51 protein-coding genes, 1 tRNA gene and 2 pseudogenes (1 of these 54 cut by a window edge) are annotated in these 56,371 nt (G+C 63.1%); 31 read left to right on the top strand and 23 right to left on the bottom strand.

What is annotated here, in order from left to right; translation table 11 throughout:
• Positions 1 to 349, top strand: the 3' portion of a protein-coding gene (locus tag HY852_RS03325) for an HAD-IA family hydrolase (RefSeq protein WP_291602592.1). Its footprint begins 287 nt before the window's first position; the window shows 349 of its 636 coding nt (coding positions 288–636); its start codon lies beyond the left edge, outside the window; its stop codon occupies positions 347 to 349.
• Positions 350 to 571: 222 nt separating this feature from the next.
• On the opposite strand, the gene mtnA is transcribed toward HY852_RS03325, so the two are convergent.
• From mtnA to HY852_RS03310, 3 genes are all read right to left on the bottom strand, one after another.
• On the bottom strand, positions 572 to 1,678 hold the full coding sequence (mtnA, locus tag HY852_RS03320) for an S-methyl-5-thioribose-1-phosphate isomerase (RefSeq protein ID WP_291602590.1): 1,107 nt from the start codon (positions 1,676 to 1,678) through the stop codon (positions 572 to 574).
• A gap of 17 nt (positions 1,679 to 1,695) precedes the next feature.
• Positions 1,696 to 2,571: an S-methyl-5'-thioadenosine phosphorylase gene (locus tag HY852_RS03315; protein WP_291602586.1), complete on the bottom strand. Its 876-nt coding sequence runs from the start codon at positions 2,569 to 2,571 to the stop codon at positions 1,696 to 1,698.
• Positions 2,572 to 2,668: 97 nt separating this feature from the next.
• A complete protein-coding gene (locus HY852_RS03310) occupies positions 2,669 to 2,941 on the bottom strand; it encodes a phosphopantetheine-binding protein (RefSeq protein ID WP_291602584.1) in 273 nt (90 codons plus the stop codon).
• A 345-nt stretch (positions 2,942 to 3,286) separates the two neighbouring features.
• Between HY852_RS03310 and HY852_RS03305 the strand changes: the two genes are divergently transcribed.
• Genes HY852_RS03305 through HY852_RS03295 form a run of 3 tightly spaced genes read left to right on the top strand, consistent with a single transcriptional unit; the run spans position 3,287 to position 6,434 of the window.
• Positions 3,287 to 4,510 (top strand): acyl-CoA dehydrogenase family protein, encoded by a 1,224-nt coding sequence (locus HY852_RS03305; RefSeq protein ID WP_291602582.1) that lies wholly within the window; start codon positions 3,287 to 3,289, stop codon positions 4,508 to 4,510.
• 31 nt (positions 4,511 to 4,541) lie between these two features.
• Entirely contained in the window at positions 4,542 to 5,522 is a 981-nt protein-coding gene (locus HY852_RS03300) for an amino acid--[acyl-carrier-protein] ligase (RefSeq protein WP_291602580.1), read from the top strand.
• 51 nt (positions 5,523 to 5,573) lie between these two features.
• On the top strand, positions 5,574 to 6,434 hold the full coding sequence (locus tag HY852_RS03295) for an acyl-CoA acyltransferase (RefSeq protein WP_291602579.1): 861 nt from the start codon (positions 5,574 to 5,576) through the stop codon (positions 6,432 to 6,434).
• 1,202 nt (positions 6,435 to 7,636) lie between these two features.
• Here HY852_RS03295 and HY852_RS03290 read toward each other — a convergent pair.
• Positions 7,637 to 8,524, bottom strand: a complete 888-nt coding sequence (locus HY852_RS03290) for a branched-chain amino acid aminotransferase (protein ID WP_291602577.1) — start codon at positions 8,522 to 8,524, stop codon at positions 7,637 to 7,639.
• Between the two features lie 174 nt (positions 8,525 to 8,698).
• On the opposite strand from HY852_RS03290, the gene HY852_RS03285 reads away from it, so the two are divergent.
• The 7 genes from HY852_RS03285 (at position 8,699) to HY852_RS03255 (ending at position 15,837) form a co-directional block, all read left to right on the top strand.
• Positions 8,699 to 9,634 (top strand): alpha/beta hydrolase, encoded by a 936-nt coding sequence (locus HY852_RS03285; protein ID WP_291602576.1) that lies wholly within the window; start codon positions 8,699 to 8,701, stop codon positions 9,632 to 9,634.
• A 257-nt stretch (positions 9,635 to 9,891) separates the two neighbouring features.
• Positions 9,892 to 11,190, top strand: a complete 1,299-nt coding sequence (locus tag HY852_RS03280) for an O-acetylhomoserine aminocarboxypropyltransferase/cysteine synthase family protein (RefSeq protein ID WP_291602575.1) — start codon at positions 9,892 to 9,894, stop codon at positions 11,188 to 11,190.
• Between the two features lie 12 nt (positions 11,191 to 11,202).
• Positions 11,203 to 12,207, top strand: coding sequence for a homoserine O-succinyltransferase (locus tag HY852_RS03275; protein ID WP_291602574.1), 1,005 nt, complete (start codon positions 11,203 to 11,205; stop codon positions 12,205 to 12,207).
• 141 nt (positions 12,208 to 12,348) lie between these two features.
• Entirely contained in the window at positions 12,349 to 13,101 is a 753-nt protein-coding gene (locus HY852_RS03270) for a polysaccharide deacetylase family protein (protein WP_291602572.1), read from the top strand.
• Positions 13,102 to 13,190: 89 nt separating this feature from the next.
• A complete protein-coding gene (gene recQ / locus HY852_RS03265; protein WP_291602570.1) occupies positions 13,191 to 15,062 on the top strand; it encodes a DNA helicase RecQ in 1,872 nt (623 codons plus the stop codon).
• Between the two features lie 342 nt (positions 15,063 to 15,404).
• Entirely contained in the window at positions 15,405 to 15,638 is a 234-nt protein-coding gene (locus HY852_RS03260; RefSeq protein WP_291602567.1) for a hypothetical protein, read from the top strand.
• Between the two features lie 7 nt (positions 15,639 to 15,645).
• Entirely contained in the window at positions 15,646 to 15,837 is a 192-nt protein-coding gene (locus HY852_RS03255) for a hypothetical protein (protein WP_291602565.1), read from the top strand.
• A 27-nt stretch (positions 15,838 to 15,864) separates the two neighbouring features.
• Here the strand turns inward: HY852_RS03255 and HY852_RS03250 are convergent, their stop codons facing one another.
• Together HY852_RS03250 and HY852_RS03245 are read right to left on the bottom strand one after the other, a co-directional pair.
• Positions 15,865 to 16,713: a hypothetical protein gene (locus tag HY852_RS03250; protein WP_291602610.1), complete on the bottom strand. Its 849-nt coding sequence runs from the start codon at positions 16,711 to 16,713 to the stop codon at positions 15,865 to 15,867.
• Positions 16,714 to 16,828: 115 nt separating this feature from the next.
• Positions 16,829 to 16,981: a hypothetical protein gene (locus tag HY852_RS03245; protein WP_291602564.1), complete on the bottom strand. Its 153-nt coding sequence runs from the start codon at positions 16,979 to 16,981 to the stop codon at positions 16,829 to 16,831.
• Between HY852_RS03245 and HY852_RS03240 the strand changes: the two are divergent.
• Both HY852_RS03240 and HY852_RS03235 read left to right on the top strand, forming a co-directional pair.
• A pseudogene (locus HY852_RS03240) lies at positions 16,943 to 17,318 on the top strand (DUF1214 domain-containing protein); the annotation flags it as partial. The gene HY852_RS03245 and the pseudogene HY852_RS03240 sit on opposite strands and share 39 nt — an antisense overlap.
• A 125-nt stretch (positions 17,319 to 17,443) precedes the next feature.
• The gene (locus HY852_RS03235) at positions 17,444 to 17,698 is read left to right on the top strand and encodes a hypothetical protein (RefSeq protein ID WP_291602562.1); all 255 of its coding nucleotides are present in this window, start codon (positions 17,444 to 17,446) and stop codon (positions 17,696 to 17,698) included.
• Positions 17,699 to 17,709: 11 nt separating this feature from the next.
• On the opposite strand, the gene HY852_RS03230 is transcribed toward HY852_RS03235, so the two are convergent.
• Positions 17,710 to 19,077, bottom strand: a complete 1,368-nt coding sequence (locus tag HY852_RS03230) for a globin-coupled sensor protein (RefSeq protein WP_291602560.1) — start codon at positions 19,075 to 19,077, stop codon at positions 17,710 to 17,712.
• Between the two features lie 227 nt (positions 19,078 to 19,304).
• On the opposite strand from HY852_RS03230, the gene HY852_RS03225 reads away from it, so the two are divergent.
• Entirely contained in the window at positions 19,305 to 20,018 is a 714-nt protein-coding gene (locus HY852_RS03225) for a Crp/Fnr family transcriptional regulator (RefSeq protein ID WP_291602558.1), read from the top strand.
• Positions 20,019 to 20,044: 26 nt separating this feature from the next.
• Here the strand turns inward: HY852_RS03225 and HY852_RS03220 are convergent, their stop codons facing one another.
• Both HY852_RS03220 and HY852_RS03215 read right to left on the bottom strand, forming a co-directional pair.
• The gene (locus tag HY852_RS03220; RefSeq protein WP_291602556.1) at positions 20,045 to 20,500 is read right to left on the bottom strand and encodes a protoglobin domain-containing protein; all 456 of its coding nucleotides are present in this window, start codon (positions 20,498 to 20,500) and stop codon (positions 20,045 to 20,047) included.
• Between the two features lie 157 nt (positions 20,501 to 20,657).
• On the bottom strand, positions 20,658 to 20,852 hold the full coding sequence (locus HY852_RS03215; protein ID WP_291602553.1) for a hypothetical protein: 195 nt from the start codon (positions 20,850 to 20,852) through the stop codon (positions 20,658 to 20,660).
• 230 nt (positions 20,853 to 21,082) lie between these two features.
• Between HY852_RS03215 and HY852_RS03210 the strand changes: the two genes are divergently transcribed.
• Complete coding sequence (locus HY852_RS03210) at positions 21,083 to 21,949, top strand: SIR2 family protein (RefSeq protein WP_291602551.1); 867 nt, start codon at positions 21,083 to 21,085, stop codon at positions 21,947 to 21,949.
• 145 nt (positions 21,950 to 22,094) lie between these two features.
• Complete coding sequence (locus tag HY852_RS03205) at positions 22,095 to 22,295, top strand: hypothetical protein (RefSeq protein ID WP_291602549.1); 201 nt, start codon at positions 22,095 to 22,097, stop codon at positions 22,293 to 22,295.
• Positions 22,296 to 22,635: 340 nt separating this feature from the next.
• Here the strand turns inward: HY852_RS03205 and HY852_RS03200 are convergent, their stop codons facing one another.
• Positions 22,636 to 23,058, bottom strand: a complete 423-nt coding sequence (locus HY852_RS03200) for a response regulator (RefSeq protein ID WP_291602547.1) — start codon at positions 23,056 to 23,058, stop codon at positions 22,636 to 22,638.
• 87 nt (positions 23,059 to 23,145) lie between these two features.
• Here HY852_RS03200 and HY852_RS03195 point away from each other — a divergent pair.
• The 6 genes and pseudogenes from HY852_RS03195 to HY852_RS03170 all read left to right on the top strand — a co-directional run.
• Positions 23,146 to 24,129, top strand: a pseudogene (locus HY852_RS03195) (chemotaxis protein CheB); the annotation flags it as partial.
• A gap of 543 nt (positions 24,130 to 24,672) precedes the next feature.
• Complete coding sequence (locus HY852_RS03190; protein ID WP_291602544.1) at positions 24,673 to 27,846, top strand: CheR family methyltransferase; 3,174 nt, start codon at positions 24,673 to 24,675, stop codon at positions 27,844 to 27,846.
• The gene (locus HY852_RS03185; RefSeq protein ID WP_291602541.1) at positions 27,846 to 28,586 is read left to right on the top strand and encodes a Crp/Fnr family transcriptional regulator; all 741 of its coding nucleotides are present in this window, start codon (positions 27,846 to 27,848) and stop codon (positions 28,584 to 28,586) included. The genes HY852_RS03190 and HY852_RS03185 overlap by 1 nt, the downstream gene beginning before the upstream one ends.
• A 618-nt stretch (positions 28,587 to 29,204) precedes the next feature.
• Positions 29,205 to 30,203 carry a TRAP transporter substrate-binding protein DctP gene (gene dctP / locus HY852_RS03180; protein WP_291602537.1) on the top strand — a complete coding sequence of 333 codons (999 nt, stop codon included), beginning with the start codon at positions 29,205 to 29,207 and terminating at the stop codon, positions 30,201 to 30,203.
• A 69-nt stretch (positions 30,204 to 30,272) separates the two neighbouring features.
• Positions 30,273 to 30,848 (top strand): TRAP transporter small permease, encoded by a 576-nt coding sequence (locus HY852_RS03175; RefSeq protein ID WP_291602535.1) that lies wholly within the window; start codon positions 30,273 to 30,275, stop codon positions 30,846 to 30,848.
• Positions 30,845 to 32,170 (top strand): TRAP transporter large permease, encoded by a 1,326-nt coding sequence (locus tag HY852_RS03170; RefSeq protein WP_291602532.1) that lies wholly within the window; start codon positions 30,845 to 30,847, stop codon positions 32,168 to 32,170. Before HY852_RS03175 ends, HY852_RS03170 begins: the two co-directional genes overlap by 4 nt.
• Before the next feature lie 130 nt (positions 32,171 to 32,300).
• Here HY852_RS03170 and HY852_RS03165 read toward each other — a convergent pair whose 3' ends face one another.
• Positions 32,301 to 32,999: a cation transporter gene (locus tag HY852_RS03165; RefSeq protein ID WP_291602530.1), complete on the bottom strand. Its 699-nt coding sequence runs from the start codon at positions 32,997 to 32,999 to the stop codon at positions 32,301 to 32,303.
• Between the two features lie 241 nt (positions 33,000 to 33,240).
• Between HY852_RS03165 and HY852_RS03160 the strand changes: the two genes are divergently transcribed.
• Positions 33,241 to 33,699: a DUF6766 family protein gene (locus tag HY852_RS03160; protein ID WP_291602527.1), complete on the top strand. Its 459-nt coding sequence runs from the start codon at positions 33,241 to 33,243 to the stop codon at positions 33,697 to 33,699.
• Between the two features lie 117 nt (positions 33,700 to 33,816).
• On the opposite strand, the gene HY852_RS03155 is transcribed toward HY852_RS03160, so the two are convergent.
• The gene (locus HY852_RS03155; RefSeq protein WP_291602526.1) at positions 33,817 to 34,965 is read right to left on the bottom strand and encodes an acyltransferase; all 1,149 of its coding nucleotides are present in this window, start codon (positions 34,963 to 34,965) and stop codon (positions 33,817 to 33,819) included.
• 106 nt (positions 34,966 to 35,071) lie between these two features.
• A tRNA-Ser gene (locus HY852_RS03150) sits at positions 35,072 to 35,161 on the bottom strand.
• 184 nt (positions 35,162 to 35,345) lie between these two features.
• On the opposite strand from HY852_RS03150, the gene HY852_RS03145 reads away from it, so the two are divergent.
• Positions 35,346 to 35,681, top strand: coding sequence for a hypothetical protein (locus HY852_RS03145; RefSeq protein WP_291602524.1), 336 nt, complete (start codon positions 35,346 to 35,348; stop codon positions 35,679 to 35,681).
• Positions 35,682 to 35,750: 69 nt separating this feature from the next.
• Here HY852_RS03145 and HY852_RS03140 read toward each other — a convergent pair whose 3' ends face one another.
• The 3 genes from HY852_RS03140 to HY852_RS03130 all read right to left on the bottom strand — a co-directional run bounded on the left by HY852_RS03140 (position 35,751) and on the right by HY852_RS03130 (position 39,757).
• Entirely contained in the window at positions 35,751 to 37,214 is a 1,464-nt protein-coding gene (locus tag HY852_RS03140) for a trehalose-6-phosphate synthase (protein ID WP_291602522.1), read from the bottom strand.
• A 206-nt stretch (positions 37,215 to 37,420) separates the two neighbouring features.
• Positions 37,421 to 38,257 (bottom strand): trehalose-phosphatase, encoded by an 837-nt coding sequence (otsB, locus tag HY852_RS03135; protein ID WP_291602521.1) that lies wholly within the window; start codon positions 38,255 to 38,257, stop codon positions 37,421 to 37,423.
• Positions 38,258 to 38,263: 6 nt separating this feature from the next.
• On the bottom strand, positions 38,264 to 39,757 hold the full coding sequence (locus HY852_RS03130; RefSeq protein WP_291602520.1) for an MFS transporter: 1,494 nt from the start codon (positions 39,755 to 39,757) through the stop codon (positions 38,264 to 38,266).
• 168 nt (positions 39,758 to 39,925) lie between these two features.
• On the opposite strand from HY852_RS03130, the gene HY852_RS03125 reads away from it, so the two are divergent.
• A complete protein-coding gene (locus HY852_RS03125) occupies positions 39,926 to 40,318 on the top strand; it encodes a DUF3175 domain-containing protein (protein WP_291602608.1) in 393 nt (130 codons plus the stop codon).
• A gap of 11 nt (positions 40,319 to 40,329) precedes the next feature.
• Here HY852_RS03125 and HY852_RS03120 read toward each other — a convergent pair whose 3' ends face one another.
• A complete protein-coding gene (locus HY852_RS03120) occupies positions 40,330 to 42,369 on the bottom strand; it encodes a methyl-accepting chemotaxis protein (RefSeq protein ID WP_291602517.1) in 2,040 nt (679 codons plus the stop codon).
• Positions 42,370 to 42,805: 436 nt separating this feature from the next.
• Here HY852_RS03120 and HY852_RS03115 point away from each other — a divergent pair, with 436 nt between their 5' ends.
• From HY852_RS03115 to HY852_RS03100, 4 genes are all read left to right on the top strand, one after another.
• Positions 42,806 to 43,291 (top strand): (2Fe-2S)-binding protein, encoded by a 486-nt coding sequence (locus HY852_RS03115; protein WP_291602516.1) that lies wholly within the window; start codon positions 42,806 to 42,808, stop codon positions 43,289 to 43,291.
• Positions 43,292 to 43,373: 82 nt separating this feature from the next.
• Positions 43,374 to 45,722: a xanthine dehydrogenase family protein molybdopterin-binding subunit gene (locus HY852_RS03110; protein ID WP_291602515.1), complete on the top strand. Its 2,349-nt coding sequence runs from the start codon at positions 43,374 to 43,376 to the stop codon at positions 45,720 to 45,722.
• Positions 45,723 to 45,735: 13 nt separating this feature from the next.
• Complete coding sequence (locus HY852_RS03105; RefSeq protein ID WP_291602512.1) at positions 45,736 to 46,536, top strand: xanthine dehydrogenase family protein subunit M; 801 nt, start codon at positions 45,736 to 45,738, stop codon at positions 46,534 to 46,536.
• A gap of 226 nt (positions 46,537 to 46,762) precedes the next feature.
• On the top strand, positions 46,763 to 47,869 hold the full coding sequence (locus HY852_RS03100) for a CaiB/BaiF CoA-transferase family protein (protein ID WP_291602510.1): 1,107 nt from the start codon (positions 46,763 to 46,765) through the stop codon (positions 47,867 to 47,869).
• A 189-nt stretch (positions 47,870 to 48,058) separates the two neighbouring features.
• Here HY852_RS03100 and fahA read toward each other — a convergent pair whose 3' ends face one another.
• The 5 genes from fahA to HY852_RS03075 form a co-directional block, all read right to left on the bottom strand.
• Positions 48,059 to 49,333: a fumarylacetoacetase gene (gene fahA, locus HY852_RS03095; RefSeq protein ID WP_291602507.1), complete on the bottom strand. Its 1,275-nt coding sequence runs from the start codon at positions 49,331 to 49,333 to the stop codon at positions 48,059 to 48,061.
• Positions 49,334 to 49,481: 148 nt separating this feature from the next.
• Complete coding sequence (gene hmgA, locus HY852_RS03090; RefSeq protein WP_291602506.1) at positions 49,482 to 50,828, bottom strand: homogentisate 1,2-dioxygenase; 1,347 nt, start codon at positions 50,826 to 50,828, stop codon at positions 49,482 to 49,484.
• 2 nt (positions 50,829 to 50,830) lie between these two features.
• Positions 50,831 to 51,784 carry an MBL fold metallo-hydrolase gene (locus HY852_RS03085; RefSeq protein ID WP_291602505.1) on the bottom strand — a complete coding sequence of 318 codons (954 nt, stop codon included), beginning with the start codon at positions 51,782 to 51,784 and terminating at the stop codon, positions 50,831 to 50,833.
• Positions 51,785 to 51,797: 13 nt separating this feature from the next.
• On the bottom strand, positions 51,798 to 52,043 hold the full coding sequence (locus tag HY852_RS03080; protein WP_291602606.1) for a DUF2783 domain-containing protein: 246 nt from the start codon (positions 52,041 to 52,043) through the stop codon (positions 51,798 to 51,800).
• Between the two features lie 11 nt (positions 52,044 to 52,054).
• Positions 52,055 to 53,680, bottom strand: a complete 1,626-nt coding sequence (locus tag HY852_RS03075; protein ID WP_291602504.1) for an FAD-dependent oxidoreductase — start codon at positions 53,678 to 53,680, stop codon at positions 52,055 to 52,057.
• A 208-nt stretch (positions 53,681 to 53,888) separates the two neighbouring features.
• Here HY852_RS03075 and HY852_RS03070 point away from each other — a divergent pair, with 208 nt between their 5' ends.
• Positions 53,889 to 54,338, top strand: a complete 450-nt coding sequence (locus tag HY852_RS03070) for a MarR family winged helix-turn-helix transcriptional regulator (RefSeq protein ID WP_291602605.1) — start codon at positions 53,889 to 53,891, stop codon at positions 54,336 to 54,338.
• A 182-nt stretch (positions 54,339 to 54,520) separates the two neighbouring features.
• On the opposite strand, the gene HY852_RS03065 is transcribed toward HY852_RS03070, so the two are convergent.
• Positions 54,521 to 55,327: an N-acyl homoserine lactonase family protein gene (locus tag HY852_RS03065; RefSeq protein ID WP_291602502.1), complete on the bottom strand. Its 807-nt coding sequence runs from the start codon at positions 55,325 to 55,327 to the stop codon at positions 54,521 to 54,523.
• A gap of 349 nt (positions 55,328 to 55,676) precedes the next feature.
• Between HY852_RS03065 and HY852_RS03060 the strand changes: the two genes are divergently transcribed.
• On the top strand, positions 55,677 to 56,371 hold a 695-nt coding region (locus HY852_RS03060; protein ID WP_291602500.1), incomplete at its 3' end, for a caspase family protein.

The raw sequence follows: 56,371 nt of genomic DNA, 5'->3' as shown, positions 1-56,371 counted from the left end.
GGCGCTGACGCGCATCGCGGGCAAGTTCAAGACCGGCTGCATCACCAACAACCTGCCCGCCAACGCGGTCGGCAGCGCTGGCGGCCGCTCGTTCTACATCGCCGAGGTGATGGCGCTGTTCGACCACGTGATCGAATCCGCCAAGATCGGCCTGCGCAAGCCCGACCCGCGCATCTACCGGATGATGGTCGAGACGCTGAAGGTCGATCCGGGCGCCTGCGTCTATCTCGACGACCTCGGCGTCAACCTGAAGCCGGCGCGCGACATGGGCATGACCACGATCAAGGTAGTCAATGCCCCGCAGGCGATCGCCGAGCTTGAAGCCGCGACGGGATTGAAGCTGAGTTGACGGGTACCCAATCGTCGTTGCGAGTTTCGCTTGCAATGACGCGCTGCCAGTTCCGTCATCCTGAGGTGCTCGCGCAGCGAGCCTCGAAGGATGAACGGCCGAGGAAACAGCCGGGCCGTCGTCCTTCGAGACGCCGCGCAAGCGCGGCTCCTCAGGATGACGGTGATAGATGTTCGCTCGCTTTCTCAATGACAATATTTTCTCAATGACAATATTTCAATCCTATTTCACGGCGCCCGCGCGTTCCGGAAAGGCGGCGGCGAGTGCTGCGCGATTGGGTTTTAGCACGCCGCGCTCCGTGATCAGTCCGGTAACCAGCCGCGCCGGCGTCACGTCGAAGCCATAGTTCGCAACCGGCGAGCCCTCGGGCACGATGCGCACCGTCTCGACGCGGCCGTCGGCGGTTCGGCCGGTCATGTCGGTCACCTCAATGGCGCCGCGCTGCTCGATCGGGATCTGCCGGATGCCGTCACTCACGCTGAAGTCGATGGTGGGCGACGGCAGCGCCACGTAGAACGGCACGTTGTTGTCCCGCGCCGCCAGCGCTTTGAGGTAGGTACCGATCTTGTTGCAGACGTCGCCGTTGCCGGCGACGCGGTCGGTGCCGACGATCACAAGATCGACCATGCCGTGCTGCATCAAATGTCCGCCGGTGTTGTCGGGGATCACGGTGTGCGGCACCCCGTGATGGCCGAGTTCCCAGGCCGTCAGCGCAGCACCCTGGTTGCGCGGCCTTGTCTCGTCGACCCAGACGTGGACGGCAACGCCTTGTTCATGCGCGAGATAGATCGGCGCCGTCGCCGTGCCCCAGTCCACCGTTGCGAGCCAGCCGGCGTTGCAATGGGTCAGCACATTGACCGGCTCGCCCGGCTCCTTTCGCGCGGCGATCGCCTCGATCAGCGGCAGGCCATGACGCGCGATGCCCTGGTTGATCGCTACGTCCTGTTCCAGAATCTCGTCGGCGCGGGCATAGGCGGCATCGACCCGCTCCGCCGGATCGAGCGGCCCGAGCGTCGCGCGCATCTTCTCCAGCGCCCATTCCAGATTGATCGCCGTCGGCCGCGCCACGACCAGCGTCTGATACGCGCGATCGAGCCCGTCGTCGGAACTGTCCTGACGCATCGCCAGAGCAATGCCGAATGCCGCGGTCGCGCCGATCAGCGGTGCGCCGCGAACAAGCATGGTGCGGATGGCATCCGCCGCCTCCTCGCACGTGGTCAGCTGCGCGACGACGAACTCGTGAGGCAGCTTGCGCTGGTCGATGGCGGCGACCGACCAGCCGTCCGCATCGAGCCAGATGCTGCGATAATGCCGGTCGTCGACCTTCATCGTGTTCGCCTCTCGCGTCAGCCGCCCAGCACGCGCCCGGCCACCGCGTCCAATTTTACAAGGAGCTCCGGATCGCGCGCCTCAGGGTCGGTGATTAGCGCGGCGTCGAGCGCGCGGTCCGAACCGATCGGACACGGCTCGTGCTCGCGCGGAAGATCCCTGGCAAGGCGCCCCACCAGCGCTTTGGCCTTGCCGGCGTTCGAGTTCAGGACGCGGATGATGTCCTGCACGGTGACGGCGTCATGGTCGGGGTGCCAGCAGTCGAAATCGGTCACCATCGCAACGGTGGCGTAGCAAATCTCTGCTTCCCGCGCGAGCTTGGCCTCCGGCATGTTGGTCATGCCGATCACCGAATACCCGAGATTCTTGTAAGTCATGCTCTCGGCATAGGTCGAGAATTGCGGCCCCTCGATGCAGACGTAGGTGCCGCCGCGCGCCATCGCAATGCCCTCGGCTTCGCCGGCCGCTGCCAGGTGGATGCGCAGCCGCGGCGAGACCGGATGCGCCATGGAGACATGGGCGACACAGCCCTTGCCGAAGAACGAACTTTCGCGGTTGTGCGTACGATCGATGAACTGGTCGACGAGAACGAAGGTGCCGGGCGGCAGCTCTTCCTTGAACGAGCCGCAGGCCGACAGCGAGACCAGGTCGGTAACGCCTGCACGTTTCAGGACGTCGATATTGGCGCGGTAATTGATGTCGGATGGCGACAGGCGATGGCCCTTGTCGTGCCGCGGCAGGAACAAGACCGGCAGGCCGGCGATGGTCCCCCGGCGCAGCGGCGCCGACGGCACCCCCCACGGGCTCTGGATCACCTCTTCGCGCGCATCCTGAAGACCCGGCAAATCATAGATGCCGGAGCCGCCGATAATACCTAGTACCGCTTGTGTCATGCCTGTTCCACCCCGTTCGCAGCGCGCGAACCCGTGGACGAGCTATGCCAGTTTTGCGGCGATTTTGGAACCGGCTCGACCGGATGGACCTGGGTACTCAGGCCGCCACTACAGGCTGAAGCTGGCCGACAACCATCCGGCGCAAGGTCTCCACGGACCGGAAGTTCTCCGGCGTGATTTCCGAGTGCGGGATGGTGAAGTCGAATTCGGCCTCGACGGCGAGCATCAGGTTGACCATGTCCGTCGACGTCAATCCGATGTCGACGAGCCTCGCCATGGGCTGCACTTCCGCGGCAAGCGAGTTCTGCGCGAGAATGCCCTTCACCAGCTTCACAACGCGGTTCTGAACGTCGAGATCGAAGGCATGCATCTGAAATCTTCCTGTCTGCGTCTGGTCGATGGGCGCTCGCGCAAAATCGCAAGTCGGGACGACTCGCGCAACGCGCTAACCGAAGCTTTGCGATTCTTGGTAAAGGACGGCTCACGTTGATTAAAATCCTCAGCTCTTTTCGAAGTGCTAACGGGATCGTCGGACATTTCGGGTGCCGAACAACGAGGATTTAACCGTTCGCGTCGAATTCGCACCTGTTTACCCTCAATTGGATCGACGAATTTGAATTAAATCCGTAAGCCTCCGATCCAAGTAGACATGTCGGATGATCGAATGGGCCTTCCTGCCGTCGATCTCGAACGACGATTCCGGAGGCCAATAGCGATGAACGTCCGCGAAGCAGCCGCCCGCGCTGTCGACGAAGCCCAGCAAGTCATCTTTAGCCAAGGTCCGTCGTTGCCGGAACGAACCTCCAAGGTGGCTGCGACGGCCGCCGCCGACGCCGAGGCGGTGGATCGCGAGGCCCGCTTTCCCAAAGCTGCCTTCGACGTCGCGCGCGAGCAGAAGCTGCTGGGGATCATGATTCCGGTCGATTTCGGCGGCCACAGTGCCTCGATCTACGATGTCACCGACGTCTGCTATGCGCTCGGACGGGCCTGCACCTCGACGGCGATGATCTATGCGATGCACCAGACCAAGGTCGCCTGCATCGTCCGCCACGGCCGCGGCACGCCATGGCTGGAAACGATGATGCGCCACGTCGCAAACGACCAGTGGCTGCTCGCGTCCTCGACCACCGAGGGACACAACGGCGGCAACATCCGCTCCAGCGCCGCGGCGGTCGGTCACAGCACGGACAGGATCTCGCTGCTGCGCGACGCCACTGTCATCTCCTACGGCGCCGAGGCCGACGGCCTCGTGACCACCGCGCGCAGGGCAGACGACGCCGTCTCCTCCGACCAGGTGCTGCTGGCGCTCGCCAGGCAAGACTATTCGCTCAGGCGCACGCAGGGGTGGGAAACGCTCGGCATGCGCGGCACCTGCTCGAGCGGTTTCGAGCTGAAGGTGGATTGCCCCGCCGACCGCGTGTTCCCGGAATCCTACGAGAAGATACACGTCCAGACGATGATGCCGTTTGCGCATCTGACCTGGTCCTCGGCATGGGCCGGCGCAGCCGCCGCCGCGGTCGAGCGCGCGCATCGCTTCATTCGCAAGGCGGCGCGCTCTTCCGGCGGGCAGATGCCGCCGGCGGCCGCGCATTTCACCGCCGCGAAACGATCGCTCGCCAAGCTTCGCGCCGTGATCAACGCCAACATGGACGCCTTCGCCCGTCACGAGCACGACGAACGGGTGCTGAGCTCTCTGGACTTCCAGTCTTCGATCAACCTGCTCAAGGTCGAAGCCTCCGAACTTGCGGTGCAGACCGTGATGAGCGCGATGCGCGCCTGCGGCCTTTCCGGCTATCGCAACGACGGCGAGTTCACGATCGGCCGCCACCTTCGCGACGTGCTTTCGGCGCCGATCATGATCAACAACGACCGCATCCTCGCCAGCGTCGCCACAGCGACATTGATGAGCAGCGTGCCCGTCAGCCTCCGTGACGAGTAAGAGAATCGGCAGATCGCAGGAAGTGAAAACCATGAATGTAGCCGTTCTACCAACTTCGCTCGAGACTGCGCCGCAGGCCGCCGACCCGCTGGACCACCTGACCGACGTGCTGTTCCACAGGATGGGCAGCGAGGGCGTCTACGCCCGCACGGCGCTCTACGAGGACGTGGTGGAGCGGCTTGCCGCACTGATCAGCCGGCATCGCGAGCCAGGCACCGAGGTGATGCGCTTTCCGCCGGTCATGAGCCGCGCCCAGCTCGAGAAGTCCGGCTATCTGAAGAGCTTCCCCAACCTGCTCGGCTGCGTCTGCGGCTTGCACGGCACCGAACGCGACATCAACGCGGCGGTCGCCCGCTTTGACGCCGGCGGCGACTGGACGAGCTCGCTGTCGCCGGCCGATCTCGTGCTGTCGCCGGCCGCCTGCTATCCCGTCTATCCGATCGCGGCGAGCCGCGGCCGTCTGCCGGCCGGCGGCCTGCGTTTCGACGTCGCCGCCGATTGCTTCCGCCGCGAGCCGTCGCGGCATCTCGACCGCCTGCAATCGTTCCGGATGCGCGAATACGTCTGCATCGGCAGCCCGGATAATGTCGCGGCGTTTCGCGAGCGCTGGATGGCGCGCGCGCAGGGAATCGCCCAGGATCTCGGTCTTTCGTTCCGCGTCGATCAGGCCAGCGATCCGTTCTTCGGCCGCGTCGGGCAGATCAAGGCGGTGAGCCAGAAGCAGCAGTCCCTGAAGTTCGAGCTCCTGGTCCCGTTGCGCTCGGAGGAGCAGCCGACGGCCTGCATGAGCTTCAACTATCACCGCGACCATTTCGGCACCACCTGGAACATTCTTGATGCCAGGGGCGAGCCGGCCCACACCGGCTGCGTCGCCTTCGGCATGGACCGACTCGCCGTCGCCATGTTCCACGTCCATGGCACCGATCCCCTCGCATGGCCCGCCAGGGTGCGCGAGGTGCTCGACATCGAGACGCCTGGGACGATCGACGCCCACGTCGAAGGTTGGCGCTAACAAACGAGGCCGCCCATTTCGACAGGTGCCACCAGCGTCAAGCAGACCCGCGTGCGGTGCCGCGAGATCACGGAGTCCGACGTCGATGCCGTCGCCGACCTCCTGACGCGCGGCTTCGTCGGCAGGTCGCGCGAATACTGGCTGCAGGGCCTGCGCCGGCAGGCGTTCCGCCCGGTGCCGGAGGGTTATCCGCGCTTCGGCTACATGCTGGACAATGACGGCGCGCCGGTCGGCGTGCTCCTCCTCATCTACACGGAGAGGAAGGACGGCGGCGAGACCGCAATCCAGTGCAACCTGTCGAGCTGGTACGTCGAGCCGGCGTTCCGCAATTATGCGCCGCTCCTCACCAAGATCGCGCAGCGGCACAAGGAAGTCACCTACATCAACATTAGCCCGGCAAGGTGGACCTGGCCGATCATCGAGACGCAGGGCTTTCAGGCCTATTGCCGCGGACTGTTCTTCTCGGTCCCGCTTCTGTCGCCCGCGCAACCTAACACAACGATCGAGATCGTCCCGCCCCACGCGACCGCGGTCGATGGCTTGAACGAAACGGATGCCGAACTGTTGATCCGACACGCGCGCTACAATTGCCTCAGCCTCGTATGCCGGACGGCCGATGGCGCCTTCCCCTTCATTCTGCAGCCGGTACGAATCCGCCGCGGCTGGATTGCCCCGCCCGCGATGCAGCTGATCTACTGCCGCGACGTCGCCGAGTACGTCGCCTGCGCCGGCAATATCGGCCGGCTCTTGCTTCGTCTCGCCAAGATTTCGGTGATTCTCGATGCCGAGGGCAGCATCCCCGGCCTGGTCGGTTTCTACACCGAGGCGCGCGGCAGAAAATATTTCAAGGGCCCGCATCGTCCCCGCCTCGCCGATCTCACCGATACCGAGCTCGTGCTGTACGGGCCGTAAAGGGCGCGGCGCGCGAAGGCGGGAAACACCGCGAAAATCGTCGTCCCGGGCAAGCGAGCTTCGGGCAACGCGTAGCGTTATCCCGTGCGAGCGCGACCCGGGACCCATATCCACAGGCCATTGTTGCTGCGAAGCTCGGAGCCAAAGCTCTGCAACCCAACCAAATCCTATGGGTCCCCTGAGTGCTGGGACGACGCGCGCTCATCCATCCACCCCGTCATTGCGAGCGAAGCGAAGCAATCCAGAAATGTCTCCACGGCAGCAAGTCTGGATTGCTTCGTCGCTTTCGCTCCTCGCAATGACGCCTGTGGCGACTTTCGATTCGATTTTCAATCACCAGATACAATTATGCATTCTCGCGGCATGTTCTGCCCGAGCTATGCTTGATCTCCTCACCCTCTTATCGAACAGAGGGCGCAGGGAAGACCGGGTGCCCGCTGCACCCGCGGTCTCGTGTGCAAATTGCGCAAAAGAAGCTGCACACGAGCATACAGGTACAGCCGACGACACCCGGCCTTCCCTGCGCAGTGGCTTGACGGCTTATGGCGCGCTCTCCCCGGCGACGAATTCCTTTTGTCACCGTCGCCCCGCGAATTGGCGGCGATCATCGAACCCGGGGGGTCGATGCGCCTCCGCAGTGCTTGACTGCAGCAACGGAGCCAGGACCACACGGTTTTGCCGTACGCAACAACATCGTCGTCTTGCGCGCCCGATCATCGCTCACAAGCCCGAAGGCTCGCCCCGCAATCAACGCGTTCGCGCCGACGCTGCCGCGTCCACCGCATCCCAGCCCCCGTTTCGTGACGATCGCGATACGCCCCTCGTATCGGGCGGGACGGATCACCTATACGCCGAATCCGAATTCCGGAAAAGCGAAATATTTTTGCGCCGGGGGCTTGACGCATTTTGCGGGTGATTTGCCGCCGAGCATGATCAAAGGTCCGCGAACGCGCACTTTCACCCTCCCCTGGAGGGCTATCGCATATGAAAGAGAACCTGGCGGGCGGTCTCTTTGCGGCTCATCCTTCGAGACGCCCGCCTTTGGCGGGCTCCTCAGGATGAGGTTTTGTTCGCGGCGAGATCTCGCACCCTCATGGTGAGGAGCGCCGCTTGCGGCGCGTCTCGAACCATGAGGCCGACCACCTTCGCAGCCACCAAGCGCCATATGCGATTGCCCCTCCAGGGGAGGGTGGAGTGCATGTTCACGCCGCCAGCTTTATTGCATGGGCGAATTCCCAGTAGAGCTTGCGGGCGCGCGTGTAGAACGGGCCCGGCTTGAGCTCGCGGTCGTCTATGCGGATGATCGGCGCGACCTTGGCGAAGTTGCCGCTGGAGAAGATCTCGTCGGCGGCAAGGAAATCGGCGTAGCGCAGCGTGGTCTCGACCACGGTTGCGCCGTCGGCTCGCAGCAGCCCGATGACGCGCTGGCGTGTGATGCCGTTGAGGAATGTGCCGTTCGGCGCCGGCGTATAGACCACGCCGTCCCTGGCCATGAACACGTTGGAATTGCCGAACTCGGCGACGTTGCCCATCATGTCGAGCATGAGGCAGTTCTGGAAGCCGCGCGAGGCGGCCTCGATCAGCGCACGCGAATTGTTCGGATAGAGGCAGCCCGCCTTGGCATCGACCGGCGCGCATTCCGCCGTTGGCCTGCGGAACGGGGACAGGGTGATGGCGCTGCCGTTCGGAGCCGGCATCGGCGCCTCGTGGATGCACAGGCACCAGTTGGTGGTTTCGGGATCGAACAGCACCCCGCCGCCGGAGCCGGTCTGCGCCCAGTACATGGGGCGGATGTAGAGTTCGGCCTTGGGGGAAAAGCGCGCGATGCCTTCACGTGCCAGCGCGATCCAGGTCTCGGTATCGACGAACGGCTTGAGCCTGAAATTGGCTGCGGACTGGTTCACGCGCGCGCAATGCCGATCGAGATCTGGCGCGACGCCTTCGAAGGCGCGCGCGCCGTCGAACACGGTCGAGGCGAGCCAGGCGGCATGGGTGCGCACGCCCATGATCGGCACGTTGCCCTCGTGCCACTCGCCTTCGAAGAAGGTCCAGGTCGGCGAATAGCTGACAGGTTTAGCAATGTAGGCCATGATCACGCTTCCCAACACGGCCGGACGGCCATTATAGGCGGCTACTATTGTCCGAATTCCTTAAAGGATTCGCTCCGCTATAGCCGCAGCACGGCAGCTTTACTCGCTCCGCCTTGGAGTGAAGTGAGTGTGCGCAGGACGTCTCCTCATGTTATAGAAAGGCGTGGAGTTCGCATGCCCCTCGATCCGCTTGCCAAACGTTTGTTGACCATAATGGCCGCGGCCACCCCTGCCGACCGGTCGCGGCCCAGCGTGGAGGCCCGTCGCCAGTCGCTTGCAAGACTGATGCAGTTTGCACGCGCGGAGGCCGCCGGCGTGAACGCCACGGATGGGACATTGCCCGGGCCCGGAGGCGAGATTCGCTACCGCGTCTATTCACCGGCGGACATGCCCGAGCACGCGCCGGGCTTCGTGTTCTTTCATGGCGGTGGTCTTGTCGCCGGCAGCATCGAAACCCATGACCGCATCGCCGCCGCGCTGGCGCATTCGACCGGCTGCCGCCTGATCTCGGTCGATTACCGGCTCGCGCCCGAGCACAAGTTCCCGGCCGCAGTGGAGGACGCCATTGCGGCGACCGAGTGGGTGGCGCGGGAAGCATCCTCGCTCGGGATCGATGCGAGCAGGCTGGTGGTCGGCGGCGACTCCGCGGGAGCAACGCTTGCCGCCGTCGTGTGCCAGGAGGCGCTGCAAAACGCGGGGCTTTCGCTGGTGGCGCAGTGCCTGATCTGCCCGGTCCTCAATTTCGAGGAGACCTCGCCGTCGCGGGAGGCTTTTGCGGAAAACCACCTCATCGACCGTTTTACCATTGAAGCCGATCTCGCCGACTACCTGCCCGATGACGCCGATCTCGCCGATCCGAAGATTTCGCCGCTGCGCGCCGCAAGGCTCGCGGGCCTGCCGCAGGCGATCATCCACACCGCCGAGTTCGATCCGATGCGGGACGAGGGCAATGCCTATGCGCGAAAGCTGCTCGCCGCCGGCGTCGCGGTGGAGCACATCTGCCACGAGGGCATGGTGCACAATTTCCACGCCATGGGCGCGCTTCTGCCGCAGGCGCAGCTGGTCCTGTCCCAGATCGGCGAGCAAGTCAGGCGCGCGGTGAAGTCGTGAGGCGCAAGGTCTTTAACCTCTCCCAAGTCGGAGCCCAAGTCGGGGAGAGGCTCCGACCGATGATGCGGCAGCAAATCATGAGGATCCCGTCATGCTTAAGAAATTCATCCAGATTTTAGCCAATTAACCAGCATCCGTTAGGGTTATTTCGTCGATCTCTACGCGAATTATTGCCCGCTTTACCCCCCGCCTCTAACACCTCAGCGTCGGATACCTGCATCGCCAAGAACGGTGCGAATCCGACGCAGAGGTGAACGATGCGCAACGAAACGATCGCTATTCACGCCGGCTACGAAGCGGATCCGACCACCAAGGCCGTCGCCGTTCCGATCTACCAGACCGCTGCTTACGCCTTCGACAGCGCCGATCACGGCGCGGCCCTGTTCAATCTCGAGGTCGAAGGCTTCCGTTACAGCCGCATTGCCAATCCGACCACCGCCGTTCTCGAAAAGCGCGTCAGTGAGCTGGAGGGCGGCGTCGGCGCGCTCGCGGTCGCGACCGGCCAGGCCGCGCTGCATTTCTCCTTTGTCAACGTCGCCGACCACGGCGGCAACATCGTTTCCGTGCCGCAGCTTTACGGCACCACGCACACTCTGCTTTCCCACATCCTGCCACGCCAGGGCATCGTCGGACGTTTTGCGATGAGCGACAGTGCGGACGCCATCGAAAGGCTGATCGACGAGGACACCAGGGCGGTGTTTGCCGAGACCATCGGCAATCCGGCCGGCAATGTCTGCGATATCGAGGCGCTGGCGAAAGTCGCGCATCGCAACGGCGTGCCGCTGATCGTCGACAACACGGTGGCGACCCCGATCCTGCTCAAACCCTTCGACTACGGCGCCGACATCGCGGTGCATTCGCTGACCAAGTTCATGGGCGGCCACGGCACGACGCTCGGCGGCATGATCGTCGACTCCGGACGCTTTGCCTGGGGCAAGCATGCCGACCGTTTCCCCGCCTTCAACAAGCCGGATGCTTCCTATCATGGCCTGGTCTATGCCGAACGCTTCGGGCCGAAAGCGTTCATCGAACGCGCGCGCAGCATCTACCAGCGCACCATGGGCGCGGTGCTGTCGCCGTTCAACGCCTTCCTGCTGCTGCAGGGCATCGAAACCGTGGCGCTGCGCATCGAGCGCCATGTCGAAAACGCCCGGAAGGTGGCGGAATTCCTGCGCGGCGACCCGCGCGTCGCCTGGGTCAACTACGCGGGCTTTCCGGACAGCCCGTATTACCCGCTCGTGCAAAAGTATCTGGGCGGCAACGCCTCCTCGCTCTTCACTTTCGGCATCAAGGGCGGGATGGAATCCGGCAAGACCTTCTACGACTCGCTGAAGCTGATCACCCGCCTTGTCAATATCGGCGACGCCAAGTCGCTCGCCTGCCATCCCGCCTCGACCACGCATCGGCAGATGTCGGCCGAGCAGCAGCGCACGGCCGGCGTGCTGCCGGAGACAATCCGGCTGTCCATCGGCATCGAGCACGTTGCCGACATCATCGAGGACATCGACCAGGCGCTGGCCCGGGCCTGCCCGTCCCGCCTCGAGGCCGCGGAGTAACCGAAATCCGCCATGCCCGTGCTGATCGACAAGGACCAGGGCATCTCCAGTCCCGCGCTCGCGCCGGGAGAGGACGAGTTCGCGCAGTCGCAACGATCCAGCATCGAACTGACCATCGGCCTCATCAACAACATGCCGGATCCGGCGCTGAAGGCGACCGAGCGGCAGTTCATGAGGCTGCTGCAGGCGGCAAGCGGCGGCAAGCGCGTGCGCTTTCACTGCTTCTCCCTGCCCTCGGTCGTCCGCTCGCCGGAGGCGCAATGGCATGTCGAGACGGAGTACAGCGACATCTCCGACCTCACCAGTTCCAGGCTCGACGGACTGATCGTCACCGGCGCCGAGCCGTTAGCCCCTCACCTGCCGCTGGAGCCGTTCTGGCGCGATCTCGTCGACATCGTCGACTGGGCCAAGGACAACACGCGTTCGACGATCTGGTCGTGCCTGGCCGCGCACGCGGCAGTGCTGCATCTGGACGGCATCGAGCGACGTCGGCTTCAAAGCAAGTGTTCCGGCATCTACGGCTGCGAACGGGTGTCGCACGACCCGCTGATCAGCTATGCGCCCGGGACGCTGAAAGTGCCGCACTCGCGGCTCAACGAAGTCACGGAAAGCGACCTGCTCGCGCGCGGCTATCAGGTGGTGACGCGGTCGAAGGACGCCGGCGTCGACATCTTCGTGCGGCAGTTCTCAAGCCGCTTTGTGTTTTTCCAGGGCCACCCCGAATACGACGCGCTGTCTTTGCAGCGCGAATATCTGCGCGACGTCGGCCGTTTTCTTTCGCGCGAGCGCGACGCCTATCCGGCCGTGCCGGCGAGCTATTTCGACGCGGCGACGGAGGACAGGCTCGCGCGCTTCGAGAAGCGGGCGAGGCACCAGCGCCATCCGGCGCTCGCGGCCGACCTGCCGGCGCTCACTCTTCGTTCCGATATTGCGGCCGGGACCGCCGCCGCCGTCCTTTTCAGGAACTGGCTCGATGACCTCGCCGAGGGCGCCGTTGCTGCGCTGCCCGCGCGATGAAGGCCGTCCAGCGTCGAGGCGGCGGGTTCCCGTTTAGGATAGTGCCGAACGGTGCTTGCCTGACCGCAATCGCAAATGGTTCGGTGACTTGAATTGCCGCTGGTGCTGAGCCGTCCACCCCGGTTCTCGAAAGTGAATGGAATGCGTTCGGTCTGGTCGGAAATCAAAGGTCGCGTCAGCAACCGGCTGGCACGCCATCTCGCGTCAACGCCGCTGCGCCTGCCGGACCTTGGGCCGATGGTCAGCTTCACCTTTGACGACGCGCCGGACAGCGCGGCCGAAACCGGCGCGCCGCTGCTGGAGGCTTTTGGCGGGCGCGGCACGTTCTACCTCGCCGGCTCGCTGGTCGACCAACCGTCCGACCACTGGCTCGGGATCAGCCGCGAGGCCATCCTGGCGCTTCACCACGGCGGCCACGAAATCGCCTGCCACACCTATTCGCACCGGCGCGCGGGCGAACTGGACGAGGCCGGCCTGGCCGCGGAGATCGAGAAGAACCGCGACTATTTCAACAGGCTTGATCCCTCGATCCGGCTGGAGAACTTCGCCTACCCCTTCGGCTTCGCCTCCCTGCCGCGAAAAATCCAGCTTACGAAGACCTTTCGCTCCTCGCGCGGCATCCAGCCCGGTGTCAACCGCGGCGTCATCGACCTGCAATTCCTTCACGCGATCCCGCTGATCGAGCACGATGCCACGCCGGACGATATCGACCGCGCCTTCGACCAGGCTGTCACAAGCAACGGCTGGCTGATCTTCTACAGCCACGACGTGACCAATCGCCCGAGCCCCTTCGGCTGCTCGCCGGCCTTCCTGCGCCATGCGCTGGAAAGAGCAGCCCGGCACAACATGCCGATCGTAACGGTGGCCGAAGCGCTGCGCCGCATCGGCGCATAGCCATTCAGCCGCTAACAGGCTTGTCACGACCGCGCCGGCGTGCGACTGGCCGGGGAGTTTTTGCTGCCCAGCTCCGGTCGGACAAGCCGATGCCACCTTCCTCCAGCACTCAAGCCTTCGACGCCGCGCGTGAGCGCGATGCCCTTTCCGTGCTGCATTCGGTGTTCGGGCTGCCCGGTTTTCGCGGCGCGCAGGAACAGATCGTCCGTCACGTCACGGCAGGCGGCAATTGCCTGGTGCTGATGCCGACCGGCGGCGGCAAGTCGCTATGCTATCAGTTGCCGGCGCTGCTGCGTGCGGGCTGCGGCATCGTCGTCTCGCCGCTGATCGCCCTGATGCGCGACCAGGTCGCGGGCCTGACCGAGTCCGGCGTCAACGCGGCGGTGCTGAACTCGACGCTGTCGGCGCAGGAGGCCTCCGAGGTGGAGCGGCGCCTGATGGCGGGTGACCTCGAACTGCTCTATGTCGCGCCCGAGCGGCTGGTGACACCGCGGTGCCTATCGCTGCTGGCGCAGGCCAGGATCGCCCTGTTTGCCATCGACGAGGCGCATTGCGTGTCGCAATGGGGCCACGACTTCCGCCCCGAATATGTTGCGCTTTCGGTAATCGTCGAACGCTTTCCCGATGTCCCGCGCATCGCGCTCACCGCGACCGCCGACGAACTGACTCGCAAGGAGATCGTCGAGCGCCTGTCGCTCTCGGGCGCGCCGCAATTCGTGTCGAGCTTCGACCGGCCGAACATCCGCTACGAGATCGTCGACAAGCGCAATCCGGTGGCGCAACTCAAGGAATTCATCCGCGAGCGCCATTCGGGTGACGCCGGGATCGTCTATTGCTTGAGCCGCAACCGCGTGGAAGAGGTCGCTCGAGCGCTCGACGACGCCGGCATTCCCGCCCTGCCTTATCACGCGGGCCTGGAGGCGAGCGTGCGCGCGCGGAACCAGGATCGCTTCCTCAACGAGGACGGCATCCTCATTGTCGCCACCATCGCCTTCGGCATGGGCATCGACAAGCCGGACGTCCGCTTTGTCGCGCATCTCGATTTGCCCAGGAGCATCGAGGCCTATTACCAGGAGACCGGCCGGGCGGGGCGCGACGGCAGCCCCTCGAGCGCCTGGATGGCCTACGGCCTCTCCGACATCGTGCAGCAGCGCCGCATGATCGATGAATCCGCCGCGTCCGACGCGTTCAAGCGCGTGTCCATCGGCAAGCTCGATGCGCTGGTCGGCTTTGCCGAGACGGCTACCTGCCGGCGCAAACGACTGCTCGCCTATTTCGGCGAGACGTTGAAGACGGACAAGTGCGGCAACTGTGACAACTGCCTCACGCCGCCGCAGATGCGCGACGGCAAGATTCTGGCGCAAAAGCTCCTGTCCTGCGTCTATCGCACCGGGCAGCGCTTCGGCGCCATGCACCTGATCGACGTTCTGGTAGGTCGGTTGACGGAGCGCGTCACGCAGTTCGGGCACGACAAGCTGTCCGTGTTCGGTGTCGGGCGCGAGCTCAACGAGAAGCAATGGCGCGTGGTGCTGCGGCAATTGGCGGCTATGGGGCATTTGCGCAGCGACAGCGAGGCTTTTGGCGCGCTGAAGCTGACCGACTCCGCGCGCGGCGTGCTGCGCGGCGAGACCGAGGTCTGGTTGCGCGAGGAAGCACCGCATGCGCGCATACGCGCCAGCCGGACCAAATCGCGCCGCGGCGATCTCGCGCCTGCGCCCGCGCCTCCGCAGGGCGATATCGACCCCGAGCTCCGCGCACGACTACGGGCGTGGCGCTCGGAAGTGGCGCGTCAACGCGGCGTGCCAGCCTATGTGGTGCTGCACGATTCCACCATCGACGGCATCGTGCGCGCGTGGCCAACGACGCTCGACGAGCTACGGAACGTACCGGGAATCGGCGACAAGAAGCTGGAGCACTATGGCGAGGAACTCTTGCGGCTGGTGCGGGCGCGCGGCGAGTAGGGGCGGGCTTCGCGAAGAAGAGGCCGAGCAGCACGGCCTCAGGAAGGACTGCGGCGGCAGAATCACACCCTATCGCTCATCAGCCGAGCGGCTCGTCGCGCTGCTCGGCGTACGACAGGCCCGGCCCTTTGTCGTCATAAAGGCAGTCGCCGACAGGCGCCTTGGGTTTGATCGCAGCGGGAACTTCAGGGGTTCCGCAACAAGTTCCGCGGCCAGGCGCGATGTGATCGGCGTCGCTGACCAACCCCGTAGCTGTCCTTAAGTGAACCATCCGAATTTCGCAGCAGGACGCGCGCTGCTAACGATACCGGGATCAAGCTCGCTCACCGCAGGAGACGGAACATGACGCAGGTTCATTTTCGTTGCAGCAACGCCCAGGGCGAGTTCATCGACCCGCGCAGCACCGCGATTGCCGATCTCGCCGAACTGCGCGACCACGCCAGCTCCCTCGTACGCTCGCTCGTCATGAAACCCGGCAAGGAAGACTGGCGCGACTGGTGCCTGTTCGTCGCCGATGACCTCGGCGAATTAATTCTTGTCGTGCCGTTCGCCTCCGTGCTCGGCAAGCCGCATTGAGGGGGCCATGTCACTCACTCATCCATCATCAATTCCGCTTCGCCCGGCCCTGGCGGCAGTGAAGATGAAATGCCTCCGGCTGATCCATATGGCCTGCGATACCTATCGGCCCGAGCTTCACTATATGCGCGGACCCGGCCCGAAATGGCACGCCAAGCATCTGACTGGCCGCAGCACCTTCTCGACGCACGGCGCATGACGACGCCGCTGGCGCGAGACAGGCAGGTTAGTTGCGAACCGCATAAAGCGGTGTTCTGACCGTCAACTGATAGGCCGGTTTCGGCAACCACATGATCTCCGCGGTCACCCCGAACAGGCGATTGTCGTTGTCGTCCATGCGATCGAGATCGAGCCGGACGACGGGCTGGGTGAACGGCCGGATCGGCGTGAGGTTGAGAAGCTGCGCGCCTTCAAAGGACTGCACGCCGACGCGGCCCGTGAACTTCCAGTTATTCGGCCATTGATAGTAGCCGCCGACATAGCCGATCGTGTTCGGGTTGATTCTTACCAGCGGACTGCCGACATTCGCATGCGTGAATTGAGCGCCCGCGAGCAAGCCTCGGGTTTCGTCCTCGTCGAGGGCGTAGTCGAACTCGATGATGTTGTTGAACGAAGTCGTGGTCAGCGGCCCGTTGGGGATCGACTGGGTGAGCGTCGATTGCAGTGTCACGGTCGGAAAGATCCCGCCGTTCTGCTGGTAGAGATCCGCCTGAAAACCGATATTCCAGCTCGTGACCTGAAACGACGACCAGCCGCTGCTTCCAAACTCGGTCGAACTGCCGGAAACCCCGCCATACAGCGAGACGGCATCGGTGACGTCGACCGTGAACGGAAAATCGACGTTGAGAGTCTTTGTCGCCGGCAGGCCGGTCGGAAGGGCCACCCCACTGGTTGTCGCGAGCGTTTGCAGGGCGTTGAACAGTATCGGACGGCCGAAGCCGAAGGCCAGCGTTCCCGCGGGCACCTGCGAATAGCTGGTTCGGAGGTCGAGATACAGGTTCGGGAAAGAAGACTTCCCGGCGCCGTCCTCGTCGGGATCTGCGCCGAAGGCACCTGCCGTCGGGCACATCGCCATGACGAGCCCTGCCGCGAGGATCGATCGACGGGCGGCGGCCATTTCGCTTCCAACAACACCCGGCACGCCGTCCTCCACGCGGGCGGTCGCGGATACGACACCCGCCTGCATGCTGTCATGAGTTGCGCCATTTTGTCCACGCCACCAGATGATCGCCGTTGACCTGCATGAACGTCTTGTTCCGCTGTCGGATCAGGCATTCTCCGCCCAATAAGGGACCAAGCCATGCAGCGACGGCGACGGCAAGCCGCTCGACGGCGGCAAACATGACTACACGCTGACCTTGGCGGCCGGCCAGCGCCGCCGGTGAATGTGTTCTGGTCGGTCACCATGTACGACGGCAAGACCCAGCTCCTGATCAAGAACCCGATCGACCGCTACCTGATCAACTCGCCGATGCTGACGGACATGAAAAAGAATCCGGACGGCTCGCTGACGATCTGCATCCAGAACAAATCGCCGGGCAAGGACAAGGAGACGAACTGGCTGCCGGCGCCGAGCGGTCCCATCGATCTTTTGATGCGACTGTACTGGCCGAAGACGGAACCACCGTCTATCCTCCGCCCGGTGAAGGCACGTGGACGCCACCTGCGGTCAAGCGAGTCCAGGTCCGGTTCAGGAGCCGGCGCGGCCAGCAGGAACAGGGGCCGGCGCGTGCAGTGCGACCGGTGAGACCGGCGCTCTGCGGCGCCTGCGACCTGTCGCGACAGGAGAATGAAAGGATGGAGGAATGAGGACGTCACGCCGTACTCTGCTTGCCGGTCTCGCGGCACTGGTTGCCGGTCCCGCTGCCGCGCATACATCGTCGGCCGGCCCCACTGTGGATATCCAGGAGGCCACGGTTGCCGAGGAGAGCATCGCGAGGATCATCGCAGCAGCCCACGTCCGCGACCATCAGGGCATGCGACGGCCTGATCGTTGCGCCGACGCCCATTGGCGGGACTATGTCGACGCGGCCAGAGCCGTGCTTGACGCCAGAACCTGAAGCGGCGCGCGTCACGCCACCCTGATCGCAGCAAAGAACTCCTCGGCGCGCGCGCGCAGCGCGACGGATTGCTGCGCGAGCTCGTCGGCCGTGCCGAGAAGGCGCGCGGCCGTCTGCCCGGTTTCCGAGGCGGCCTGGCTGACCCCCGTGATGTTGCAGGAGACCTGCTGCGTGCCCTCAGCCGCGTCCTGGATGTTGCGCGCGATCTCCGTCGTCGCCACCCCCTGCTGCTCGACGGCTGCCGCGATCGCGGTGGCGATCTCGTTGACCTTCGCGATCGTGGTCCCGATCTCGTGCACCGCCGTAACCGACCGTGTCGTCGCGTCCTGGATGGAGCCGATCTGCTCGCCGATTTCGCCGGTTGCCTTTGCGGTCTGCTCCGCCAGCGCCTTGACCTCGGATGCCACCACGGCAAAGCCGCGGCCGGCTTCGCCAGCGCGCGCCGCTTCGATCGTCGCATTGAGCGCAAGGAGGTTGGTCTGCGCCGCGATGGTGTTGATCAATTCGATGACGTCGCCGATCCGCTGCGCGGCCTTTGCGAGCTCCTGAATGGCATCGCCGGATCGCGCCGCCTGGTCGACCGCGATTCCGGTAATCCTCGTCGATTCCGACACCTGACGGCCGATCTCTCTGATTGAAGTGCTGAGTTCTTCGGTGGCGGCCGCGATAGCCTGCACGTTGGTCGATGCCTCCTCGGAGGCCGAGGCCACCGTCGCCGACTGCTGCGTGGATTGCTCGGCGCTTGCCGCGAGCGTGTTGGCCGCGCCCTGCATGTTGGTCGCGCTCTCGCTGACGGTTGCCAGTCCTGCCTTCATCTGGCCGTCGAACTCGACGATCGCCGTGCTGACCTTCTCCTGCCGTCTCTGCCGCTCCGCCAGCATCGCCTCCTGGTAGACCGAAATCGCGAGGTCCATGTCCAGCATGACGGCGCGATTGACCGCGACTATCGTCTCGGAGAGGCGCTGCGGTCGCCAACGACAATTGGCGATCGCAAGCTCGACCAAACGGCCGAGCACGAAATTGTAGCCGCCGATGTACCAGCGCGGCTCCAGGCCGATCTTGTTGTGCACGAGGCCGATCGAGCGGACCCCCTGCATGTACTCGTGGTCGAAGCGGCCGTTGAACAAGCGCGCCCAATGCGCGCCTTGTGCCTTTTTCAGCCGTGGCATGTCATTGCCAATCAGACGCGCGAGGGAAGGCTCCCCGGTTACGTGATCGTAAAAACCTTCGAGAATGCCCGGAAGCTTCGGCTCGACGATCTTCCAGAACTCGCGCAACACTTCACCGGTCCGGGGCTCGATGCCCATGAAATGCAGCCGGACTTCGCGATCGTGCCCGTAACGGTCCGACTCTGCGCCGGCAGCTATGGTCGAGGACATTTTTCTTCACCTTGGCAAGCAATTTGGGGGATGAAAGAAGAAATCAGAGAACCAAAATTCGTTGACTACCTGCGAGAGTTACGCACATATCCTGCACCTGCGAATTCTTCTCATTTCCAGTTAACATCGCATCGCCAAGGGTTGATGCAGGTTGTTAACCTGGATCAAGGGGCTTGGGAGTGACGCCGCAGCGGCGCGGGCGTCAGGGGTGGCGGGCAAAGAGAACTATGAAGAACATTTCGCCCTGCGCATCGTGCCCCCGCTACGGCGTGGGCTTTTGCGACGCGGTATTGGGGAGGACTGGTGCGATCGCTTCCGGCGCAGCCGGCGGCTGGCAACATCATCGTGTCGTTCCGGCCGGCAGGCAGATCGTCGCGCGCAACCAGGCATCGCCGGATCTTTTCGTGCTGTGCAACGGCTGGGGTTTTCGGTTCCTGCAATTGGCGGACGGACGCCGGCAAATCCTCGGTTTTCTGCTGCCCGGCGACCTTTTCTCGGTGGCTTCGGTATTCGAGGAGCGCTTTCATTTCTCCGTCAAGGCGTTGACCGATGTCCAGATCAGCACGATGCGGCGCACGGAGGTCCAATCCCGCCTTGCGGCCGACCCGACCATCGTCATGGCGCTGGCCGAGACCTGCTCGAGCGAGGCGAGATGCGGCGATGAGATGATCGCCGCCCTCGGTCAGTATTCTGCGGAGGAGCGCATCGCATTCCTGCTGCTGAACCTGACGGAGCGAATCGCGGCCCGCAATGTCATCCGCGAACAGCAGTATCCCTTCCCCTTGCGCCAGCAGCACGTCGCCGACGCGGTCGGGCTGACGGCTGTTCATGTCAGCCGTGTTCTCGGCGTCTTTCGGGATCGCCGCGTGGTCGAAATGTCGAATGGCGTGCTGAAGGTCCACGATGTGGCCGAGCTCAAACGGCTGGGTTCGCTGAGTTGATGCGGCGCACACAGCCGTCAGCTTCGCTACTCGATCAGGATACAAGTGTAGGATGACAGCGAAATCGCCATGTCCAGCGCCAGGTACTTGTTGAGCGTTGTTATCGCTTGCGCTTTCGAATTGCGCGGCAGACGCGCGCGAAAGAGCTCGGCCGAAAGCTCATTCTTCATCCTGGCATAGCCGACGACGTGCCACTTCGAATGGAGACCCATCTCGTAGTGTTGGATCCCGATCAGGGATGCACTGCGGAAATAGTCCTCGTCGAAACGGCTTTCGAACAGGTTCTTCCAGTGCCGGGTGTGCGTTGTCTTGAGGTGCTCGACCGTCTGCGCCGTCCGTTCCGGCTCGACGGTGAACGGACCGACGCCGGCGTAAAACGCGTCGATCAGGTCGCCCATTCGTGGCTCGATCAGTGGCCAGATTTCCGTCGCGATCCGGCGCGAACGGGAATCGATATCGAGAAAATCGATGAGCGCTTCCATCTTAGTCACAACTCGTCCCGCCTGCGGATGAGGACTGTTCACGGCTCGCCGAGGCTAGTCAGCGGGAGTTAACGACCCTCCGCACCGACTTGATCTACGTTGAGATCCGCCCCGGACGATTGATCGGGGGTTGCCGATTGCGGAGGCCCATCGCGCCCTAGGGCCATTCGATCGGTTCGAAGCGAAGGCCGCGCCGAACCATCTCGTCACGCAGTTCCTGCGCGTATTGCTTCGCGTGTTCCCCAAGCAGCCGATAACGTCCATTGCTGTTCTTGAGGTCTGCAGCGAGCTGCTGCCGCACATTCTCGTAAAGAGTCAGAAGACTCTGATCCGAACTGCCGCCGAACTTCATTCCTGTCCCCGCCTGTCAGGATCGCGTTGGTCGATTCAAGAGTGCGGGAGCAGCGCGCCGGCGGCACTAACATACTTTAGTGAAGCAGGTCGTTTCGTTCGAGGACCACCTCTGCGCGCCCGCCTGCAAGTGAGCGCCCGATCACACCGCGATGCGCCCAAACTCTGCACATGCTGGTCCTCCAAAGGACTCTGTTAGGAACCGAGCCTTGTTTCGGTCATTCAACAGGCATGAACGTCACGCAAACGGGCCTGGAGCGCGCAGCGTCGCCGCACGAAATGCTCGCAGCCGCGATGCGGCGCAAGCACGCAATTCTGTTCGTCGGCGCCGGCGTATCGATGGCCGTTGGGCTGCCGTCCTGGCAAACTCTCATCGATCACTTGCTCGGAGAGCTCGGGCTTGAAAGCAGCGTGATCGTCGGGATGCACGATGGCTACCAGATGCTGGCCGAGTACTACCGCCTTAAAAGGGGCGGCATCGGGCCTCTGCGCAGCTGGCTTGACAGAAACTGGAAAGTCGCGCCGGACCGTGTTGCCGCGTCGCGGCTCCACAGGCTTATCGTCGAGCTCGACTTTCCGGTTATCTACACCACCAATTACGATCGGAATCTGGAGATCGCATTCGAGGTGTATGGTAAGCCGTATGCCAAGATCGGCAACGCCAGGGAGATCGCCGGAGCTCCGGCGGGCGTCACCCACATCATCAAATATCATGGCGACTTTGACGACGATGTCTCGCTTGTTCTGACCGAGACCGACTTCCTGAACCGACTGTCATTCAATTCACCGCTGGACGTCAGGTTTCGTGCGGATGCGCTGGCCAACACCATCCTTTTCATCGGATACAGCATGTCGGATCCGAACATCCGGCTGTTGATGCATCGCATCTGGCAGATGTGGGAGGAGTCCGACCACAGGCACGACCGCCCGAAGTCCTTCATCTTCATGCCGTCGCACAATCCCGTGCAGGAGGCCGTCCTGGCGAAGTGGGGCATTACCATGGTGACGCCTCGCAACGAGTCGAATGTGGATCATGGGCTGGCGGATTTTCTGTCCGACCTCCAGGCTCAACTGAATTCGGCAGCGGACCGAACCTGATTGGACAGCCGCCCACAGCTCGCAAGCAAGGCGCTGCCTTACGTTGGTTCTCCTGCGGGATTCTCCCAAGATTCTTAACATACCTGATTTCGGGCACGACGAGATGCTTGGCATTTTGTCGAGGGCAAGTCGGAGGGGAACTCCCATGCTTGATGCCGACATCACCGCTCTGCTGCGCGCCCTTGTGAACGAAATGCGCGAGGGGGCCTCCCAGAACGAAACGGGCGCTGCAACGCACGTCGCTTCGAAAATGCTGGAAGAGACCGGCAAGGGCGAGACCCCAGCTGACGCTCTCAAGCAAGCGGGCCAAAAGGTCCTCAGCGCCGCGCCGACGATGTGGCGGTGATCGCGTCCAGGGCTCGACCGGCTTGCTGTCAGCTTGTCTGGTTGGCGGCTTTGAGTGCCTGCTCGCACAACCTCTTCTCAAAGCTGAGCCCTGCCCTTGACCAGCTGGTCAGGCAATCGTGTCCTTTGGCGAAGGTTTCAAGACGTCCGAGCGTCGCGTCATTGGTTCCGAATAGCCGAACGAAGTCGGCATGCCCGAACAAAGGGTCTCGCCCGGCTAGGTGTTCAAGGCGATCTTCAAGGACAGGAAGGTTGATTGGCGGCGCCATAGACAAAAGACAAAGCCACGCCGCAGCTTTCCCATTTTGATGGAGGTCAACGTCGCCAAGTCGCGACACGAGTTACCGCTTTTGCAGAAGGTCGCTCAGCTCGCGGACCAAAGCAGCGATGTCCAGAGGCTTAGAGAGGAGCACCACGTCGTCAAATTCGGGCGCGACAACGTTCCTGTCATAACCCGTAGTGAACAGAAAGGGAACATTTCGGGACCGCAGTGCACGGGCCAATGGGAAGACCATTTCGCTCGCGACGTTTACATCGAGCACGGCCGCGTCGACCCGCTCTCCGCTTTCCAGAAGCGTGCTGGCTTCGTCGATCTGGTTGACGGGTCCGAGGATTTGCGCACCAACCAGATTCAGCTCGCGACTGATGTCGTCGGCCAGAAAATATTCGTCTTCGACGACCAGAACCCGCCGCCCGGCGAGCGGAGCCGGTACCGCAAATGCACCTAATCCTGCCGCAAATGCAGCTAGCTGAAATAGAGACATTGGCCTGCAACTATCTATCGCCGGGATCGAGGAACCTAAGCGCGCGACGTGTCTTGTGCCAGAACCCGTTCGGCATCATTGGGTTCCATGAGCAACCGAGATATTGTCGTGATCGGAGGCTCCTCCGGCGCGACTGACCCGCTAAAGGAGATATTGAGCCGCCTGCCGGCTGACCTGCCGGCGGCTATTCTGGCCGTTCTGCATATCCCCTCCGGTGGCATCGGCATCCTTTCCACGGTCGCCAGCGCGGCCAGCAAGTTGCCGGTCCGCCAGGCCGAAAACGGCATGCCGATCCAAAGCGGGCACGTCTATGTCGGCGCGCCCGATCATCATCTCCTCGTGTTCGACGGCCATATCGTCCTTGGCCGGGGCCCGCGCGAAAATATGGCGAGGCCGGCAATCGATCCCCTGTTCCGCTCGGCCGCCCTGCACTATGGCCCCCGCGTGATTGGCGTGGTGCTCAGCGGCAATCTGTGCGACGGAGCAGCGGGCCTGAATGCCATCAAGCGCCGCGGCGGCGTGGCGCTGGTACAGGATCCTGCGGATGCAATTGTCAACGAGATGCCCTCCCGGGCGCTGGAGGCAACCACGGTCGATCTCTGCGTTCCGGGTGCGCTTCTCGGCGACGTGCTGTCCGACCTGGTCCGGGAACGGCCCGGTGCGGCGCTTCCTGTCTCACCCGAACTGGCACTTGAGGTGGCGATTGCAGCGGGCGAGGGAATCGACAAGGAGAACCTGACAAACATCGCTGATGCTACCGCATTGACTTGTCCGGGCTGCGGCGGCGTGTTGTCCAATATCAGAGGCGACCGCCCGTTGCGATTTCGTTGCCAGGCTGGCCACGCCTATACCGCCGACGCCCTGGCCCGGCATGAGGAAAGCCGGGTGGACGAAGCGTTGCGCGTCGCTTTGCGCATCATCGAAGAGCGCGCCGAACTCGTCCACCGCATGGCGGAGGGCGGCCGCCAAAGCGGCCGGGCTGCCGTCGCGCAAATGTATGACGCGAGAGCGGCTGAATACCGACGTTATGCGGACCTTATTCGCCGCGCCGTAATTGACTCACTTGATCCGCAACGACCAAAGCCCCGATGGAGGTGGTCGATGACGGCAGTGCCACCCACCTCGGCGGAACGGCCTGCTCAGATCGAGGCCGAGAAGCGGATGCTGGCGAAGGCCGAAGCCGACCTCGAAAACGGCCGGACCCGCTTGCGGAACCAGAAGGCTCTCCTGACGATCGTGCATGACTCGGAGCGCGATGCCGAGCAAGCCGAGCGTCTCGCGGCTTTGCTCAGGCAGACACTGATCGAATGGGAGCGCCACCGCAACCTGATCGAGCGCCGGATCGCTTACCTCGAAGGGCGAACTCAGGCCGGGTAGTCCGAGGCGCCGTGATCTTGCCCTGCACCGGGTCGTCGCCCGCAGCTACCCCCGCTGACCCGGGGGGCCACTTCCGCGGATGATCCTGCCTGGGGGTGCGCCGTTGCACCGTCAAAGGCGTGCCTGGAGGCGCGCCGGCTTCCAGGCGAACGGCTATTTTGCCGGTCAGACGGTTCGGCTAAGGTAGATCAGCAAATCTGGACAGAATCTTTATGAGCGACGGAAGTCATTCTGCGTATGAGCAATGATAATGGGGGATCGCAGGCGGCAGGAGAAAGCCGGCACCGACGAGCTCCGCTGATCGTCGGGGTCGGCGCCTCCGCCGCCGCGATGGACAGCATCGAGCGGTTCTTCTCCAGGCTTGCGCTCGCGCCGGACCAGGCGCTCGTGCTTGTGCTTCAGCAGCGCGAGGCATTCAGCGACGACTGGATTCGCGACAGGCTGCGGCGCCTGGAGGGCGCCAGGCTGTCGGAGGCAGGCGATGGCGCGCTCATCGAGGGCAACACCATCTACCTTTGCCCGGCGGGCAGGATCACGACCGTGCAGGGCAACCAGTTTGCGGTCCGAAACGCCGAACAGGCGCCCGGCGCGCGAGCGACCATCGACAGCTTTCTCGTCTCGCTTGCCGAACACCGATCGGAGCAATCCATCGGGGTCGTTCTGGCCGGAACGGGCACAGACGGCACCCTGGGGGTCGCCACGCTCAAGGACCATGGCGGCCTCGCCATCGCGGAGCGCCTGCTGAGCGACGCTTCAGACCCTTTCGTCGAAGGCAATAATGCCGCCGCGATTGCCGATTTCGTCCTCGCGGCGGAGGAGATCGCGGAACATATCCAGGTTCACGCGCGGCATCTGCGGCGGCTTGAGGACAAGCAGGGCTTCGACGAGGTGCTGGCCGCGGCTTCTCCCTCGTTGACGAAGATTGCGGACATACTCCGACACAAGACCGGCAATGATTTTCACGGCTACAAGCAGAACACCTTCCTTCGTCGCGTGCAGCGACGCATGCAGGTGTTGCAGATCGACGACATTGCGGCCTATGTCGATTTCCTGCGCAAGGAAAAGGACGAGGCCCAGCATCTGTTCAACGATCTGTTGATCGGGGTGACCGAGTTTTTCCGCGACAAGTGCGAGTTCGAATTGCTCGAGACCCTGGTCATCCCGAAGATCTTCGAAAACAAGACGGCCGGACAGCAGGTGCGCGTCTGGGTTCTCGGCTGCGCGACCGGCGAGGAGGTATACTCGATCGGCATTCTGTTGCGCGAACACATGGCGAGGATGGACACGGCGCCTCAGGTTCAGATCTTCGCGACCGATATCGACGGCCCGGCGCTGGCCACGGCCCGGGTCGGCCGCTACCGCACCAACGTCGAGAGCGAGATGTCCCCCGAGCGGCTGGCGCGCTGGTTCGTACGCGAGGGCGACACGTACTGCGTGGTCAAGGAGCTGCGGGAGATGTGTATCTTCTCCCAGCACAACGTGATCAAGGACGCGCCCTTCTCCAAGCTCGACCTGGTGTCCTGTCGCAATCTCCTGATCTATCTGAATTCGGAACTGCAGGACCGGGTGATTCCGCTGTTTCATTTCGCGCTGCTGCCGGACCGCTTCCTGTTCCTCGGCAATTCCGAAAACGTTACGCGGCATCAAAAACTCTTCGCGCCGGTGGATCGTCGCGCCCGCATCTTCCGAAAAGTGGATAGCGGCACGCGGCTGCCGCCGGAATTCCCGATTGCGACCGCCTCGGGCCGACCCCCGGTCGAGGTGCCGCCGGTTCATGCCTTCGCGCCGGATGTCGGACTCGAGCGTCGGGCCCAGCGCATCGCCGAGCGATACGCGCCGGCCTATGTCATCACCGACGAGAGATTCCACGTCCTGCATTTCTCCGGGCGCACCGGGCGCTTTATCGACCCGACGGCCGGCGCAGCGACGCTCGATCTCCTGCAGCTCGTTCATCGTGATCTCCGGCTCGAGCTGCGCACCGCGCTCGGCCGCGCGGCCGAGATCAACGAGACCGCCCATGCCGGACAGGTTTCGCTCGGTCTCCAGGGCGACCGGCTTCTGGTCGATATCACGGTCGAGCCCATTCCCGAGGGACCGAACGGGCAACGCAATTTCGTCGTCTTGTTCAGAGACGGGTCGGCGCGCACCGCCGACAACCAGAGTGGCGACGCCAATGAATTGGTGCGCAGCGAGCACGTCGAACGGATCGAGAGCGAACTGCGGGCCACCCGCGAGCGGCTGCAGGCGACCATCGAGGAGCTTGAAAGCACGAATGAGGAACTGAAATCCTCCAACGAAGAATACCAGTCGCTCAACGAGGAGCTGCAATCGGCCAACGAGGAACTGGAAACCTCGCGCGAGGAGCTGCAGTCGGTCAACGAGGAATTGACCACGGTCAACGGCGAACTGGCGCATCGCGTGCAGGAACTGACTCGCGCGACCAGCGATCTGAGGAATTTCCTCGAAAGCACGCAGATCGCAACCTTGTTCCTGGACAACGACATGCGCGTGATGAATTTCACGCCGGCGATCACCCAGGTGCTGCACGTCCTGGAGACGGACATCGGAAGGCCGATCGCGCACATCAAGTCCAAGATCCCGATCGAGGAGCTTTACGACGACGTCCGTCGCGTCCTGCGGACATTGGCGAGCGCCGAACGCGAGCTCACCGCGTCGGACAGCGGCACGCGCTACATCGTCCGTATCCTGCCGTATCGCAGCATCGAGAACTTCATTGCCGGTGTGGTCATCACCTTCGTCGATGTGACCGCGGTCATTCGCGCCGAGGAGCGGCAGCGGTTGCTGCTGTCGGAGCTGCAGCATCGCGTCCGCAACACGCTCGGAGTTGTCCGTTCGATCGCGCGGCGTACCGCCCAAACCAGCCCGACCGTCGAGGACTTTGCCGCCCATCTCGACGGCAGGCTGAACGCATTCGCCCGCACCCAGGCCATGGTGACGCGCGATCCGGACGGCGGCGTCGACCTCGAATATCTCATCGTGGAGGAGCTGCTTGCCTACAACGCGCGGGAGGGCGAGCAGGTGCGCATTTCGGGTCCGAACGTGCGCCTTCAGCCGAAGCCCGCCGAGACCTTCGCGCTGGCGGTCCATGAGCTTGCGACCAACGCGCTCAAATATGGCGCTCTGAGAGAGCCTTCGGGCCGGATCGAAATCAGCTGGCGGATCGACGAGACCGGCATCCCCCCGCAGCTGATCTTCGACTGGCGTGAACGCGGCGGCCCTACCGTCACCGCGCCTCGGCGAAAGGGATTTGGCACGGAATTGCTGGAACGGACGCTCGCCTTCGAGTTCAAGGGGAGGACGAACCTGACGTTCAATCCACTGGGAGTCCATTACACGACCACGATCCCCTTGAGCCGCCGCATTGTGCACACTCCGGCGATGGATGGTTGATGAACTCGGCCAGGCACGAGGGTAGCCAGATTCAGCCGGTGCTTCGCCGGTTAAGCGCGTTCCGCCATTTGTCCGAGTGCGGGACCGCTGCGCTCGACAAGGCGATTCGCGAGCGGGTGCTGCGTGCCGGCACCGGGCAGGACCTGATCTGCGAAGGCGACATCCCGGACCGGGTTCGATTCATCCTGTCGGGCTGGCTCGCCCGCTACAAGACGCTGGAGGATGGACGGCGGCAGATCGTGAATTTCGTTCTGCCGGGCGATGCCTGCGATACGATGATCTACTTGCTTTCCGAGATGGACCACTCGATCGGGACCTTGACTCCGGTGGTCTATTCCGAGCTCGAGCGTCCGCAATTCGAACAGCTGATGGCGAGCGACAAGACGCTCGCGGAAGCGCTGTGGTGTGAATCGCTGGCGGGCAATGCGATCCGGCGCGAATGGGCGGTCAACATGGGCCGGCGGGTGGCGCTTGAGCGGGTTGCGCACTTGTTGTGCGAGATCATCGAGCGGCTGCGGCCGGTCGGCCTTGTCGACGGCAACAGCTGCGCCTTTCCGATCACCCAGATGGATCTTGCCGACGCCACCGGGCTCTCGGCCGTGCATCTCAACCGGACGCTGCAGGAACTGCGCGCCGCCGGCCTGATCGTACTTCGCGAACGCGTGCTCACGGTCAACGACCTCGATGCCCTGAAGACCGCGGCTTTGTTCAATCCGAACTACCTGCACTACGTCCATTGAGGCCGGTAGCAGCGGCACCTCGATGGCCACGCGGCCCTCTAACGCACATAAGAACCGCACGCAGATTGTTACCGCGGCGCCCGGGCATCGCGGCACTCGACCCAACGCCGTGCCCGCTAGCGGGATCTCGTCAGGAGGCGGACGAGGCGTAGAACGCTGTGGAGGAAGACACCAGCTTCGCTGGTCGGCTTGCACCACAGGCGCGGGCCAGTTGAGACCACCCGGATCGGGATTTCGTTTCCGCTCATTATATTGGTCTACAGGCATTATATTGGTGTACAGGCATTCAATTTCCCGAGCCGGGGGTGTGCGTCTGGCGCGGCGACTAACGGCTATTCTGGCGGCGGATGTCGCTGGCTGTCCTCGACTGATAGGTGCCGACGAGAAAGGCACGCTTGATGGTTCAAGACCTTTAGAAAACGCTTGTTGATCCCACGGTCACGTCGTCATACGGTCATCGATCGACGCTGCCCATACCCCGAATAATATAACGGTTGCATGCAGTTATAGAAGCGAGGGGCTTTGATGCTGTGAGCGATTTTGGCTATCGTTCGGCCGAACAGATGCAGCGGTATATCGGCCGCGCCAGAAGAGATCATATGGAGGAGGAAACATAAGATGAAGAATGTATCGATAGTATTGTTCGCTACGGCGACGGCGGCCATCCTGCTGTTGGCGCCGGCTCAAGCGCAAGTGACGCTGAAAGCCTCTCACCAATTCCCGGGCGGCAAAGGTGATCCGCGTGATGAGATGGTGCAGATCATCGCCAAGGAAGCCAAGGCCGCCAATGTCGGCCTCGAGATCCAAGTCTATCCGGGCGCCTCGCTATTCAAGCCCAACGACCAGTGGAACGCCATGGTCAACGGCCAACTCGACATTTCGTCCTTCCCGCTTGATTACGCCAGCGGAAAGGTGCGTGCCTTCGGTGCCACTCTGATGCCGGGCCTCGTGCGCAGCCATGATCGCGCCGCGCGCCTCGCGAATTCGCCATTCATGAAGGATATCAAGGCCAAGATCGAGAAGGCCGGCGTCATCGTGCTCGCCGATGCGTGGCTCGCCGGCGCTGTGGCCTCCAAGAAAGGCTGCGTCCGCAAGCCGGAAGATATCAAGGGCGTGAAGATCCGCTCCGCCGGCCCAACGTTCGCGGCCATGTGGCAGGCCGCAGGCGCTTCGATTGTCTCAATCCCGTCCAACGAAGTCTATAACGCGCTGCAGACGGGCGTCGCGGAGGCCACCGATACCTCGACCGGCAGCTTCGTCTCGTTCCGCATCTACGAGCAGGTCAAGTGCATCACCGCTCCGGGCGAAAATGCGCTGTGGTTCATGTACGAGCCGGTCCTGATGTCGAAGAAGGCGTTCAACAAGCTCAACAAGCAGCAACAGGACGTACTGCTCAAGGCCGGCAAGAAGTCGGAGGAATACTTCGCGAAGGAGAGCAAGGGTCTCGACGAAAAGATGGTCAAGACCTTCCAGGACAACAAGGTCGAAGTCGTCACCCTGTCGACGGCTGAGTACCAGGCCTGGATCGACGTGGCACAAAAGAGCTCCTACGCCGAGTTCGCCAAGGAAGTGCCCGACGGCAAGAAGCTGATCGAAGAGGCGCTGGCGGTCAAGTAACGGTCCTTCGACGGGATCGGCCGGCCGTTCGCCGGCCGGTCTCTTTGCTCTCACAGGAGCGGGGAACGGATGAACATTCTCAATCGACTTGTAACGCTTGTATCGCAAGCCTGCGGGATTTTCGCTTCCGCCCTGACGGCGGTCGCGGTGATCATTGTCTGCCAGATGGTGTTCATCCGCTATGTGCTCAACGAGAACACGATCTGGCAGACCGATTTCGTCACCTATAGCCTGATTGCGGCCACCTTCATCGGCGCGCCCTATGTGTTGTTGACCAAGGGCCACGTGAACGTGGATGTGCTGCCGATCTATGTGGGCGAACGAGCGCGTTACTGGCTCGCCATTTGCGCGATCACGGTCTCGCTGGTCTTTTGCATGTTAATGACCGTGCTCACCTATCAATTCTGGTACGATGCCTACGAGGGCGGCTGGGTGTCCGATACGATGTGGCGCGCCCGGCTGTGGATTCCCTATGGTGCCATGCCGGTGGGCCTGGGGATCCTCACGTTGCAGTATGTCGCCGATCTGCTCAATCTGCTGACCGGCCGCGAGCCGCCGTTCGGCCTGGAGGTTAAGGAGCGCTCCGTCGACGTCAGCTTGCCGGAGAGCGGGACCGAGGTGAACATTCCGGGAGTTGGCATATGAGCCCGTCTGCTCAAGGCATCCTCGTGCTCATCGCCACGGTGCTGGTTCTTCTGACCGGCGCGCCGGTCGCCTTTGCGCTCGGCGCCGTCGGCGTCGCCTTCCTGGTGCTGTTCCAGGGCGTCGATTCGCTGCAGGTTGCGGCGGAGACGCTCTATTCGGGCTTGAATGATTTCACGCTCGTCTCCATTCCGATGTTCATCATGATGGGGGCGGCGATCGGCTCGTCGCCGGCCGGCAAGGATCTCTATATCGCGCTTGATCGCTGGCTTTACCGAGTGCCAGGTGGGCTGGTGATTTCCAACATCGGCGCTTGCGCCCTGTTCGCGGCCCTGACTGGCTCCTCGCCTGCCACCTGCGCCGCCATAGGCAAGATGGGCATACCGGAGATGCGCGCGCGTGGTTACCCGGACGAAGTGGCAACGGGTTCGATCTGCGCCGGTGGCACGCTCGGCATCCTGATCCCGCCGTCGATCACTTTCATCCTGTACGGCATCGCGACCGAGACCTCCATCGGTCGGCTGTTCCTGGCCGGGGTGCTGCCGGGCTTGTTGCTGACCGGCCTCTTCATGCTGTGGACGCTGGCCTACATCTGGTACAAAGGCTTCCGTGCTTACGAGGCGGGATTCCGTTTCACCTGGCGCCAGAAGTTTGAATCGATTCCGAAGATTGCGCCCTTCCTGGTGATCGTGATCGGAGTGATGTACGTGCTGTACGGCGGCATTGCGACGCCGTCGGAAGCGGCAGGCGTCGGCGCCGCGCTCTGCGTCCTTATGGCGATGTTGATCTACCGCTTGTGGAGCCCAACGGCCTGGTGGCAAATACTGCGCTCGACCACGCGCGAGTCGGTGATGATCCTGATGATCATCGCGGCCGCCGTGCTGTTCGGCTATATGCTGACCTCGCTCTACATCACCCAGACGCTGGCGCAGGCCATTGCTGAGGCGCAGCTCAATCCCTGGGTGCTGATGGCACTCATCAACGTCTTCCTGCTGGTGTGCGGCTGCTTCATTCCGCCCGCCGGAATCATACTGATGACCGCACCGATCCTGCTGCCGATTATTACGGCCGCCGGTTTCGACCCGGTCTGGTTCGGCGTCATAGTGACCATCAACATGGAAATCGGGCTTATAACCCCGCCGGTCGGGCTGAACCTGTTCGTGGTCAACGCCATAGCGCCGGATGTGCCCACCAAGACGGTGCTGTGGGGCTCAGTGCCCTATGTCATGATGATGATTGTCTGCATCGTCATCCTCTCTATTTTCCCAAGTATCGCCACGTGGTTGCCCGACTACCTGATGGGTGTTGCTGTAGGGCCTAAATGAACACCGGCAAATAGGCGATCCAGACGAGAGGCGGCAACAGGGGGCGCGCATTCGCCAGACTCAGCGCAAGAGCCAGCGGCGGCGCTGGCAATCCTCGGGGCGAGCCTTGGCCCGGTACATCGATCCGGGATCAGACGCGAACCGTTGTGCGCTGGAAGAACTCCGTCCAGGCCTGTTTCAGAATCTGGACTGACGACGTAAGGAAGATTGCCGCCATCACCCCGGCCACCGCCAAGTCAGGCCAGGCGCTCGCAGTCCCCCAAACGGCGACTGATGCTATCATCACGATGACATTGCCGATGGCGTCGTTGCGCGAGCAAAGCCATACCGAGCGGACATTCGCGTCACCCTCCTTATAGCGCATGAGCAGCAGCACGGATGTCAGATTGGCCGCGAGGGCGAGAAGGCCAACGCCGCCCATCAGCTCAGCTCTTGGCAAGCCCAGCACAAGCGTTTGGTAGACAGTCGAACCAAACACCCACAAGGCCATCGCGCTCAGCGACAGGCCCTTGAAGAGGGCCGCCGTGGCCCGGGCTCTGAGACCGGCTCCGATCACCGCCAAGCTCAACCCGTAGGTGAGAGTATCGCCGAGAAAGTCCAGGGCATCGGCTTTCAAGGCCTGAGAACCTGCAAGATGGCCCGCCAGCATTTCAGTCAGGAACATCACGCCGTTAATGCCGATCACGATCCAAAGCATGCGCTTATAGCGACGATCGAGCCCGTCAAAGATCGGAACGCCGCCCGAGCAGCAAGTGTCTTTGTTGCAAACTTCAGCCGCGACGCCTTCCAGTTCGACTTGCCTTTCGGTGCCACAACAGCGATCAGGCATTCTTACCTCACAGCATTCATGGACGCAGCGCGCCGGCCCGCCAGCGCTCTCGGCCAGCGTTCATATATGCAACGCAAGCCTGAATAGGCACCGGGAACTTGGCACCCTTGGTTGGCTGCGGGAAGGCACCACCACCTGCCAGCCCGATGATCTCCTCGGCCTGAACCGGCTGGAACTCGCCCGATGAGCGCGCATTGGAACGGGGGGCGTCCGTGGCCGATGCGCAACAGGAGGCATTGACATGAAGCGCAGATCAATCTGGACACGATACGGTTTCGCATGGGTCACGGCGGCCCTGTTCATTATCACGCTGACGGGGCACTGGATATTTGGCTGGTTCGCCTATGTGGACGAGCAACGGGCGCTCCAACAGCCAATCGAGATCGGCGGCTATACCGTGCAGATGATGCGGGATACGCTTGAAAATTGGCAGTCCGAATTCCTGCAATTGGTGTGGCAGGTCGGGGGTCTCGCCATCCTCTTGCACGTCGGTTCTCCGCAATCGAAGGAGGGCGATGATCGAATGGAGGCCAAGATCGATGCAATTCTGCTGGCGATAGAGCCGAAGAAGGGCGACGAACTGCTGCGGAGCATCGACGAAGAGTATGAAGGGCGTCATACGGACGCTCGCTTTGTACGTATGCTTGAGCATGGAAGGAGCCGAACCGCAGCCAGGCAGGCCGCGGGACAGCAAGACTGACAGAGCAAGACTGACAAAAGCCGCCCGAATTTAACCCGACTCGTTCTCCCCGTCGTTCATGCAGACCCTGCCGCTCGACTGCGGTTGCCGGAAGAACTCGGCCAGCGCGGAAGCGCTTCAATCGGAACCGCGCAGATGAGCATTCTGCACAGAACCAAAATTCTGCGGCCCTCGCGATAGCTTTCGTGCCCACACTCTTATCGGGTTTTCGACGTGGTCGAGCGTTAGCTTCGCGGCGATAATCGTGAATGCCACCGTGAGCACGCTCACGATAAGATTCTGGAAGGGGAAGGTATCGCCCTTAAAGAAGATCCAGCAGATCATCAGGGCAAGACAGATACAGTAAACGTGCAACATGTACATTCCATAGGAAATTTCGCCTAGAAATCTGGTCAGGCTGTTTTCTATCTGCAAAATCGAATTTTTGTTGAACGCGGCATTGAGGATTACAATTGAGAAGGCGAGCGCGTCCCACCGGAGGTCGAAATACCGCTCCTTGCCAGTTGTGATGGCGGCGGTGATTACCATCACCACGGCGGCGAGTGCCGCACACTGGAGTGCCGGAGAAAACAGAAAAGCGTTGAGACGATGAATATTAAGGCTGTAGATCAGATAGGTTAGGCAGCCGACGGCAATGGTGCTGTAAAAGATCGGCGACCAGTTGAATCGGATGAAGCTGCCGCATGTCACGAAATGGCAGGTCACCCGACCAGTAAGCGTAAAGAACTCGTCCGCAAAAACAACGGCGGCCAGAGCAACTATCAAGGATATTTTGCCAAACCTCCGCATCATCAAGGGATAGAGCAGGTAAAAGCTCTCTTCCACGGCAATGCTCCACGTCTGTCCCATAAAGAGCGGACGGTCTGCGTAGCCGGGGAGCACGAGGATGATAAAGAAATAGTCCCAGAAATTCATTTGCTGGTAGAAGCTGGCCCCCTCAACAAGCCAATTCAGCACCAAGGCTGGAATCGTGACCAGAAAATACAGCGGCCAAATTCGTGCGATCCGCCGAATGTAAAAGCGTCTGAGATCGATCGCTCCGTTTGCCGCAATTTCTCTATCGAGCAGGTAGGTAATCAATATTCCGCTGATGCAGAAAAAAATGATGACGCCGAACCTGCCGGAAATCCACAGCCATTCGCGATCGATATACCCGCCAAACTCTCGCTGAACCGTTGTTGCGTGTTGCAGCATCACAACGAGGACGCTGATCGTGCGCAGCCCGTTCAGGTTTGGCAAATAACCGCTATGCATTGGTTGCCCCATGCGTTCTATCCATACCTGCTCTGGGATGGTCGCGACTAGAAAACTCCCGAGCCGGGGACGAATCTGGGGACCTGCCGCAACATACTAGCTGGTTACCGTTTAAGAGTGGCGGAGAGAGTGGGATTCGAACCCACGGTACGGTTTCCCGCACACACGCTTTCCAAGCGTGCGCCTTAAGCCACTCGGCCATCTCTCCGAAGGCCCCTCTCTTGAAGGGCCGGGGCGGATTTTGCAAGGGTATGCGGAACGGTCCGCCGAAATTTCCTTAAAACTTTGTCTTTCAAGGACAATTCGCGGCAGACCAGAGCGCCTTTTTCGGCTTTGCGCTGAACCGGGTAGCCTTGTCGCGCGACGATTCACGGCAGGGAAAGCCAAAGGCCATGACCATCTTTCGATCCATCTTCGCCCTCAGCCTCTTGTCCGCCTGGGTCGCCGTTGCCGCGGCGCAGCCCGCAGCGGCACCGGTCTGCACCCGCCAGGGCATCGACGTCACCTGCAATGACGGACGGCGCGGCGTGCTGCTAGGCGAGGCTATCATCTGGGCCGATGGCACGCGATCCAGCTCTTCGCCCCATCAGAGCGTGATCATCGGCAACAAATCCTCGGTGCATGTCGGCCAAGGCGTGTTCGTCGGCGATGGCAATGGCGCGGTGCCGCTCAACGATCCCAACAAGACGCGTTGCGCCATCCTCGACGGCGTGTCCTACTGTTACTGAAACGGACGGCCTCGCGCACGGCCTCGGCTGCAGGTCCATCGGTCACTGCAGCCCGCGCCGGCGCTTGCGTTACGACCTCAATGTGAGCCCCGCCCCGGAAATGGCCGAGCGCAGCCAGCGCAGCGGCTCGGGGACCGGCGCCTCCAGGGCCGACCGCTCGGACCGGCACTCCTCGAGCGCCTCGACAAACTCGGCAAACCAGTGCTGGATGGTGTGGGCGCGAAGCTTCTTCATCATCGCTTCCCAGCGCATGCGACGCTCGACCAGCGGCATCGAAACCGCAATTCCGATCGCGCGCGCCATGCTGTCGATGTCGTGAGGGTTGACCAGCAGCGCGGTATCGAGCTCCTTGGCGGCGCCGGCAAATTTCGACAGCACCAGGACGCCCGGATCGGCCGGGTTCTGCGCCGCCACGTATTCCTTCGCCACCAGGTTCATGCCGTCATGCAGCGGCGTCACGACGCCGATCTGCGCGGTTCGATAAAGCCCGGCCAGCACCGACTGACTGTAGCCCTTGTTGAGATAGCGGATCGGGGTCCAGTCCGCCTCCCCGTGGCGCCCGTTGACGTCGCTGACGAGTCTCGCGACCTCGTTCTGCAGGTTGCCGTAGGCCTCGATTGCGCCGCGCGAGGGCGTTGCGATCTGGAGCAGCGACACGGTTCGAGCGAGGGCGGGCTGCATGGTCCACAGCCGGTCGAACGCGCTGATGCGGTTGATCAGCCCCTTGGAATAGTCGAGCCGGTCGACGCCGATCGCAAGCTTCTCGCCGTGCAGGCTGCGCCGCAGCCGCGACACGTCAGGATGCGACGCGGCCTTCGCCGCGTACTGCGCGAACAGGTCCGCGTCGATGCCGATGGGGAAAACGGCCAGTCGCGTCCGGCCGTGGTGAGAAGTGACGCACCCGCCCTTCACCGCAAGCCCGAGCTCCGATTGCACATAGGCGAGGAAATTGTCGCAGTCTTCGCGAGTCTGGAAGCCGATCAGATCGAAGGCGAGCATCGCCTCGATCAGTTCGCGATGATGCGGGACGCCTTCGACGACCGCGAGTGCGGGCCACGGCGTGTGCAGGAAGAAGCCGATCGGTTCGGTCACGCCGAGCTGGCGCAACTCGGCCCCTAACGCCAGGAAGTGATAGTCCTGCACCCAGAACGCGGTGTCCGGCTTGCGAAACCGCAAGAGCGCGCGCGCCATGAAGGCGTTGACCTCGCGATAGGACAGGTAATCGTCCTGCTGCACGCGGATCAGGTCCGTGCGCGAATGCAGCGCCGGCCACAGCGCCGAATTGGCGAAGCCTTCGTAATAGCCGCCGTAGTGCGCCGAGGGCAGGTCGAGCAGCGCCAGCGCGCCGGCACCAAGCGCTTCGATCTCCGCGAATGGTTCCTTCTGCTGACCCTCGCGAACCCTCCCCGAGGACCCCACCCAGATTGCTCCGGAATGCTCCACCACCGGGAGCAGCGCGGCAGCAAGACCTCCCGTCATGGGTTCGGTTGTCTTGCTGCGCGCGAGGCGATTTGAAACGACGACGAGCTTCACAGGTCGTCCCCTCCCGTTATTCCGTCCCGTTTAACTGGCGTTCATCAATATGGTTCCGAGTCATCGTTTCAGCCAAATGAAACCAAATTCGGGCCGCGCGCGACGGAACTTTTGACGCGCGTGAAAAGAAATTTCAGATGCGCAGACGAGTCTTGCGGAAGGTGTTCCGCCGCACGTTGTGAGCCGGAACTGCGACACGCAATCGATTATGACGCGGCGGTGGCGGATTCGTCGTCAAGCAGCCGCGCGAGGAATTGCCTGACGTCGCGCGGCGCATCGAAGTGCCCGTCAACGCCCCTCACGCGCCGGCCCACCGAGAAGGAGAGCCCGTTGAATTCGGGCATGATGCCGAAGACGCTTTCGTCGGTCACATCGTCGCCGATGAAAAGCGGACGGCGTCCCTTGAACGGCTCCCTAGACATCAATTCGTGCACGCCGGTCGCCTTGGTGAACCCGGAATGCTTGATCTCGCAGACCAGCTTGCCCGGCAACACCTCGATCGGTGCGTTGGGCAGGTCGGCGCGGATCAGCGACACCGCCTCATAGATCGCGTTCTCCGCATGCGGCGCCAGGCGATAATGAAGCGCGAGCGAGTAGCCCTTGTCTTCGAGCAGGATGCCGGGGCTGAGCTTGGCGATGGCCGCCAGGCGCCGCTTCAGTTCCTTCTCCCTCGGCGGCGCGTGAATGTCGACGGCCTCGGCGTCGGTCGCCAGGCGCATCTCGGCGCCATGGCCGCCGACCGCCGGGAACTGGTCGGGCGCGAAAATAAGGTCAATATCGTTGAGCGAGCGGCCGCTTACCAGCGCCAGCGCGCCGGACGTCCGCCGAAGCAGACGGTTGAGCGTTCTGGCCAGTCCGGGCGGCACCCACACCTCGCGCGGCGTGGGCATAAGGTCGAGCAGCGTGCCGTCGATGTCGAGCAGGATCGCCGTCTCGCTCAAATGCGGCACCAGCGCATGAGGCACCGGGACGAATTCCGGTGTCTCTTCCTGTTCCGGCGGGAACTGTTCGTCCAAGGTCGCTTCCAAGAGATCCTGACTCATTGCATTCTACTCCACTATGGCGAGCGGCTGTGCAACATGTTCGAGCGGTTTTCGCTCCGCCGCGACGGCATGGCGCCAGGCAACGGCGGCTGCCGTAATCATCAGCACCGAGCCGAGCAGGTAGCCGGCAAAGACACTATTGCGCGATCCGGTGTCGATCAGCGCCCCGAACAGGACCGGCCCGACCACGCCCCCGACTCCGGTGCCCACCGCATAGAACACCGCAATCGACAGCGCCCGCACCTCCAACGGGAAGTTCTCGCTCACGGTGAGATAGGCGGCGCTGGCGGCGGGCGAGGCGAAGAAGAAGATCACCATCCAGGCGATGGTCTGCCCCTGGGCGCTCAACACCCCGATCGAAAACAAGTAGCCGGACAGCGCAAGCAGCAGACCCGAAGCGCCGTACGTAAAGACGATCATGGCGCGACGGCCCAAGGTGTCGAAAAGTCGGCCGAGCAGCAGCGGCCCCAGGAAGTTGCCAGCCGCGAAAGGCAGAATGTACCAGCCGACGTGGTCGGCGCTGATGCCGTAGAAGTCGGTCAGCACCAGCGCAAAGGTGAAGAAGATCGCGTTGTAGAAAAAGGCCTGAGCACTCATCAGCACCAACCCCACCAATGCGCGCCCGCGATAGGAGACGAGCAGGGTGTGCATGACTTCTGCAAGCGGCGTGTGATGGCGCATTTTGAGCCGAATCCTGGGGTATGCTTGCACGCGCACGTCGTGCTCGTGTCCGATCACAGAGCGCTCGATGCTGGCGACGATCGCATGGGCTTCGTCGGGACGGCCGTGAATCATCAGCCAGCGAGGGCTTTCCGGAATCCACATCCGCATCACGAACACGATCAGGCCGAGGGCGGCACCGATGAAATAGGCAATGCGCCAGCCGAGGTCGGGAGCCAGCAACGCCGGATCGAGCAGGACGATGGCGCTGGCCGCGCCGAGGGCCGCGCCGATCCAGAAGCTGCCGTTGATGACCAGATCGGTCCAGCCGCGATAGCGCGCCGGCACCAGTTCCTGGATGGTTGAATTAATCGCGGTGTATTCGCCGCCGATCCCGGCCCCGGTGAGAAAGCGGAAGGCCGCGTAGCTTGCAACGCTCCAGGACAGCGCCGTTGCCGCAGTCGCCGAGAGATAAAGCGCGAGAGTGATGAAGAACAATTTCCTGCGCCCGATGCGATCGGTGAGCCAGCCGAAGCCGAGCGCGCCGAGCACGGCGCCGGCAAGATAGGCGCTGTTGGCAATGCCGAGGTCGAGATTGGAGAAGCGGAGCGCTGGACTTTCCTTCAGCGCGCCCGACAATGTGCCTGCGAGCGTCACCTCCAGTCCGTCGAGGATCCAGGTGATGCCGAGCGCCAGCACGACGCGAGTGTGAAAGCCGCCCCAGGGGAGCGCATCGAGACGCGAGGGAATGCTGGTCTCGATGATGCGGGCGCCGGCTCGTGCTGCCGAGATGGAAACCGCCGCGTCATGATCCCGTGCTGGATTGTGCTGCAATTCCATTACATTGGACCAATGCGGAAATGTCCCCGGCGCGTTCGCATCCGGGCGATAACGACCTCGTGGTCGATGACACCTGCCGGTGCGACAACGCAGGTGGACGGGCCCCGGTTCCTTTTGGAACCGGACTGCCCGGCGAGCGGTTTCCGCCGCAGCCACAAGGAGTTGAGCATGGCTGCAACCAGAAAAGCCTCCCGCTCCCGCAAAACCTCGGCGCGAAAAGGGAGGAAGAAGCCGGCAACCGCGCGGCACGCCGAGTCCCGCAGACCTTCCGTAAAAACAAAAAGGAGCTCACCGAGGCGCTGGTCGCAGCGGGTGACGAGGGAAAGCGACGCGCTCGATTTACGGCGAGGTGTGTTCACGCTGCCGAGCCCGAAGCAAATCGCGGCTTCCCTGAAGCGCTCCGCCGAGCAGAGTTCGCGACGCAAGACATCTGCCTATCGATCGGCGCTGTCGATGCTGACGTTCTACATCAACCGCGCCGGCAAGAATTTGCCCAAGACCCGGCGCGCCCGCCTTGAACGCGCGAAGGTTGAATTAAGGCGTGCGTTCGGGCGGGAATGACGACAAGGGAATTAGGCGGCGCGGATATTGGCCATGAAACGTTCGAGTTCGGCGTGCAGGCGCGTGCTTTCGGTCGACAGCGTCTTCGCCGAATGCAGCACTTCCTCCGAAGCCGTACCGGTCTCGGCCGCGCCGCGGTTGACGTGGCCGATGTCGGTGGCGGCCGCCTGCGTGCCCTGCGCCGCGCTCTGAACGCTGCGGGCGATCTCCTGTGTCGCGGCGCCCTGCTGCTCGACCGCGCTTGCGATCGAGGCAGAGATGGTCGAAATACGTTCAATGGTCGCGCCGATCTCCTTGATCGCCGCGACCGATTCCACGGTCGCGCCCTGCATTCCCGCGATGTGCGAGGAGATTTCGTCCGTTGCCTTGGCGGTCTGGCCGGCCAGCGACTTGACCTCGCTCGCAACCACCGCAAAGCCGCGGCCGGCTTCGCCGGCACGCGCCGCCTCGATGGTGGCGTTCAGCGCCAACAGGTTGGTCTGCTCGGCAATCGCCGTGATCAACTTGACGACGTCGCCTATCTGCTGGGCGGCGCGAGACAGCCTGCCTATGCGCTCGTCGGTCTCCTTCGCCTGCGCGACAGCGGCCTCGGCAATGCAGCTGGAGTCCCGCACCTGCCGCCCGATCTCGTCGACAGAGGCGGAGAGTTCTTCCGTGGCGGTGGCGACCGACTGCATGTTGCTCGAGGCCTGCTCCGAAACGCCGGCAACCTGCCTGGACAGGCTCTGGGTCGTTTCCGCCGTCCGTGTCAGCGTCGAAGCCGCCGTTTCAAGCTGCACCGCCGAAGCGGACACGTTTGACACGATGGAGCCGACCGCGGTCTCGAAATCATCCGCAAAGCGGATGAGCTCGGCGCGGCGGGCGGCTGCGGCCTCCTTGCCCTGCGCCTCGTGCGCCGCCGCTTCCCGCTCCGCTTTCGCGATCGCCTGCATCTTGAATTCACCGACGGCGTTGGCCATCTCGCCGAGCTCGTCCTGGCGGCCGAGTCCCGGCAGCATGACATCGAAATTGCCGGCCGCGAGTTCCCGCATCGCCTTGCACATCGCGATCATCGGCCGCGAGATGCCGGTCCCGAGCAGCACGGCCAGGACACCGCCGAGCAAGACGACGCCGACCGCGAGCATGATGATGAGCCGTTCGGTATCGATGATGATCGCATCCGATTCCGCATCAAGCCGCTGCTGGTCGGACACGAGGTCCGCCTTCATCGCGCCCGCGCCCTGCATGATGGCGCCGGCCGCGCCGTTCATCTCCTTGACAAGCTCCTCGACGGTCTTGGCATTGGCAACGAGCTTCTCGAGCGCCTGCCGATATTCGTTCAACAGCGCCTTGGCGTCCTTCAACCCCGTCACGATCTTTTCGTCCGACGAGGACATTGTGCCCAGCAGGTTCTCGACGAACTTCATACGCGCCAGGGCGGAGGCGGCAACCGACTGGTCGGAATTGACGACGAAATTGTTGGCGAGCGCGGTGACCGCCTGGAACTGGGTATTGACCTGCTTGGTGCCGAACTCGATGGACTGCTGCTCGGCGTCCGAGGCGTTGTTGCCGATGTCGTCGAGCTTGTACTTCAGGAGGTTGGCATTGCGCGACAGCTGATTCTGCACGACCTGCGCGCTGTCCCGTTTGTCCTTCAGGATCTGGGCAAAGGTCCCGGCGAAATGGCCGAACTCCCTGGCGAGGCGGTTCACGCCTTCGAGCCGAGCGGGGTTCCTGGTGCCCTTGACCGCAGCGTCGATCGCCTTTTTCAGGCTGGCTTCGGCATCCAGGGCCGCCTGAGCGTCCTCCTCCTTGCCAGTGAGCACGTAATATCGCACCGCCGACCGGTAGGAGATCAACTCGCGATCGATATTGCGGGCGACGTCGGCTTCGGAAACGCTGTCCCGGTACAAGCCGACTCCTGCCGAGACGCGTTCAAACCCGAGATAAGCAATCCCAAGGCTGGTCGCCGAAATGGCAAGGACCACGGCAAAGCCGACGATAATCTTGGCGCGGAACCGCAAGGTGGGAAGTTTCAAGCCCTTGGCCCGCGCCCCGACAGCTTCCGACATTCCGCCCTGCCCCAAATCCAATACTCGATTCCAATTCCCAGGCCGCCCGGAAGCGCCGCTTCCAGGCTTGGTCCGAACGCTAGGTCAGAATGAATAAGAGGTGGTAAACTTCCACGCGATGCAATCTCTGGTTAGGAAGGCCCAACCGGAGCGGATTGGGCGCCACATGCGTTTTCTGCCTGCCTCACGGCAGCCAGACGATCTGGCTCGCAAGGTCCGCTTCGCGGTGCAAGTCGAACTGGAGCGAAAGTCTTTTCCCGGCGCCTCATTTCGGTTGCAAAGGCCGCCTCGGATTCGCGGCAGAAATGGCCTGTGCGAGGCCGGCGCGGAGCAGGTCAATGACGATGCAGTGACAGGACCAGCCAAAATCCTAGTTGCAAAGTTCCCGGCCGCTGTCTCTAATTGGAATAATGAGAATTAAAAGGGAGGAAATCACGTGTCTACGGTCAAACTGACGGTGAATGGAAAGGCGGTTTCGGTCGATGTCGAGGACCGCACGCTCCTGGTCAATCTCCTGCGCGATCACCTCAACCTGACGGGCACCCACGTCGGCTGCGACACCAGCCAGTGCGGCGCCTGCGTCGTCCATATCGACGGCAGGGCCGTCAAGTCCTGCACCGTGCTGGCCGGACAGGCCGATGGCTGCAACGTCACCACCATTGAGGGCATCGCCACGGGTGACGAGCTGCATCCGATGCAGGCCGCCTTCCGCGACAACCACGGCCTGCAGTGCGGCTTTTGCACGCCGGGCATGATCATGTCGGCAATCGACATCGTCAAACGTTACGGTGGCCAGCTCGACGAGGCCACGGTGCGGCATGAGCTTGAAGGCAACATCTGCCGTTGCACGGGCTACCACAATATCGTGAAGGCCGTGCTCGATGCCGCAGGCCGCATGAAGGTCGCGCAGGCCGCCGAATAGGCGGCGACCAGCTTCGTCAATTCAACGACCGCCGCGTTTCGTGGAGCCGGCGGCAATCAAATTCCGGTCGGGAGGACAGGACATGGGTGTTGAAGGCATTGGCGCACGCGTCGTGCGCAAGGAAGACAAGCGGTTCATCACGGGCAAGGGCCGTTACGTCGACGACGTCAAGCTTACGGGCATGACCCATGCCCATTTCATTCGCAGCCCGCACGCGCATGCCAAGGTAAAGAGCATCGACCCCTCCGCCGCGCTGAAGATGCCCGGCGTGGTCGCGGTGCTGAACGGCAAGCAGCTCGTCGACGACAAGGTCGGCAATCTCATCTGCGGCTGGGCCATCACCTCCAAGGACGGCAGCCCGATGAAGATGGGCGCGTGGCCGGCAATGGCGCCGGAAACGGTACGCTTCGTCGGTCAGGCCGTCGCGGTCGTGATCGCCGAGAGCAAAAATCTGGCGCGCGACGCCGCGGAAGCCGTGGTCGTCGACTACGAAGAGCTCCCCGCGGTGGCCGACATCCGCGCCGCGATCAAGCCCGGCGCTCCGCAGCTGCACCCCGAGGCTCCCGGCAACGTGGTCTATGACTGGGCGATAGGCGATGAGAACGCGGTCAAGGACGCCTTCAGCAAGGCGGCCAACGTGGTCAAGATGGAGCTCACCAACAACCGCCTGGTTCCGAACGCGATGGAGCCGCGTGCTGCGATCGCGGACTACGACGCTGCGGAAGAGCACTTTACTCTTTATACTACGTCACAGAATCCGCATGTCGCGCGGCTGGTGCTGTCGGCCTTCTACAATATCGCGCCGGAGCACAAGCTGCGGGTCATCGCCCCCGACGTCGGCGGCGGCTTCGGTTCCAAGATCTTCATCTATCCCGAAGAGATGGTGGCGCTGTGGGCCTCCAAGAAAGTGGGCCGCCCGGTGAAGTGGACCGGCGACCGCACCGAGGCATTTCTCACCGACGCGCACGGCCGCGACCATGTCTCGACGGCGGAGATGGCCTTCGACAAGGACAACAAGATCCTTGGACTGCGCGTGAAGACCTACGCCAATTTCGGCGCCTACATGTCGCTGTTCTCCTCCTCGGTGCCGACATATCTGTACGCCACGCTGCTGTCGGGCCAGTACATCATCCCGGCGATCTATGCCGAGGTGATGGGCGTCTACACCAACACGACGCCGGTCGACGCCTATCGCGGCGCCGGCCGCCCCGAGGCCAGCTATCTGCTCGAACGGCTGATGGAAACCGCGGCGCGGCAATTGAAGGTCGACCCGACCGAACTGCGCCGCAAGAACTTCATCACGCAGTTCCCGCACCAGACGCCTGTGATCATGGCCTATGACACCGGCGATTTCGTCGCCTCGCTGGATGCGGCGATGAAGGCCATCGACTACGCCGGCTTCGCAGGCCGCAAGGCCAAAGCCAAAGCCGAAGGCAAGCTGCGCGGCATCGGCGTGTCCTGCTACATCGAGGCCTGCGGCATCGCGCCGTCGAAGGCGGTAGGCAGCCTGGGCGCCGGCGTCGGCCTGTGGGAGTCGGCCGAGGTGCGCGTCAACCCGGTCGGTACCATCGAGATCCTCACGGGCTCGCACAGCCACGGCCAGGGTCACGAGACGACGTTCTGCCAACTCGTCGCCGAGCGCCTCGGCGTTCCGATCAGCCAGGTCTCGATCGTCCATGGCGACACCGATAAGGTGCAGTTCGGCATGGGCACCTACGGCTCGCGCTCGGCGGCCGTCGGTCTGACCGCGATCCTGAAGGCGATGGAGAAGATGGAGGCCAAGGCCAGGAAGATCGCAGCCCACGCGCTGGAAGCTTCCGAGGCCGACATCGTCATCGAGAACGGCGAGTTCAAGGTCACCGGCACCGACAAGGCGATCGCGCTGCCGATGGTCGCGCTCGCCGCCTATACGGCTCACAACCTGCCCGAAGGCATGGAACCGGGCCTGAAGGAAAGCGCCTTCTACGACCCGACCAATTTCACCTTCCCCGCGGGCGCCTATATCTGCGAGCTCGAGGTCGATCCCGGAACCGGCAAGACCACCTTCGTCAACTTCGTCGCCGTGGACGATTTCGGGCGCATGATCAACCCGATGATCGTCGAAGGCCAGGTCCATGGCGGACTTGCGCAAGGTATCGGACAGGCGCTGCTCGAGCACGCGGTCTATGACGGAAGCGGCCAGCCGGTCACGGCCTCGTTCATGGACTACACCATGCCGCGCGCCGACGACCTGCCGTCGTTCAAGATCGACCACACCACGACCCTTTGCCCGGGCAATCCGCTCGGCATCAAGGGCTGCGGCGAGGCCGGCGCGATCGGCGCTTCCGCGGCGGTGATCAACGCGATCACGGACGCGATCGGCAACAACAGACTGGAAATGCCGGCGACGCCGGATCGCGTATGGCACGCGATCCACGGTCAGGCCGCGTAGAAGGAGTATCGCCATGTATCAGACAACCTATCATCGCGCCTCCTCGGTCGACGAAGCCGCCAGCCTGTTTGCCAAGGGCAAGGAAGCCAAATACCTCGCCGGCGGTCACACGCTGATCCCGGTGATGAAGCAGCGGCTCGCCGCGCCATCGGACGTGATCGATCTTGCCAGAATCAAGGAGCTGGTCGGCATCGAGGCTTCCGCCGACACGCTGACCATCAAGGCCGCCACGGCGCATTCCGACGTTGCGACCAGCGACGCAGTGAAGAAGGCGATTCCGGCGCTTGCCCACCTCGCCTCGCAGATCGGCGATCCCGCCGTCCGCTATCGCGGCACGATCGGCGGCTCGCTCGCCAACAACGATCCCGCCGCCGACTACCCGGCTGCGGTGCTCGCAACTGGCGCGACGATCAAGACCAACAAGCGCTCGATCGCGGCCGACGATTTCTTCAAGGGCCTGTTCACGACGGCGCTTGAGGATGGCGAGATCATCACCGCGGTGTTGTTCCCGGTCACCGCCAAGGCGGGTTACGCCAAATTCCCGCATCCGGCCTCGCGCTTTGCGCTGACCGGCGTGTTCGTTGCCAGGACCAAGTCCGGCGACGTCCGTGTCGCGGCGACCGGAGCGTCGCAGAACGGGGTGATGCGGGTTGCGGCGCTCGAGCAGGCGCTGAAAGCGAACTGGTCGGCCGCGGCGATTGACGGGGTGAATATCTCCGCCAATGGATTGCTCAACGACATCCACGGCTCGTCCGATTATCGTGCCAACCTGATCAAGGTCATGGCACAGCGCGCAGTCGTGGCCGCGGGCTGATAGCTACTGGACGCAAGTGCCGGACGGCGCGCAGCAATGCGCGCCGTCCGCATTTTTGCTCAGCTGGCCTTACGAAAATAGGCTTGCCACGCTCCGCTGAAGGCGAGACAATTTAGCTAATCGACTAACTAAAAGTCGTAAGGCAGTCGCCTTGGGGATCGGCATGTTCGCCGCTCGCCTGGCTCCTGCTCTCGTACCGCAGCTTTGTGACGACGGAAAGAAACAAGTGCTCGACAAATCAGCCCCACAATCCACCGTTCGTGCCTCCGGCCCGCTGGCAGGCTTCCGCATTGTCGAATTCGCCGGCATCGGCCCCGGCCCGTTCGCCTGCATGATGCTCGCCGACATGGGCGCCGAGGTCGTCACGCTCGACCGGATCGGCGCCGCGAAGAACATGAAGTCGGTCGCCGGTCGCGGCCGCAAGGTGATCGAGCTCGATCTGAAGGACAAGGCAGCGGTGGCGCAGGTGCTCGACCTGCTCGCGCAGGCGGATGCTTTGATCGAAGGTTTCCGTCCCGGCGTGATGGAGCGGCTGGGACTTGGTCCTGACGTGGTGCTGGCGCGCAATCCGAAGCTCGTCTACGGCCGCATGACCGGCTGGGGCCAGGAAGGTCCGCTGGCGAATGCCGCCGGCCACGACATCAACTACATCTCGATCACCGGCGCGCTGGCAGCTATCGGCACCAGGGAAAAGCCGGTGCCGCCGCTCAACCTGGTCGGCGATTTCGGCGGCGGCGCGCTCTATCTCGTCGTCGGCGTGCTCGCAGCCCTGCTCGAAGCCTCGAAATCCGGCAAGGGCCAGGTGGTGGATACGGCGATGTGCGACGGCGCGGCCTCGCTCATTTCGATGTTCTTTGATCTCGCCGCGGCCGGCCGCTGGACCGAACAGCGCGAGAGCAATTTCCTAGACGGCGGCGCGCATTTCTACGGTGTCTACGAATGCGCCTGCGGCAATTTCATCTCGATCGGCTCGATCGAGCCGCAGTTCTATGCACTGCTGCGCCAGCATGCGGGGCTCGCAGATCCCGCCTTCGACGCCCAGATGGATCCCAAGGCCTGGTCGTCGCTCCGCGAAAAGCTCACGGCCGTGTTCAAGAGCAAGACGCGCGAGGAGTGGTGCAGGATCATGGAAGGCACCGACATCTGCTTCGCGCCGGTGCTGACCATGTCGGAAGCGACGAAGCACCCGCACATGGTGGCGCGCAACGTGTTCATCGAGCGCCACGGCATCAAGCAGCCCGCGCCCGCCCCGCGCTTCTCGCGCACGCCGTCAGTGGTGCGTGAGCCGGAGACGGCGGAGATCGGGGCGGTGACGAACGCGTGGAAACGCTGACGTGCAGGGTGGGTAAAAACGAAGCGTGCCCACCATTCCATGGAGAGCACGCGCAGATCGAACGGTAGGCACGGCGCTATGCGCCTTTGCCCCCCTGACGCTTTTGAAAGTGCTCGTGGAGGGAAGATTCCTGCCGGTTTGCGCCTACGCGCAAACCGACCTCCGGAGGTGCTTGCACGACCACGGCGATTACTCCGCCGGCAGGATCGTGCCTTCCGCCTCGCCGAAGCCGACGCGGTAGCCGTCGCCCTGGCACCAGCCGCGCATGACGAGCGAGTCGCCGTCCTCCAGGAAGGAGCGCCTGATGCCGCCAGGCAGTTCGACCGGCTCGCTGCCGTTCCAGCTGATCTCGAGCAGGCTGCCGCGCTGATGCTTCTCCGGGCCGGAGATGGTGCCGGACCCTAAGAGGTCGCCGACGTTCATGGCGCAGCCGCTGGAGGCGTGGTGCATCAATTGCTGCACCGACGACCAGTACATGTACCTGAAATTGGTATGGCAGATGGTTGCCGGCTCCTTCATTTGCGCCGCGCGCAGGGAGACGTCGAGCTCGAGGTCATAGTTGTGCGGCCTGGTCTGCCGCAGATAGTCGAGCGGCGTCGGATTCTGCTCCGGTCCCGGCACGCAGAACGGCTCCAGAGCCTCGCGCGTCACCACCCATGGGCTGATGGACGTCGCAAAGGCCTTGGCGAGGAACGGGCCGAGCGGCACATATTCCCATTGCTGGATGTCGCGCGCGCTCCAGTCGTTGAGCAGCACGAAGCCGAAGATCATCTCCTCGGCCTGCTTTTCGCTCAGCATGCCTCCCATCGGCGAGGACTGCCCGACGACAACGCCCATCTCCAATTCGAAGTCGAGCCGCTTGCAAGGGGCAAAGCTCGGCACCTCGACGTTCGGCGGCTTCAGCTGACCGCGCGGCCGGCGGATCGTCGTGCCCGAGACCACCACCGTGGAGGCGCGGCCGTTATAGGCAATCGGCATATGAAGCCAGTTCGGCTGCAGCGCATTGTCCTTGCCGCGGAACATGACGCCCACATTCGTGGCGTGCTCCTTCGACGAATAGAAATCGGTGTAGCCGGAGACCGCGACCGGCAGATGGAGCTTCGCCTCGCGCATCGGCACCAGCGCGCGAGAGCGCAGCTCCTTGTTGTCGCGCAGATGAGGATTGTCGTGACGCAACAGCTCGCTGATCCGCGCCCGTGTCTTCGACCAGACCTTTGGGCCGAGCGCCATGAAGGCATTGATCGAGCTGTGCGCGAATACGCCGAAGGCGGGCGAAAGGTCGATCAGGCCATCCTTCTCCATCACCGCAAGATCAAGAATTTGATCGCCGATCGCGACGCCGACCCGCGGTGCCGGATAGGCGGCGGTGGAGAACACGCCATAGGGCAGGTTCTGGATCGGAAAGTCGCTGTCCGGCGCAACGTCGATGAAGGCGCGGAGCTTGGGATCGTTGGGATGGGGCACGATATCAATCCTGATAGTAATTAGTGAGCAAACCTGTTCGTCATTCCGGGGCGCCGCGAAGCGGCGAGCCCGGAATCCATACTCCCGATCGTGGTTATGGATTCCGGGCCTGCGCCTTCGGCGCCTCCCGGAATGACGAGGCGAGATTTCACGGCCGGCTGGCGTCGAACTTCTTCTCCAGACCCTTCCAGCAATCGGCGTAGTCGTCCTGCAGCGTGGCGGACTTCGCCGCATGCGTCGTGACGCGTTGCGGATAGCGCGTCTCGAACATGAAGGCGAGCGTGCCGGCAAGCTTGACCGGCTTCAGTTCGCCGTTGCTGGCATGATCGAACGCGTCGCGGTCGGGGCCGTGCGGCAGCATGCAATTGTGCAGGCTCATCCCGCCCGGGACGAAACCCTGCGGCTTGGCGTCATAGACGCCGTACACCAGCCCCATGAACTCGGACATGATGTTCATGTGATACCAGGGTGGACGGAAGGTGTTCTCGGCAACCATCCAGCGCTCCGGGAAGATCACGAAATCGATGTTCGCGGTGCCGGCCGTCTCCGACGGCGAGGTCAGCACGGTGAAGATCGAGGGATCGGGATGGTCGAAGGCGATCGCGCCGACGGGAGAGAAGGTGCGCAGGTCGTATTTGTACGGCGCGTAATTGCCGTGCCAGGCCACGACGTCGATCGGCGAATGCGGCAGTTCCGTCTTGAAAAGCGAGCCGCCCCATTTGACGTAGAGCTCGCTTGGCGTGTCCTTGTCCTCGTAGGCCGCGACCGGTGTGAGAAAGTCGCGAGCATTAGCCAGGCAATTGGCGCCGATCGGCCCGCGCTCGGGCAGCGTAAAGGCGCCGCCGTAATTCTCGCACAGATAGCCGCGCGCGGGCCCTGCCGGAATCTCGACGCGGAACTTGACCCCGCGCGGGATAACCACGATCTCGCCGGGTGCGGCATCGATAAGGCCAAATTCGGTGACGAAGCGAAGATTGCCCTGCTGCAGCACGAACATCATCTCGCCGTCGGCGTTGTAGAAATGCTGGTCCACCATCGACTTGGTGATGAGATAGACATGCGAGGCCATGCCCGCCTGCGTGTTGGCGTCACCGGCCGTCGTCATGGTCTGCACGCCCTGAAGGAAGGTGATCTCCTCCTTTGGAATCGGTGTCGGATCCCAGCGCAGTTGCGCGATCGGCATTTCGTACTCATGGCACGGCGCGGTCCGCCACAGCCCGGCATCGACCTTGGCGAAGCGCCCGGAATGCTTGACCGAGGGGCGGATGCGATAGAGCCAGGAGCGCTCGTTGCTGCTGCGCGGCGCAGTGAAGGGCGAGCCCGACAGCTGCTCGGCGTACAGACCGTAGGCGCAGCGCTGCGGCGAGTTGCGCCCCATCGGCAATGCGCCCGGGAGAGATTCGGTCTCGAAATTGTTCTTGAAGCCGGACATGTAGCCCGGCGTGATGCTGACGGAGTCTTTCCTGATGACATCCGGCGAAGTGTTGATGTTCATGATCATCCTCCTTGCAGCGCTGCCCACATTTGGCGGTCGCGTTCGGCGGTCCAGATGACGGGATCATCGATCCCGCTCGCTTCATCGAAGGCGCGCGAGACGTTGAACGGCAGACAATGCTCGTAGATGGCAAAGCTCGAGAACTTGGGGTCCATGACCTCTCTCGTCGCGGCCATCGTCTCCTTCAGGCTCCTGCCCTTCGCGGCCGAGATCTCGGCCGCGCCATAGAGCGTGGTGATGAAGTCGCGTGTCATGGCGATCGCCTCGCGGGTGGTGTTCAGGCCCTTGAGCGCGTCACCGCGACCGGGCGCGATCGCCTTGGGATTGAAGGCGCGGATCTCGTTCAGTGTCAGCGGCCACTCCCGCAAATGCGCGTCGCCGCAATAGCAGGCGGAGTGATATTCGATGAGGTCGCCGGAGAACATCACCTCCGCATCCGGCACCCAGGCGACGATGTCGCCCGAGGTATGACCGGCGCCCAGCTGCATCAGCCGGACCTCGCGCTTGCCGAGATAGATCGTCATCTCACCTTCGAAGGTCAGCGTCGGCCAGGTCAGGCCCGGAATGCTCTCCGCGTCCTGGAACAGACGGGGGAAGCGACCATATTCGCTGTCCCAGTCCTGCTTGCCGCGCTGCTCGATCAGGCGATAGGTCTCCTGCGAGGCGACGATACCCTGCGCCTTGTAGGCGGAAGCGCCGAGCACGCGCACGGCGTGGTAATGCGACAGCACCACATATTTGATCGGCTTGTCGGTGACGGTGCGCACGCGCTCGATTACCTTGCCCGCCATTGCCGGCGTCGCCTGCGCGTCGAACACGAGACAGCCATCGTCGCCGACGATGACCGCGGAATTGGGATCGCCTTCCGCGGTGAAAGCATACAGGTCCGTGCCGATTTCGGAGAAGGTGATCTTCTTCTCGGCCAGATCGCCGGTCGACGCGAAGTTTTTCGCCATCAGTCTGATACCCTTATTGCTGTTGTTGCTGCTGTTGTTGCTGCTGCTGTTGTTGCTGCTGTTCGTCGATCATCCGGTGCCTGGCGAGGGCAATGGCCTCGCGCAGCACGCCCAGATCGCCGATGTGATTGGCAAGGATAAGAACCAGCGCCGCATCGAAATCGGCGCTCTGTGCGTCGGAAAGGCCGCGATGCGCCTCGACGATGGCGCGAAAGGCGTCGTCGGGCTTCGCAAAATTCGAACTGGTGGACAAGACCATCGGCGGCATCCTCAGTTAAGGCCCTCGGCCCGCGCCAGCGCCGCCTCGACGATGGCTCGGCTCGGGTGACGGAAGCGCGCGGCGACGTAGCCGTCCGGCCGCAACAGGTAGGCCGTGCCCGGCTCAGCGTCATAGCGCCTTGCGGCAAGGCCAGCGGCGTCGACCCATCCATCCGCGCCGTCCATGCGGATCGCCTTCACGCCAGCCGGGGTCTCAATGGCGGGCCCATTTCCGAAGGCCAGCAGCGCGAAGCGTGTTCCGCCTTCACGGAACGCGTCCGTCAGGAACGCGTTTCCGCCCGAACGGGGAGCGATGGGCGCGTCTGGCATCGAGGTGCCCGGCCGCGGCCCGGCGCGCCACTCGTCCACATCCGCGGTCGAGAGCGGGGAGTCGTAGACGCAGGGCACCGAGAGCCTTCCGCCGTTGACCATGCGCTTGCCGAATTCGGTTTCCTTGGCCAGCGACAACACCGCCTTGCGCAGCCGCGCCTCCTGCCTGGTGTTCGGCGCCATGAAGTCGGTCGAGCGGGTCGATTCGCGGATGTTCTCATCCGCCGCCGCGCTGCGCTCGACATGATAGCTCTCGAGCAGACTCGCAGGAGAGGCCCCGCGCAGCACGCGATCGAGCTTCCACGAGAGGTTCTCGGCATCCTCGAGCCCCGAATTGGCGCCGCGTGCCCCAAACGGTGAAACTTGATGCGCAGAATCCCCGGCGAAGATCACCCGCCCATGGACGAAGCGGTCCATCCTCCGACACTGGAACTTGTAGAGCGAGATCCATTCGAACTCGAACTTGTCGTGCCCGAGCATGCGCGCAATGCGCGGCCGCACGTTCTCGGGGCGCTTTTCCGCTACGGGATCGGCGTCGCGGCTGAGCTGAAGGTCGATGCGCCAGACGTCGTCGGGCTGCTTGTGCAGCAGTGCCGAGCGCCCGGCATGAAACGGCGGATCGAACCAGAACCAGCGCTCGGTCGGGAATTCCGCGCTCATTTTGACGTCGGCGATCAGGAACTGGTCCTCGAAGACCTGGCCGCCGAATTCGGCACCCACCATCTGCCGCAGCGCGGAGCGCGCGCCGTCGCAGGCGATGACATATTGCGCAAGCAGCCGATAGGGACCATCGGGCGTTGCGATCGTCAGCGCGACGCCATCGTTGCGCTGCTCGAGAGCGATGACCTTGTTGCGCCAGCGCAGGTCGATGTCCGGCAATTCCGCGACGCGGTCGACCAAATAGCTTTCCGCATAGTACTGCTGCAGGTTGATGAAGGCGGGACGCTTATGGCCTTCTTCCGGCAGCAGGTTGAATTGATAGAGCTGAGCATCGCCGTGAAAGATCCGGCCGACGCTCCACACCACGCCCTTTGCGACCATGCGGTCGCCGACGCCAAGACGATCCCAATATTCCAGCGAGCGCTTGGAAAAGCAGATCGCGCGCGAGCCTTCGCCGATACGGTCGGCATCGTCGAGGAGCACCACGCGCTGGCCGCGCTGCGCAAGGTCGACCGCCAGCGACAATCCGACCGGCCCGGCCCCGACCACGACGATGGCATGCTCGGCGAGGTCGGCCTGGCTGCGATCCTGATCGGGATGCCGGCGATAACCGAACTGCGTCTTTGCCTGCGTGGTGGCGTGCGCCATGCAACACAAACCTTTGCTCTGGCCAGGAGGAGGCGTTTCTGCTAAATAGTCTCACTTGCAACTATTTTAACCGGGCGCACCCGCCCGTCAACTCAATTCGGAGCGATTCTTGGCAAGAACGCCTGCCAGTCCGGCGAGAGCGCCATCGGCGGCCCATCTCGGCGCACGCGAACGAGTTGCGAAGGCGAGGCTCGACCTTTTCACCTTCGTGCCATTTCGGCTGAACCGGCTTGCAGCCGAACTCAGTTCTGCGCTCGCGGTCGAGTACCAGGAGCGCTATGGGCTCGATATCCCGGAATGGCGGGTCCTGGCGACGCTCGGCTTCCGCAACGACGCGTGCAGCGCGCAATACATTTCGCAGTGCACCCGGACGCACAAATCGACCATCAGCCGTGCGGTCACCGCGTTGTTGAGGCGGCAGTTGATCGAGCGGGTGGCGAATGAAGCGGACCGGCGCGAATTCCGTCTGCAGCTGACGAACAAGGGGCGCAAGGTTTACGAGGAACTGTTTCCGCGCCTGCTGCACAGGGAACGGGAGATCCTGTCCTGCCTTTCGGCGCAGGAGCGCAAGGAACTCGCGCTGCTGCTCGGCAAGATCGAGCAGAGCCTTGATCTGATTCAGACCAGCGAGGAAGCGGACGCGAAGGAGGCGTTTTGAATCTATCCCCTCATGGTGAGGCGCCAGCGCCGTTTCCGGACGACGCTTCGCGTCGCCGGGAGAACCACGAGGCGCCGCTGCTCCAGCTCGGGCCTCATCCCTCGAGATGCTTGCTGCGCAAGCTCCTCAGGATGAGGTTCAACACCCGTTAACTTCGCAAAGTGCGCACGCCTCCTTGCTCGTCATTCCACAAACGACCGCGACGGCGGCAGATGCAGCGCGAAGGCATCCACCTTGTCGCTGACCCGCGGATAGATTTCCGCCACGATCGGATCATGGCCCGGAATGAAGCGGTCCGGATGGCCGGCAAGCCGCTCGACGATTTCCCATCCGAGAGTCATGTCGCCCACATTGTAGACGATCGGAAACGGGCTCCGGCGCTGCAGATTGGCATAGTAGTGCGAAGCGTCGGAGGCCAGCACAACCGGCCCGCGCGCGGTCTCGACCTTCACCACCTGCAAGCCGTCGGAATGACCGCCGACCCGGTGCACCGTCACGCCCGGCGCGACCTCGCCATCGCCGGCATGGAAGCGGACGCGCTCGCCATAGACATGGCGCACCATCAGCGTCACATGCTCGACCGAGAACGGATGTCGCAGCATGCCGTTGCACATACAGCGTCCGGTGGCATAGGCCATCTCGCGCTCCTGCAGATGGAATCGCGCATTTGGAAAGCGGTCGAGATTGCCGGCGTGGTCGTAGTGCAGATGGGTGACGATCACGTCCTGGATGGCGGAGGCGGAAACGCCGAACCGCTCCAGCGCGTCCACCGGGTTGATCGTCAGCTTGCGCGCGCGGAGCTTTGCCTCTTCGGCGTTGAAGCCGGTATCGACCAGAATGTCGCGCCCGCCGCCGCGAATGAGCCAGACGAAATAGTCAAGATCCTGCGCCGTGGTCTCATGCGGATCGGGCAGGAGGAAATTCATGTTCGGGGTACGCGGCGACATGGTCGCGTAGCGCAGCGCGTAGATCTCGTGGACGTTTCCCATCGTTGCACTTTTTTGTCAGCAGGCCGTTCGGGTTGCGGTCCGAACCAAGCCATCGCGGCGCGCAAAGGTCAAATGGGGTATCCCCGCCGGACAGCAACCAATGTGAGGCTAATCACATTCATTCCCCCCTGCCCGTTTTAGGAACCTTGCCCGGAGACTTCGGCCAAGCACTGCTTCGGCGACGGCCAGTCCCGTACCGGAGCCATGATGCTGCAGCCAAATGTCACAATAAGCGCCGAATCTCCAAGCGGTTGACGCATAGCAACCCCGGTCTGATAATGGTTGGTCTCTGTTGAGGTCGCCGCGGCGCAAGCTGGCAACGGCACTCTTTTGGCTGGACGGCCCTGGTATGAAAACTCGCCTCGCATTGCTTCTGCCCCTGATTTTCTCGGTCCTGTTCACTGGTCCATCCTTTGCCGCGGGCGAGCGCATCGCGCTTGTGATCGGCAATGCGAAATACCCCGATGCCGAGACGCCGCTGAGGGAGCCGATCAACGACGCGCGCGACATCGCGGACGAGCTCAAGCGCGACGGGTTTGCCGTCGATATCGGCGAAAACCTCAATGGCGACGCCATGCGGCGCGCCTTCGACAAACTCTACGGCAAGATCAAGCCCGGCTCCGTGGTGCTGGTGTTCTTCAGCGGCTACGGCATCCAGTCCAATCGCCAGAGCTTCATGGTCCCGGTCGATGCGCAGATCTGGACCGAAGCGGACGTGCGGCGCGACGGCTTCAGCCTGGAGACGGTGCTGAACGAGATCAACACCCGCGGTGCCGGGGTCAAGATCGCGCTGATCGACGCCTCCCGGCGAAACCCTTTCGAGCGCCGCTTCCGCAGCTTCTCCGCCGGGCTTGCGCCGGTGATCGCTCCGAACGGAACGCTGGTGATGTATTCGGCGGCGTTGAGCTCGGTGATTTCGGACGCCGGCGCCGAGCACAGCCTGTTCGTGCAGGAATTGCTGAAGGAGATCCGCGTCCCCGACCTGATGGCGGAAGAGACGCTGAACCGAACCCGTGTCGGCGTCACCCGCGCCTCGCGGGGCGA

The sequence above is a fragment of the Bradyrhizobium sp. genome (genome assembly GCF_016213215.1).
Classification (GTDB): domain Bacteria; phylum Pseudomonadota; class Alphaproteobacteria; order Rhizobiales; family Xanthobacteraceae; genus Bradyrhizobium.
This window is presented reverse-complemented; position numbering and strand designations above follow the sequence as displayed.

What these genes read in the sequence shown, in the direction of transcription:
- HY852_RS03105 (WP_291602512.1), top strand. Translation starts at nt 45,736, where the DNA reads ATGTATCAGACAACCTATCATCGCGCCTCCTCGGTCGACGAAGCCGCC.
- HY852_RS03255 (WP_291602565.1), top strand. Translation starts at nt 15,646, where the DNA reads ATGTCACTCACTCATCCATCATCAATTCCGCTTCGCCCGGCCCTGGCG.
- HY852_RS03200 (WP_291602547.1), bottom strand. Translation starts at nt 23,058, where the DNA reads ATGTCTCTATTTCAGCTAGCTGCATTTGCGGCAGGATTAGGTGCATTT.
- HY852_RS03110 (WP_291602515.1), top strand. Translation starts at nt 43,374, where the DNA reads ATGGGTGTTGAAGGCATTGGCGCACGCGTCGTGCGCAAGGAAGACAAG.
- HY852_RS03300 (WP_291602580.1), top strand. Translation starts at nt 4,542, where the DNA reads ATGAATGTAGCCGTTCTACCAACTTCGCTCGAGACTGCGCCGCAGGCC.
- HY852_RS03145 (WP_291602524.1), top strand. Translation starts at nt 35,346, where the DNA reads ATGACCATCTTTCGATCCATCTTCGCCCTCAGCCTCTTGTCCGCCTGG.
- HY852_RS03245 (WP_291602564.1), bottom strand. Translation starts at nt 16,981, where the DNA reads ATGTTTGCCGCCGTCGAGCGGCTTGCCGTCGCCGTCGCTGCATGGCTT.
- HY852_RS03280 (WP_291602575.1), top strand. Translation starts at nt 9,892, where the DNA reads ATGCGCAACGAAACGATCGCTATTCACGCCGGCTACGAAGCGGATCCG.
- HY852_RS03185 (WP_291602541.1), top strand. Translation starts at nt 27,846, where the DNA reads ATGAACTCGGCCAGGCACGAGGGTAGCCAGATTCAGCCGGTGCTTCGC.
- HY852_RS03205 (WP_291602549.1), top strand. Translation starts at nt 22,095, where the DNA reads ATGCTTGATGCCGACATCACCGCTCTGCTGCGCGCCCTTGTGAACGAA.
- HY852_RS03260 (WP_291602567.1), top strand. Translation starts at nt 15,405, where the DNA reads ATGACGCAGGTTCATTTTCGTTGCAGCAACGCCCAGGGCGAGTTCATC.
- HY852_RS03275 (WP_291602574.1), top strand. Translation starts at nt 11,203, where the DNA reads ATGCCCGTGCTGATCGACAAGGACCAGGGCATCTCCAGTCCCGCGCTC.
- HY852_RS03165 (WP_291602530.1), bottom strand. Translation starts at nt 32,999, where the DNA reads ATGCCTGATCGCTGTTGTGGCACCGAAAGGCAAGTCGAACTGGAAGGC.
- HY852_RS03230 (WP_291602560.1), bottom strand. Translation starts at nt 19,077, where the DNA reads ATGTCCTCGACCATAGCTGCCGGCGCAGAGTCGGACCGTTACGGGCAC.
- HY852_RS03310 (WP_291602584.1), bottom strand. Translation starts at nt 2,941, where the DNA reads ATGCATGCCTTCGATCTCGACGTTCAGAACCGCGTTGTGAAGCTGGTG.
- HY852_RS03290 (WP_291602577.1), bottom strand. Translation starts at nt 8,524, where the DNA reads ATGGCCTACATTGCTAAACCTGTCAGCTATTCGCCGACCTGGACCTTC.
- recQ (WP_291602570.1), top strand. Translation starts at nt 13,191, where the DNA reads ATGCCACCTTCCTCCAGCACTCAAGCCTTCGACGCCGCGCGTGAGCGC.
- HY852_RS03225 (WP_291602558.1), top strand. Translation starts at nt 19,305, where the DNA reads ATGAAGAACATTTCGCCCTGCGCATCGTGCCCCCGCTACGGCGTGGGC.
- HY852_RS03285 (WP_291602576.1), top strand. Translation starts at nt 8,699, where the DNA reads ATGCCCCTCGATCCGCTTGCCAAACGTTTGTTGACCATAATGGCCGCG.
- otsB (WP_291602521.1), bottom strand. Translation starts at nt 38,257, where the DNA reads ATGAGTCAGGATCTCTTGGAAGCGACCTTGGACGAACAGTTCCCGCCG.
- HY852_RS03125 (WP_291602608.1), top strand. Translation starts at nt 39,926, where the DNA reads ATGGCTGCAACCAGAAAAGCCTCCCGCTCCCGCAAAACCTCGGCGCGA.
- HY852_RS03075 (WP_291602504.1), bottom strand. Translation starts at nt 53,680, where the DNA reads ATGGCGCACGCCACCACGCAGGCAAAGACGCAGTTCGGTTATCGCCGG.
- HY852_RS03085 (WP_291602505.1), bottom strand. Translation starts at nt 51,784, where the DNA reads ATGGCGAAAAACTTCGCGTCGACCGGCGATCTGGCCGAGAAGAAGATC.
- HY852_RS03160 (WP_291602527.1), top strand. Translation starts at nt 33,241, where the DNA reads ATGAAGCGCAGATCAATCTGGACACGATACGGTTTCGCATGGGTCACG.
- HY852_RS03120 (WP_291602517.1), bottom strand. Translation starts at nt 42,369, where the DNA reads ATGTCGGAAGCTGTCGGGGCGCGGGCCAAGGGCTTGAAACTTCCCACC.
- HY852_RS03190 (WP_291602544.1), top strand. Translation starts at nt 24,673, where the DNA reads ATGAGCAATGATAATGGGGGATCGCAGGCGGCAGGAGAAAGCCGGCAC.
- mtnA (WP_291602590.1), bottom strand. Translation starts at nt 1,678, where the DNA reads ATGAAGGTCGACGACCGGCATTATCGCAGCATCTGGCTCGATGCGGAC.
- hmgA (WP_291602506.1), bottom strand. Translation starts at nt 50,828, where the DNA reads ATGAACATCAACACTTCGCCGGATGTCATCAGGAAAGACTCCGTCAGC.
- HY852_RS03080 (WP_291602606.1), bottom strand. Translation starts at nt 52,043, where the DNA reads ATGGTCTTGTCCACCAGTTCGAATTTTGCGAAGCCCGACGACGCCTTT.
- HY852_RS03270 (WP_291602572.1), top strand. Translation starts at nt 12,349, where the DNA reads ATGCGTTCGGTCTGGTCGGAAATCAAAGGTCGCGTCAGCAACCGGCTG.
- HY852_RS03175 (WP_291602535.1), top strand. Translation starts at nt 30,273, where the DNA reads ATGAACATTCTCAATCGACTTGTAACGCTTGTATCGCAAGCCTGCGGG.
- HY852_RS03220 (WP_291602556.1), bottom strand. Translation starts at nt 20,500, where the DNA reads ATGGAAGCGCTCATCGATTTTCTCGATATCGATTCCCGTTCGCGCCGG.
- HY852_RS03305 (WP_291602582.1), top strand. Translation starts at nt 3,287, where the DNA reads ATGAACGTCCGCGAAGCAGCCGCCCGCGCTGTCGACGAAGCCCAGCAA.
- HY852_RS03250 (WP_291602610.1), bottom strand. Translation starts at nt 16,713, where the DNA reads ATGGCGATGTGCCCGACGGCAGGTGCCTTCGGCGCAGATCCCGACGAG.
- HY852_RS03210 (WP_291602551.1), top strand. Translation starts at nt 21,083, where the DNA reads ATGAACGTCACGCAAACGGGCCTGGAGCGCGCAGCGTCGCCGCACGAA.
- HY852_RS03235 (WP_291602562.1), top strand. Translation starts at nt 17,444, where the DNA reads ATGAGGACGTCACGCCGTACTCTGCTTGCCGGTCTCGCGGCACTGGTT.
- HY852_RS03170 (WP_291602532.1), top strand. Translation starts at nt 30,845, where the DNA reads ATGAGCCCGTCTGCTCAAGGCATCCTCGTGCTCATCGCCACGGTGCTG.
- dctP (WP_291602537.1), top strand. Translation starts at nt 29,205, where the DNA reads ATGAAGAATGTATCGATAGTATTGTTCGCTACGGCGACGGCGGCCATC.
- HY852_RS03315 (WP_291602586.1), bottom strand. Translation starts at nt 2,571, where the DNA reads ATGACACAAGCGGTACTAGGTATTATCGGCGGCTCCGGCATCTATGAT.
- HY852_RS03065 (WP_291602502.1), bottom strand. Translation starts at nt 55,327, where the DNA reads ATGGGAAACGTCCACGAGATCTACGCGCTGCGCTACGCGACCATGTCG.
- HY852_RS03130 (WP_291602520.1), bottom strand. Translation starts at nt 39,757, where the DNA reads ATGGAATTGCAGCACAATCCAGCACGGGATCATGACGCGGCGGTTTCC.
- HY852_RS03215 (WP_291602553.1), bottom strand. Translation starts at nt 20,852, where the DNA reads ATGAAGTTCGGCGGCAGTTCGGATCAGAGTCTTCTGACTCTTTACGAG.
- HY852_RS03155 (WP_291602526.1), bottom strand. Translation starts at nt 34,965, where the DNA reads ATGGGGCAACCAATGCATAGCGGTTATTTGCCAAACCTGAACGGGCTG.